Source organism: Microcoleus sp. CAWBG27, assembly GCF_020883145.1.
Classification (GTDB): domain Bacteria; phylum Cyanobacteriota; class Cyanobacteriia; order Cyanobacteriales; family Microcoleaceae; genus Microcoleus.
Genome location: NZ_JAHREU010000032.1, coordinates 1 through 57,671, shown reverse-complemented (window position 1 = coordinate 57,671; position 57,671 = coordinate 1). Strand labels below are relative to the sequence as shown.

The 57,671-nt window shown below is 45.3% G+C and carries 44 protein-coding genes (1 of these 44 running past the window's edge); 18 read left to right on the top strand and 26 right to left on the bottom strand.

The genetic code is table 11. The features are described from left to right. Together QZ938_RS18375 and QZ938_RS18370 are read right to left on the bottom strand one after the other, a co-directional pair. Window positions 1–7,736 carry the 5' portion of an FkbM family methyltransferase gene (locus QZ938_RS18375; RefSeq protein WP_293348748.1) on the bottom strand. The gene continues 400 nt to the left of window position 1, outside the view, so only the first 7,736 of its 8,136 coding nucleotides appear in the window; its start codon is at window positions 7,734–7,736; the stop codon falls past the left edge of the window. Between the two features lie 103 nt (window positions 7,737–7,839). After that, a complete protein-coding gene (locus tag QZ938_RS18370; RefSeq protein WP_293348745.1) occupies window positions 7,840–8,235 on the bottom strand; it encodes a tetratricopeptide repeat protein in 396 nt (131 codons plus the stop codon). A 296-nt stretch (window positions 8,236–8,531) separates the two neighbouring features. On the opposite strand from QZ938_RS18370, the gene QZ938_RS18365 reads away from it, so the two are divergent. Both QZ938_RS18365 and QZ938_RS18360 read left to right on the top strand, forming a co-directional pair. Beyond that, window positions 8,532–8,762: a hypothetical protein gene (locus QZ938_RS18365; RefSeq protein ID WP_293148421.1), complete on the top strand. Its 231-nt coding sequence runs from the start codon at window positions 8,532–8,534 to the stop codon at window positions 8,760–8,762. Then, entirely contained in the window at window positions 8,755–9,189 is a 435-nt protein-coding gene (locus QZ938_RS18360; protein WP_293148419.1) for a hypothetical protein, read from the top strand. Before QZ938_RS18365 ends, QZ938_RS18360 begins: the two co-directional genes overlap by 8 nt. A gap of 82 nt (window positions 9,190–9,271) precedes the next feature. Here the strand turns inward: QZ938_RS18360 and QZ938_RS18355 are convergent, their stop codons facing one another. From QZ938_RS18355 to QZ938_RS18335, 5 genes are all read right to left on the bottom strand, one after another. Then, window positions 9,272–9,928: a Uma2 family endonuclease gene (locus QZ938_RS18355; protein WP_293148417.1), complete on the bottom strand. Its 657-nt coding sequence runs from the start codon at window positions 9,926–9,928 to the stop codon at window positions 9,272–9,274. A 152-nt stretch (window positions 9,929–10,080) separates the two neighbouring features. Further along, entirely contained in the window at window positions 10,081–10,707 is a 627-nt protein-coding gene (locus tag QZ938_RS18350; RefSeq protein WP_293348742.1) for a Uma2 family endonuclease, read from the bottom strand. Between the two features lie 510 nt (window positions 10,708–11,217). After that, window positions 11,218–12,741 (bottom strand): MlaD family protein, encoded by a 1,524-nt coding sequence (locus tag QZ938_RS18345; protein WP_293348739.1) that lies wholly within the window; start codon window positions 12,739–12,741, stop codon window positions 11,218–11,220. A 104-nt stretch (window positions 12,742–12,845) separates the two neighbouring features. Beyond that, window positions 12,846–13,220: a four helix bundle protein gene (locus QZ938_RS18340; protein WP_293148411.1), complete on the bottom strand. Its 375-nt coding sequence runs from the start codon at window positions 13,218–13,220 to the stop codon at window positions 12,846–12,848. Window positions 13,221–13,348: 128 nt separating this feature from the next. Then, the gene (locus tag QZ938_RS18335) at window positions 13,349–14,131 is read right to left on the bottom strand and encodes an ABC transporter ATP-binding protein (RefSeq protein ID WP_293148410.1); all 783 of its coding nucleotides are present in this window, start codon (window positions 14,129–14,131) and stop codon (window positions 13,349–13,351) included. A gap of 168 nt (window positions 14,132–14,299) precedes the next feature. Between QZ938_RS18335 and yvcK the strand changes: the two genes are divergently transcribed. Both yvcK and tsaE read left to right on the top strand, forming a co-directional pair. Beyond that, window positions 14,300–15,700, top strand: a complete 1,401-nt coding sequence (gene yvcK, locus QZ938_RS18330) for a gluconeogenesis factor YvcK family protein (protein ID WP_293348736.1) — start codon at window positions 14,300–14,302, stop codon at window positions 15,698–15,700. Window positions 15,701–15,850: 150 nt separating this feature from the next. Then, window positions 15,851–16,300: a tRNA (adenosine(37)-N6)-threonylcarbamoyltransferase complex ATPase subunit type 1 TsaE gene (gene tsaE / locus QZ938_RS18325; protein WP_293148407.1), complete on the top strand. Its 450-nt coding sequence runs from the start codon at window positions 15,851–15,853 to the stop codon at window positions 16,298–16,300. A gap of 76 nt (window positions 16,301–16,376) precedes the next feature. Here tsaE and QZ938_RS18320 read toward each other — a convergent pair whose 3' ends face one another. After that, on the bottom strand, window positions 16,377–16,700 hold the full coding sequence (locus QZ938_RS18320) for a DUF433 domain-containing protein (RefSeq protein WP_293348733.1): 324 nt from the start codon (window positions 16,698–16,700) through the stop codon (window positions 16,377–16,379). 498 nt (window positions 16,701–17,198) lie between these two features. Beyond that, window positions 17,199–18,521: a dihydroorotase gene (locus QZ938_RS18315; RefSeq protein ID WP_293348730.1), complete on the bottom strand. Its 1,323-nt coding sequence runs from the start codon at window positions 18,519–18,521 to the stop codon at window positions 17,199–17,201. Between the two features lie 245 nt (window positions 18,522–18,766). Here QZ938_RS18315 and lepB point away from each other — a divergent pair, with 245 nt between their 5' ends. Then, entirely contained in the window at window positions 18,767–19,375 is a 609-nt protein-coding gene (gene lepB / locus QZ938_RS18310; protein ID WP_293148401.1) for a signal peptidase I, read from the top strand. Here lepB and QZ938_RS18305 read toward each other — a convergent pair whose 3' ends face one another. The 3 genes from QZ938_RS18305 to QZ938_RS18295 all read right to left on the bottom strand — a co-directional run bounded on the left by QZ938_RS18305 (window position 19,376) and on the right by QZ938_RS18295 (window position 23,465). Continuing rightward, window positions 19,376–19,588: a hypothetical protein gene (locus QZ938_RS18305; protein WP_293348727.1), complete on the bottom strand. Its 213-nt coding sequence runs from the start codon at window positions 19,586–19,588 to the stop codon at window positions 19,376–19,378. It lies immediately after the preceding gene. Between the two features lie 463 nt (window positions 19,589–20,051). Beyond that, window positions 20,052–21,569 carry a peptide ligase PGM1-related protein gene (locus tag QZ938_RS18300; RefSeq protein WP_293348724.1) on the bottom strand — a complete coding sequence of 506 codons (1,518 nt, stop codon included), beginning with the start codon at window positions 21,567–21,569 and terminating at the stop codon, window positions 20,052–20,054. A gap of 270 nt (window positions 21,570–21,839) precedes the next feature. After that, complete coding sequence (locus QZ938_RS18295; RefSeq protein ID WP_293148395.1) at window positions 21,840–23,465, bottom strand: glycosyltransferase family 39 protein; 1,626 nt, start codon at window positions 23,463–23,465, stop codon at window positions 21,840–21,842. 542 nt (window positions 23,466–24,007) lie between these two features. Here QZ938_RS18295 and recA point away from each other — a divergent pair. The 3 genes from recA to QZ938_RS18280 all read left to right on the top strand — a co-directional run bounded on the left by recA (window position 24,008) and on the right by QZ938_RS18280 (window position 26,609). Next, a complete protein-coding gene (gene recA, locus QZ938_RS18290; RefSeq protein ID WP_293148393.1) occupies window positions 24,008–25,141 on the top strand; it encodes a recombinase RecA in 1,134 nt (377 codons plus the stop codon). A gap of 736 nt (window positions 25,142–25,877) precedes the next feature. Then, window positions 25,878–26,351: a Coq4 family protein gene (locus QZ938_RS18285; protein ID WP_293335572.1), complete on the top strand. Its 474-nt coding sequence runs from the start codon at window positions 25,878–25,880 to the stop codon at window positions 26,349–26,351. 30 nt (window positions 26,352–26,381) lie between these two features. Continuing rightward, entirely contained in the window at window positions 26,382–26,609 is a 228-nt protein-coding gene (locus QZ938_RS18280) for a response regulator transcription factor (RefSeq protein ID WP_293148388.1), read from the top strand. A gap of 381 nt (window positions 26,610–26,990) precedes the next feature. On the opposite strand, the gene QZ938_RS18275 is transcribed toward QZ938_RS18280, so the two are convergent. The 4 genes from QZ938_RS18275 to QZ938_RS18260 form a co-directional block, all read right to left on the bottom strand. Further along, window positions 26,991–27,887 carry an alpha/beta hydrolase gene (locus QZ938_RS18275; protein ID WP_293348721.1) on the bottom strand — a complete coding sequence of 299 codons (897 nt, stop codon included), beginning with the start codon at window positions 27,885–27,887 and terminating at the stop codon, window positions 26,991–26,993. A gap of 698 nt (window positions 27,888–28,585) precedes the next feature. Then, on the bottom strand, window positions 28,586–30,034 hold the full coding sequence (dacB, locus tag QZ938_RS18270; RefSeq protein ID WP_293348718.1) for a D-alanyl-D-alanine carboxypeptidase/D-alanyl-D-alanine-endopeptidase: 1,449 nt from the start codon (window positions 30,032–30,034) through the stop codon (window positions 28,586–28,588). A 269-nt stretch (window positions 30,035–30,303) separates the two neighbouring features. Beyond that, window positions 30,304–30,630: a (2Fe-2S) ferredoxin domain-containing protein gene (locus QZ938_RS18265; protein WP_293348715.1), complete on the bottom strand. Its 327-nt coding sequence runs from the start codon at window positions 30,628–30,630 to the stop codon at window positions 30,304–30,306. Between the two features lie 21 nt (window positions 30,631–30,651). Then, on the bottom strand, window positions 30,652–30,825 hold the full coding sequence (locus QZ938_RS18260) for a hypothetical protein (protein WP_293148382.1): 174 nt from the start codon (window positions 30,823–30,825) through the stop codon (window positions 30,652–30,654). A gap of 51 nt (window positions 30,826–30,876) precedes the next feature. Here QZ938_RS18260 and QZ938_RS18255 point away from each other — a divergent pair, with 51 nt between their 5' ends. From QZ938_RS18255 to QZ938_RS18245, 3 genes are all read left to right on the top strand, one after another. Next, the gene (locus QZ938_RS18255; protein ID WP_293148380.1) at window positions 30,877–31,338 is read left to right on the top strand and encodes a CBS domain-containing protein; all 462 of its coding nucleotides are present in this window, start codon (window positions 30,877–30,879) and stop codon (window positions 31,336–31,338) included. A gap of 362 nt (window positions 31,339–31,700) precedes the next feature. Then, window positions 31,701–32,375 carry a phycobilisome degradation protein NblB gene (nblB, locus tag QZ938_RS18250; protein ID WP_293148378.1) on the top strand — a complete coding sequence of 225 codons (675 nt, stop codon included), beginning with the start codon at window positions 31,701–31,703 and terminating at the stop codon, window positions 32,373–32,375. A 728-nt stretch (window positions 32,376–33,103) separates the two neighbouring features. Further along, the gene (locus QZ938_RS18245) at window positions 33,104–34,438 is read left to right on the top strand and encodes a CAP domain-containing protein (protein WP_293348712.1); all 1,335 of its coding nucleotides are present in this window, start codon (window positions 33,104–33,106) and stop codon (window positions 34,436–34,438) included. A gap of 286 nt (window positions 34,439–34,724) precedes the next feature. Here the strand turns inward: QZ938_RS18245 and murQ are convergent, their stop codons facing one another. Together murQ and QZ938_RS18235 are read right to left on the bottom strand one after the other, a co-directional pair. Next, complete coding sequence (gene murQ, locus QZ938_RS18240) at window positions 34,725–35,639, bottom strand: N-acetylmuramic acid 6-phosphate etherase (RefSeq protein WP_293157627.1); 915 nt, start codon at window positions 35,637–35,639, stop codon at window positions 34,725–34,727. A gap of 170 nt (window positions 35,640–35,809) precedes the next feature. Beyond that, a complete protein-coding gene (locus QZ938_RS18235; RefSeq protein ID WP_293157621.1) occupies window positions 35,810–36,196 on the bottom strand; it encodes a DUF3110 domain-containing protein in 387 nt (128 codons plus the stop codon). A 563-nt stretch (window positions 36,197–36,759) separates the two neighbouring features. On the opposite strand from QZ938_RS18235, the gene QZ938_RS18230 reads away from it, so the two are divergent. The 3 genes from QZ938_RS18230 (at window position 36,760) to QZ938_RS18220 (ending at window position 45,528) form a co-directional block, all read left to right on the top strand. Next, window positions 36,760–43,479, top strand: coding sequence for a translocation/assembly module TamB (locus tag QZ938_RS18230; protein WP_293348709.1), 6,720 nt, complete (start codon window positions 36,760–36,762; stop codon window positions 43,477–43,479). Between the two features lie 489 nt (window positions 43,480–43,968). After that, on the top strand, window positions 43,969–44,334 hold the full coding sequence (locus QZ938_RS18225; protein WP_293157615.1) for a hypothetical protein: 366 nt from the start codon (window positions 43,969–43,971) through the stop codon (window positions 44,332–44,334). 147 nt (window positions 44,335–44,481) lie between these two features. Further along, complete coding sequence (locus QZ938_RS18220) at window positions 44,482–45,528, top strand: Rpn family recombination-promoting nuclease/putative transposase (protein ID WP_293348706.1); 1,047 nt, start codon at window positions 44,482–44,484, stop codon at window positions 45,526–45,528. A 176-nt stretch (window positions 45,529–45,704) separates the two neighbouring features. On the opposite strand, the gene QZ938_RS18215 is transcribed toward QZ938_RS18220, so the two are convergent. The 6 genes from QZ938_RS18215 to QZ938_RS18190 all read right to left on the bottom strand — a co-directional run bounded on the left by QZ938_RS18215 (window position 45,705) and on the right by QZ938_RS18190 (window position 49,551). Further along, window positions 45,705–46,208 carry a DUF2243 domain-containing protein gene (locus QZ938_RS18215; RefSeq protein ID WP_293348703.1) on the bottom strand — a complete coding sequence of 168 codons (504 nt, stop codon included), beginning with the start codon at window positions 46,206–46,208 and terminating at the stop codon, window positions 45,705–45,707. Window positions 46,209–46,410: 202 nt separating this feature from the next. Then, window positions 46,411–46,893 (bottom strand): type II toxin-antitoxin system HicB family antitoxin, encoded by a 483-nt coding sequence (locus QZ938_RS33095; protein WP_363318781.1) that lies wholly within the window; start codon window positions 46,891–46,893, stop codon window positions 46,411–46,413. 141 nt (window positions 46,894–47,034) lie between these two features. After that, window positions 47,035–47,259: a hypothetical protein gene (locus tag QZ938_RS18205; protein WP_293348700.1), complete on the bottom strand. Its 225-nt coding sequence runs from the start codon at window positions 47,257–47,259 to the stop codon at window positions 47,035–47,037. 8 nt (window positions 47,260–47,267) lie between these two features. Further along, the gene (locus QZ938_RS18200; protein ID WP_293348697.1) at window positions 47,268–47,498 is read right to left on the bottom strand and encodes a hypothetical protein; all 231 of its coding nucleotides are present in this window, start codon (window positions 47,496–47,498) and stop codon (window positions 47,268–47,270) included. Between the two features lie 160 nt (window positions 47,499–47,658). Next, window positions 47,659–49,131 (bottom strand): GUN4 domain-containing protein, encoded by a 1,473-nt coding sequence (locus QZ938_RS18195; protein WP_293348694.1) that lies wholly within the window; start codon window positions 49,129–49,131, stop codon window positions 47,659–47,661. A 6-nt stretch (window positions 49,132–49,137) separates the two neighbouring features. Further along, window positions 49,138–49,551, bottom strand: a complete 414-nt coding sequence (locus QZ938_RS18190; RefSeq protein ID WP_293348691.1) for a hypothetical protein — start codon at window positions 49,549–49,551, stop codon at window positions 49,138–49,140. 287 nt (window positions 49,552–49,838) lie between these two features. Between QZ938_RS18190 and ispG the strand changes: the two genes are divergently transcribed. Further along, entirely contained in the window at window positions 49,839–51,062 is a 1,224-nt protein-coding gene (gene ispG / locus QZ938_RS18185) for a (E)-4-hydroxy-3-methylbut-2-enyl-diphosphate synthase (protein WP_293348688.1), read from the top strand. A gap of 315 nt (window positions 51,063–51,377) precedes the next feature. Then, the gene (ctpC, locus tag QZ938_RS18180) at window positions 51,378–52,733 is read left to right on the top strand and encodes a carboxyl-terminal processing protease CtpC (protein ID WP_293157590.1); all 1,356 of its coding nucleotides are present in this window, start codon (window positions 51,378–51,380) and stop codon (window positions 52,731–52,733) included. A 90-nt stretch (window positions 52,734–52,823) separates the two neighbouring features. Here the strand turns inward: ctpC and QZ938_RS18175 are convergent, their stop codons facing one another. Further along, a complete protein-coding gene (locus QZ938_RS18175; protein WP_293157588.1) occupies window positions 52,824–53,006 on the bottom strand; it encodes a DDE transposase family protein in 183 nt (60 codons plus the stop codon). A 426-nt stretch (window positions 53,007–53,432) separates the two neighbouring features. On the opposite strand from QZ938_RS18175, the gene QZ938_RS18170 reads away from it, so the two are divergent. Continuing rightward, window positions 53,433–56,096 (top strand): cation-translocating P-type ATPase, encoded by a 2,664-nt coding sequence (locus QZ938_RS18170; RefSeq protein ID WP_293348685.1) that lies wholly within the window; start codon window positions 53,433–53,435, stop codon window positions 56,094–56,096. A gap of 92 nt (window positions 56,097–56,188) precedes the next feature. On the opposite strand, the gene QZ938_RS18165 is transcribed toward QZ938_RS18170, so the two are convergent. Then, on the bottom strand, window positions 56,189–56,536 hold the full coding sequence (locus QZ938_RS18165) for a hypothetical protein (RefSeq protein ID WP_293158409.1): 348 nt from the start codon (window positions 56,534–56,536) through the stop codon (window positions 56,189–56,191). A gap of 104 nt (window positions 56,537–56,640) precedes the next feature. On the opposite strand from QZ938_RS18165, the gene tmk reads away from it, so the two are divergent. Then, the gene (gene tmk, locus QZ938_RS18160; protein WP_293348682.1) at window positions 56,641–57,291 is read left to right on the top strand and encodes a dTMP kinase; all 651 of its coding nucleotides are present in this window, start codon (window positions 56,641–56,643) and stop codon (window positions 57,289–57,291) included. The last annotated feature ends 380 nt before the right edge of the window (window positions 57,292–57,671 follow it).

Here is a 57,671-nt window from a genome sequence, read left to right as displayed (position 1 = left end):
AGAAAGTCATCCAATTCCGGTGACAGTGAAACTTTTGGTGAGACAACCAACTTTAACTGTGAACGATCGCGATTCAATAGATTCTCAGCCTTGACCAGCTTTGGCACAATTTTCAAAACGGCTTTCGCTGCTTTTTGGGCTAATTCTATATTGCCCATTTTCTCGGAAGCTTCCGCTAAATACCAAAAAGTGCGCCAGTGATTGCAGTTTTGATGAACAGAATCTTCTTTTTGAAACCATACACCAGTATAGTCGATAACCCGAAGAGCAAATGATTGACCGCAACGCCTTTCAAATTCATGGATTGCTTTTTTACAACCCTCCCAGTGACCGTAATCGTCTATCTGGATAAAACCGTTGGGAACAACACGATCGTAAAAGTTGTTGAATATATCCATTGTGGATTCATACCAATCGCCATCAGCGTGCAGTAAAGCTATACTGCCTATTGCGGATTTAGATTCGGGTAATGTCTGAGCAAATAACCCCTTAACAGCTATGACAATATCTGCGACATCCAAGGATTGACAAATGACATCTAAATTGTCAGTAAGTGGAGCTTTGAGAGTCCCAGCACCCCAATCTGTTAAATTAGCAGGAATTCCGTTATGTTTATCAGCTTCAGTGGGTTCTGGCATCCCTTCAAAAGTGTCAAAAGCATAGACGAGTCGCGGGCGTAAACTGTATCGCTTGATAACGACCGCTAAAAGTGCTGCTGACCCTCCTTTGTAACTGCCGCATTCAACGAAGTTACCTGGTATATCATCTAAACATATTTGCCTTGCTAGGGAGTATAGCGAGAACAGTCGGGCTTCACTCAATAATGTGTAAGGTCTGATAACTGAGAGTATTTCTTCAAACTCGTCAGTGAGAGTGTTGTCAAAACCTATGTTGCTAAATTGAGCCTGGATATGATGCTTCAAGCTTTTTTGGACGTCCCCCACTTGCCAGTAAAGCGAAGTGAGGTAGTTGTGGGCTATTAAAGAGCTTTGATGGACTTCTAGTGCCTGAGTGAATGTAGCGATCGCTGTCTCTATCTCACCCTTCACAAAACACTCTTTGCCTTTGGCAATTAACTCAGCAAATTTTTGGCGATCGCCGCTCAAATCATTAGAGGAGAAGACTTGAGGCACAGGTTGATACTCTTCAACATAATTAAACAGTTTATTTAAAAATGGATTGCCTATGGATGATGCTTCTTTTACTTTCTTTAAAAAACCATTGGTACACCAAGTCATGTTGTAGCCGAAGTAGTCGCAATAACTGCTATCAATTTCATATTCATCTTCGTGTTCGGACAAGAACTCTTTCAATGCCTTGTGAGGGCCAATGTTATATGAAGCATCTTGAACTAAATCAGAAATAATTCCGTCTTCAATCACAATATATTCTTCCTGCTTAAGATACGGATGGAAGAACTCCAAGACGTGCTTGCTGGTTTCGTAGGTGTGGTCGGCATCTTCTATTACCAGTAAGGGACGCGGCAATGAGTTGATAAAATCTGATGTCAATATTTGCTGTAAAGCTCGTCCGTTTCCTTCCATGTAAGTGACGCGGGGATGTTGGACTGAAGTAACCTCGACAATATCAATAGAATAAACGTGACCGTCTAGGCCAAAATTGTTTAGCATATCTCCCAACCACAAAGCACTGCCGCCATCTTTTGACCCAATTTCAATAATTGTGCGTGGTTTTAAGTTCCAAAGTAACAGGGGGTACACCGCAAAATCGAAGGGGTTTTTAAGCATTGGTACGCCTCGATATGAATAGTTCATAGTGGCGTTTTGAATTGACAGCATATTTTCGCGTGCAAGTGTTGTGTTCCACGAGCGTTGCTGTGTGGGTATTTTTATTGGCGATCGCAATATAGCTTTAGTTAAACTTTCAACTTGCTCTTGTGCTTGGCCGTGAGTCGGATCGATCGCCAGTTCGGCTTTAGCCGCTGCAAGTGCTTCCCTGTGCCGTCCTACATTGTTCAAACAAACAGACCGCAGGTAGTGCATTCCTGGAACATTGATATCTAGTGAGGCTGCTTGTTCGGCTAGTCGCATAGCTTCTACCGGCTTGTTGCTATTGAGTAATGCAAAGGCTTGTTGCATCATTTCATGCACTTGTCGTACTGTGACTTCTCGATCGACAGACTGATTGTTTGACATACCGCTGATTGTGTAACTTTGTAAATGTGCTGGTAAAACCCAGTTAACTTTGGGATCTGGTTGATGCCTAACTGGCTCTACATTGCCCCGCCAAGCAACACCCATAATTTGCATAGTTTGGTACACCAATGTGTGCCATCCTTTTTGCTTCAAATAATCCAAACCCTGGGCCACATCAGGAGCAGCCAAATCGTGAAACACAATCAAAGCATCTTCTGCTGCTAATTGTTCGCAAATAATTGCGTCATTAAGGGGGCCTGGTGCTTCGTGATTGCCGTCAATAAAAATCAACGACCACTTGGTTTGCAATTGAGCTGCTAATTCCTCAACGGCTTGGGGACTGTAACCAGCTACTAAATGAATTGACTCAAGCGCTCCTGCTGCTTGCAGCGAATTACTGACACTTTCATAAAAATCTGGTCTCGCTAAAAGAGGATCGACGACCTCTAGCTCTACTCCAGCTAACGCTAAATGACAAGCTGACCAACCTAACCAACAACCAATTTCTAAAGCTTTTTTTCCTTTAAACTTCAGGGCTGTATTGTAGAGAATATGAGCTTCATCTCGACTGAGGAATCCAACTGTTGGGTGTCGTTTGTCTACATACCAGTTGTGCGGAATTTCTCGACGCAGATATGGCCAAGGCTGGAGATTTGGATCTCCTACAATCATATTGGGGAAGTATTTGTCGGGTTTGACAATAGCAAAATTTGGGGAAATATAGTCTTTTTCTGGTAATATTTTTTTTGAATTTTCCTGTACTATTGGCATACTTTCTTTTTCCTGAAACACTTTGATTAAAACTGAGCTAACCGTCTTTGCCATTTTTGACCACGAAAACTTTTGCGCTTGCTCAATTCCGGCAGCTATCAAAGCTTCGCGCACTTCCGGCTTTTGAATATTAATAAGTGCGATCGCCATTGCCGCAACATCATCATCCTTAACATATAAAGCAGCCTCTCCCGCCACTTCAGGTATAGAAGCATTAGGACAAGTAATAACTGGACATCCGCAAGCCATTGCCTCTAAAATCGGCAAGCCAAAGCCTTCGTACTGAGACGGATAAACCAGCGCAACAGCACCTGAAAAAGCTGCTTTTAACTCTTCATCGGTGAGAGGAAGCTTATGCACTATACTCCCTGAACTGTAAGGTTCAAACTCATCTTTTGTTAAAGCGCTGTGAGCTGTGCAGACAATATCAAATTCTGGTTGATTTGGCAGTTGCGCGAAAGCCTGTAAGAATAATGGTGCATTTTTATGACCGCCGGCCGCACCTACCATCATAAAATATGGCTTTGAGACATTGTATTTAATCTTAAAATTCTCTATCTCCTCTGGGCTAGCGGGCGATAAATTTTTGGCAACTCCACAATGAGCGACTATTACTAATTCTGGGGCAATATCTGGAAAAAACTTTAATAAGTCTGATGCTGTATTGTGGGAAATAGTAATGTATGCAGATGCGTGGCGGATGCCGTAATGTTTCTCGCGCCACATGGGTCGATCGAGATTTGTCTCAAAGACTTCAGGAGTCATGTCATAGGCGATAAAGACCGAAGGTGTTGATAGCGGGGTTGTGTAGTAAGTTGAGATAAATAAGTCAGCTTCCAGTTCGTCGCAAACTTGCTGTAGCATTGCGCGATCGCCGTCCGTATTGTCGTAGTCGTAAGCAGGCACGGGACAATACGCAATACCCGGTATTTTTGGTGCTGTTCCAGCGCGATCGAGTACAATTATATGCTTGGCAAAATCCTGATGCACCCACTCTTCTAAGAGCGATCGCCACACGCGAGCAATTCCCGTATTGTAAAGCTGGAAAAACACGCCGTCCACAATAACTCTTGGCATAAATTTTTCAACGCTAGGTATTTGTCTTTCCGGCTTCTCTCGCTGCACAAAATGCCACGTATTTTTCTCGTTTTCTCGTTGCGCTATTGGTACGATACTTAAAGATTCTGCCGAATCAACCATTGTTTCATCTGGAACCCACGAAAAATAATTGCCCAACCGCACTGGGAATTCTGTTTGAGCTTGCAGTGCCATCCATTCAGCAACTGCATTTTTATAACCGTAGTATATTTGTTTAAATCGCAATTGTTCTAGCGTCACATAAGCAAAGTGTTGAAATACCAAACCCTGCTGTTCAGTTTCTTCATGCAGAAAAGGGTTTACTGCTGCAACATCGCGACACTCACTATTTGGCAATGCTTCAACTAATCTTGGAGGTTCGTGAGAAGCCCAACTTGCTCCGGGTTTAAATCTCCAAGTACGCAACCAATCTTGTTGAGGATTCTGAGCATAACAGTTGCGAGTGCTAATAACCAGATTTTCTCCAACAAAATACCAGCACCAATAGAAAGCTGCTGTTTTTTCAGGATGATTGATAAACATCTGCCGCGAAGTACAAATTTGCTCGGCTGTCCACAGTTCATCTACATCCAATTGCCACAGCAAACATTCTTCTTTAATATTTTCCAGCGGTGCGTTTACCATTTCACGCTTCCCATCCCAAAAAATATCTTCTGGCTTGCGATAAACAGTAATATTTTCGGGATAAATACGTGCTATTTCATCTATATATTCTGATGTACCATCTTTGCTTCGACCCCGGCAATGAAGTTCATCAGTAATTTTTCCGCCCAAGCTAAGCATCCAAGCACTATCGTGTTTTTGCTCAGCTACGCCCTCAATAATATGCCAATGCCATTTAAAAGGTAGTTGCTGCAAAACGTCTATATGGTAGCGGATGAAAGGTTCACCATTGAGGACTATTGTAAAAAAATGAATAGGCATATAATTTCGCAACATCGGTTCGCTATCCCAGGGGTCAAATGGTATTAATTTTTCCGCCAACAAGTGCGGCCGAAAGAAAAATTTGCCTTTTTCGTTAAGCATACAAGCTGCAAAGGAAAATGAGCTATTTGAAATGGCGACAATATCGCACTGGCTCAACAAGTAAAAATCAGGATAAAATTCTGCTTCCGGTAACTCCACACCTAAATCTTTAGTCGTAATCGGATTATACTCCTCAAAATCACTTAAAACTTTTTCCGGTTCATCGCTGGCAATAAATAGTATGGGTTCATCCAGAGTTTCCCACAAACCTTTTAGCCATTCTCTGTACCATTCGCTCGGTGCGATGAAGAAATCGCTGTAGCCATAATCTCCCCGCCGCAAATGCAAGCCGACGATTGTTTTGCCGCGCGATCGCAAACAATCCAATGCCTCTCTCATTTTAGTTTCTATTGCCGGCACAGGTTTGAACAAAGACCGAAAATACTCCTTGTGCGCTGCATAATACTTTGTACGGTACTGAAAGAAGCCCCAAAAATCCACATTTTTGAATATTTCTTTTGCATGAGGTATGCGAGCTTCTGAAAGGTTATTAGTTTCTTCGCTAACTACAGGTAACTGCTGAGATATGGGCGAATCGTTGCATCCAAACAGATACTGGCCAATCCAGGCTGGTGTCTCGACTCTCAAGTTATGTTCTTTTGCGTATATTTTCAAAAAGGCATACTGAAATATTTGATTGGCAAACCGCCCGTTTCTGCCCAGCGTGGAGATTGTAATTACTGGTTTTTTCACATAAAACGCATCGCCCCAAGATGGATGGTACGGTGTTGCAGTTGCAGTGCGATCGAAACCACATATCTCCAGAAACTCATCGATTTCGTCAATTAAAGCGCAGCCTTCATACAATTCTTCATAATTAACTTCTGTGTTTATTGCTTCTATGTATTTTAGAACATTGGTTGCTCCCTCTAAAGCCAACAGCTCTGCACCTTGAATGTCAATGTTTAAGATATTAAAATCAGCCGGATTAATTTGAAGTTCTTCTAAAAGCGTATCCAGGGTTCTCGACTCCACAAGTACACGCTCAACTTCCTTGATTTCTGGATAAATATTTTGATGCTCCTTCAAAGGTAAGAGAGAACTGCTTTGATCCATAGAAGTTACATACAATGTGCTTGTGCCATTGATATTGCTAATTGCACAATTCACCGCTAGCACGTTAGGAAAACCAGCTATATTCGTTTGCAAACGTTCAAATACAGCAGGGTTGGCTTCAATAAATAGTACCCTTTCCACCCCCATCGTTTGGTATGTTGCAATTTCCTTACCTTCGTGTGCCCCAATGTGAATAACGCCGCGCGGTACAACAGAATGTTTTACGCAAAGCTGCTGCAAATCGAGCAGTTTTGGTGCTTCACTAAAAATCAAAGCTGTGAACCTCTCGTTCACCGCTAAAAAGTTACTATACTCGTAATTCTCATATTCTGGTGAAAACTGGGGTAAGGCTTGTAAAGCAGCGGGCAGTATTTTAAAGATGGTGTAACGAAATTTTTGTAAATGCTCGAAGACTTGTTTTAATGTGATGTTGGCATCGACAAATGTTCCGCCGTACTCAAACTGAATATAATCTATTTTGCCTTTTTGCAAGAGGTTAGTTGCTCCGCGCAGAACTTCTAGTTCGCCCCCTTCTGTATCAATTTTTAAGAAATTAATTCGCTTTATGCCCCTTGTTTGGACATAATCATCAAGGGTAGCTGTTAAAACTTGAAATGGCTGAGGCGACTGAATATTATACTGTTTTTCGATTTCAAATCTGCGGTGAAATGTACTCCACCCTGAAGATTTTTCGTAATAATAAAATTCCCTGATTTCCGGTTGGTGTGCTATTGCCAAGTTGTTTAACACGAGTTGACCGCTTTTAATCGGTTCAGCCAGGTTTTGTATAAGTGTTTGATATATTGGCGGTGCGGGCTCAAATAAATGGATTTGAACGTCGGGGCATATGTTTAATACTTGATTTGTCCAGCTACCTATATTTGCGCCAACATCGAAAACCACATTACCGGAAGCAATAAAATTTTCGATAATTTTCAATTCATAGTTATTGATAGACTCTCCGTTATTAAGATTCTTAACAGACACGCCAGCGACTTGATGATTTTGTTCCTGTTTGCCGCTGGCTGTATTGCCTAAAGTTGCGATCGCATCTTGGCAATACCGAACAATTAGTTCTTTGGCTCGCGCCGGAACAGCAATAATAACATCATCAACAATTACAATATGCCTGCTGTTTTTTCCTGAATTTAATAAATTTAATATGTTGCTAATATCCGGCCATTGTTGAGGTGAATGGGGCGGCGGTGGAGGAGATAAAAACAATCGGGCATCATCAATTAAAATAAAGTGTTCGCAGTCGGAGCGGTTGATTATTTCGATTTCTGCTAGCAAGGGACACTCGTCGCTTTCCCCATAAGTTAGCCCTCCGCTCCAATGAGCGTCAAGCCAGAATAAACTTGGGCTTTCAAGCTGTGATAGTGTATTTTGAAGAAGGTTTCTGGTATCGCCGTACAGAAACTCTATGTTTTTGATATAACCGTATTTTTCTATAACTTTTTGATAAATGTCTTGAGAATACTCAATTGTAAAAACTTGTTCAAATACTTGGCTTGCCCAATATGCTGTCTCGCCTTGATAAGTTCCTGTTTCAATAAAATTATTTAGGGCGAAAACTTCTTTTAGTTTATATATAATTTCGGTCGGCGGCCCCATGCGTACTATGCCCATATTCAATCCTTTTATGAAACTAAGTCAGCCATTTGAATTATGAAAAACCATTTAGTGTAAAAGTTATCAATCTACTGTAATCACAATGAGTTACCGTTCTCGCCTACTTCTTCCCCTTCGCCTGCCCCAACAATACCTTATAATCAGCCCGATCGCCATGCAGCTTCACCAACTTCTCCAAAGGCTCGATCGCCCCCACATCATCCTTCATCTCCAATCGCACATTAGCCAACCCCTCCAGAGCCGTCTGATTCTGAGGTTCCCGCTGCAAAACCCCCATATAACCGCGTTCCTTCGCCGCCAGCAGAGACTCCTGAGAAACAGCAGCAGCTACAGGTTTTTGCTGGTGCTGGCTGCTCAAACCGCTGCTGAACAGACTTACCATACCAAAAATTGTCGAACCAGCAAAACCAGCCATCGATAGAAAGGCAAAAATCTGCTTGACTCGATCGCCCTTACGAACCACACTATCACTAGATTTTTTCTGTATGCTTTCCATGGCTAACTCTTGGCGTCGCTGTTTTCCAGGCACTCGCACTGGTACCTATTTCTAGATTGCCCAAGTTCGATCGCAAAACGATCGCCCTCCCCATTTAATTTTTTTGCTTGAATCTTCATACATACAAACTGATAATTGTCAAGCAAATTCAACCAATTGTCTGGTTCAGAAGCAGGCAGATATTATAACCATTATCATATAATTTTACAAAGACGCGCCCGGACGCAGTACCACAAATACCGAGTCCAGACGACTTCTCCAAGGTTGTCAACCCAACACAGGGAGCAATATCAATTATGACAAAAAATCCACGATGGTTGCGTTACGATCCAGATGAAGACAAGTCTCGACACGCAGCAGCAGATCCAGATTGTTGTGAAGAGATGGAACAAAAATATGGTTGGAAACTAATTGAGGTTGAGAAAATTGACGGCCAATTTTTCAAAGTTGATTGTGTTTTTAAAGGTCAAACGGAGTTTCCAGACTGGTACAAAGAACTAGAAAGCAAGGAGGATGAAGATGCGTAAATGGATTGTCTTTAGAGCAGACAAGCGTCAACCTGGTTGGGAAAAACGCAAGCTTGAACACACCCAATGCCTAACCAAGATTTTAGCCGAACACTTTGACTCTTCTAATGACGAAATTCCTGAAGTTGGCTATCGTCCCCCAGAGTTTGTTCGCGTAGAAGCAGAACACGATCCAGATAGACACGGTTATAGCACTCATTACCGCACCAGCGATTGGGAAGTTGCGCGGGTTGAGACTTATACTCCCGATATTCCGATCGGCGAATTTGATATCGTAGTAATCTGCTATTGCCAATATTCGCCCATTGATGCTCCACTAAAACCCATGCCAGAACGTCAAGTTTCTCTTGATTCCTTTAGAGGAGACAAGGAAGCTTATCAACGTTGGTTAGATTCTCAAAAAAGCAAAGAATACACTGAAGTTTAGGAGTTCCAGCAGAGGAAACCGCACTGCCGTTTCCTCTATATCATAAGGAGTGAAACCGGAATCGATATTACTATTGATATTACTATGGTAATTCTCCAAACTGATCTCGATAACGCTCTAACAAAGCTTCGAGTTCAGCAGCCCGTTGCCGTTCCGCTTGCAAAGCTGAAGCCAATTCATCGGGAATCAATAATTTCTCCCCATTATCTTCGCGATAAAACCCAATCAGTTTTCCTTCTATTTCTAACCGCAGTTGCAATACCTCGCTGCGATTGTCTCTGATTAATTCATACCCATCTTCCCCCAATCGATACCCGCGCAATTGTTCCCGAATCCATTCACCTCTAGGGTCAAACAACCAATATTCCTCAACTTCTATCCCCTCATACAAGTCTTTTTTATTGATTATATCTTCCGACTTTGTGCCCGGTGATGTTATTTCAAAAATCACTTTCGGCACTTGGCCTTCTTCCCAGATTTTGTAATTATCTCTGCCACCTGGTTCTACATCAAAAATCACCATCACATCAGGTGCTACGCGCAATTTGGGGAAACCTTGAGCGTAGTACAAATATTGGTTTGCTAAAACAGTAGCTCGACGGTCTGCGAGGTATTGTTTTAAGACTTCTAAAGTGGTTAAAATTGCGTAAAGATGGTCGTAAGTTTCTGCCACTGGTTCTCCATCAGCGCTAGGGTATATGATTTCAGAAGTTTTGAGGGTGGTAACGACTGCTGTCATGGTCGTGCTTCCTGTGAGTTGTATATCTATTATAAACTTTTTTGCCGCAAGTAACTAGGTCTATCTAATTAATGTAAAATGCGATTTGTCTTAGAAGAACCGCGACTTCTGTTTTTTAGTTGTTAATACCTCTTATTCTATGATAATTCTCCTCATTCATTAATAATTCCTGCTTCAAACACCTGTTGAGCAGTCAAGTTCAACTCTGGAAAAGCAGCCGATTCAATTCGATCGTCTCCCCGGAACTGCGTCAACTCGTACTCCCCGTCAACCAATTGATATACCGAAAGCGTCGGTTGTTTGGGATTGCCTATGTAGCGCCTTCCACCCAATCCCAAATAATCTACAATCCAATATTCAAAAATACCCATTTCTTCATAATCTCGCAGTTTGGTGAGATAGTCAGTCTGCCAGTTGGTGCTGACCACTTCTACTGCTAAACGTACCGAAGAACCCATTGTGATAATCGATTCTGCTGCCCAGCGCGGTTCATTTATCACTTGCTGGCGATCGAGAACGATGACATCTGGCTCATATCCTGATTCAGTGCGATCGGGTTTGAGAACGCATTCTTTGGGAAGAAAATAGGGCAATCGGGCATTGCGACACACAATACCGACTTCTATGTTGAGAAAACCAGATATTTCTGAATGTTGGCCAGTTCCTTTGGGCATTTCAACAATTACTCCATTGTGCAGTTCGTAGCGATGTTCTGAATTCTCAGGATACCATGCAATAAATTCGTCAAATGTTACTATTTTTGTTAAAGCTTGAACCATGTCGATCGCTCCTTTATTCTAGTTATAACAGATTCCACATTTATGAAGTACACCCCATATCGATAAATCCCCGTAGGGATACGGCAATGCCGTGTCCCTACTACCTTTATGAACCTGGAATACGCTGTATATTTAATCTTAGCAATACTTCGGACATTTTTTTAACGACTCTGTAAGCGTTACAGCGTAAGCCCTGGCATTTTTAATGTTTTTTTGAAACTCCGGGCTAGACTTAAAGATTGAAAAAATACTCATCCCTATAGCCATCAAGGGTTTGAGATACTCGATTAGATCTAAAACTGTCCGAAGTATTGATCTTAGGTTATTTGAACTATTCCCGCAAAGCTTTGATGAATTCAGTAACAGCATCATTAGGATTTGCAAAATAAATTGAATATCGGGGTACACGCTGCGTACCTTACTAACTTTCGGGTGCGCCGCAGCGCACCTTACTAATTCTAGAAAATCGCGAATCTGGCAACAATTCTTGTTATTCAATCATACCATGTTTTAATGGTTTTTTTCGGGGGCAAGTAATTCTGGTGTTTTTGCAGTTTGAGAAGGGATAACAGGCAATTTTTCTTTTTTATTAAAACTGGGAAATCCCGGCTTAACTGATTGATTTACTGCCGTTGTATTCGCATTTACTTTCTCTGAAATTGGAGCTAATGTTTGAGCGACTTTAACTTGCTGCCGCAGTTGTTCTGTCGAACCTAACAAGCCTCCCAATCCGTTGAACAACCTGCGAATGTTGTTGCGGAAGGCGGGGTCTCCCGTCACTTCATCCACGTCGGAAGTGATTTTCTGCACGTTCTGAAATGTAGCTCGTGCAGAATCTAAGGTTTGCTGCAATAATAGCAAGGTGGCGGGATTGTTTACCTGGTTGGATAAATCTCGCAAAGTAGCAGAAGCTTGGGCGGCATTCGCTGATAAAACTTCTAAATTAGTTAGCAATTGTCCTTGGTTGATGCGATTAATTGTTGGACTCAAACTGCTGACGGCTACCCGCAATTCTTGACTGCTTTGATTGATGTTATTCAGGGTTGAGACTAAACTGGCGCGGTTGGTTGTCACTAATGAATTGACTTCGTTTGCTGTTAATGTGATTTTATTTGCTGCTTGAGTTACTGAATTGGCTGAATTTATGGCAGCGGCAGATACGGCTTTTGTGGAAGTGTCTGCTGTGGCTGCTACTTTGGAAACATCGGCGGCAACTCCTGATATTTCTCCTTTGAGGGACTGGTTTAAGCTAGATGCTTCTCCTTTTAAGGATTGAGTTAAACTGTTGACTTCTACTTTCAAAGATTCATTTAAACTGTTGACTTCTACTTTCAAAGATTCATTTAAAGTTGCTAATTCGCTTTTGACTGATTGAGTTAAGTTGCCAACGTCTCCTGTTACTGATTTATTCAATGTTTTGATTTCTGCTTTGGCTGTTTGAGTTAAACTTGATAAATCTTGAGTGAGTTTAGCTGCACCTTTCGCTGTGTTGGCTGTATTCTCGGAAATCGATTTGATATTGTTGAACAGGGCGGGGTCGGTGTATAAATTAGCTAGGCGGACGGTAGATCGAATTAGTTCGTCGAGACTGACTCCAGCTTGACCTTTTAAGCGCGAATTTTTGCAGATTATCTCAGGGGGACAGTCGGGACTAAAGGGATTGGCGGTGAGTAAGGAGTCTGGTAAAATTGAGTTGGGGGTAATGTCGATCGACGATTCGCCAATTAAACCCGATTTATTCGCTTCGATCGCCACATCGCGCGGCATGACTAAAGTACCGGGGGCTATCTCCATCGTCACGTCTACGCCGTTGGCGCTGGCTTTGATGGCGGTAATTTTACCGACGGCGACGCCGCGATACCTGACGGGTGTACCTATTTGCATTCCCTGGGCGCTGGCAAATTCTACGGCGAATTTGTAGCTGCGGTTGCCTAGCTGCACGCCCTGCAACCAGAGCACTAAGCCACCAAATAAACCGATTCCTACTAAAATTAAGAATCCGACAGAACCTTCTCTTACAGTTCGCGATCGCATATTGCCTCCTTTGGCAATTGGCAGTTGACAGTTGGCAGTTGGCAGTTGGCAGTTGGCAGTTGGCAGTTGGCAGTTGATAGTTGATAGTTGATAGTTGGCAGTTGTTAATTTTTATCTGATGTGTTGCCTATAGATTTTAGATAGGCGTTTAGCCGGGGCGACAGTTCGTCAATAATTGGCTTGAGTGTTTCTACTTGCGTAGTTGTTAGTAGTTGCCTAGTATAAGCCCGTCTCAACCAGTGCTTTGTTTCATATAAAGAACCTCTGGCAATTTTGATAAATCTCCGATGATCCTGATAGCTACCTCGACCATCTCCTTCAGCAATATTAGCACCAATACTATCAGCCGATCGAATAATTTGCTTGCCGACCGTATCTTTTGCTAGTGCGTCCCATTTTATAACAATATTCCAAATTTCATCAGCTAATTTTTCTGATAATTTATAAACATCTAACTTTTGAAAATTTGTTTGTGACATCTTCCATCTCCAATAATACAAACAATTAACCACGGCCAACCGCTTTCCTAACAACCGCCCACTGTCAAGTAACAACTGTCAACTGCCAACTGCCAACTGTCAACTGCCAACTGCCCACTGACAATTGACTACCCAATCACTTGAATTGGCCCAGTAACGCTGCCGCTAAAAAATTGTTTAATTAACAAATTATCTGTCGATGCAATGTCGCTGACAGTTCCCTCCCACTGCACTTTGCCTTGATAGAGAAACACAATGCGATCGGCAGTCCGGCGAATGGTACTGTCTTGGTGAGTGACGATCGCATAAGTGCTACAAACTCCCTGAGCTCTCTGCAAATCCCGAATTAAATCTTCAATTACCGTCGAAGCGATGGGATCTAAGCCCGCCGTCGGTTCGTCGTACAACAAAACCTCCGGATTGTCCCTCGCATTATCGGGATTTGCCATGATGGCGCGGGCAAAACTTACCCGCTTCCGCATTCCCCCAGACAACTGCGCTGGATAGCGATCGCCAATTCCCCGCAAACCCACCATCTCTAACTTTTCCTCCACCAATTCCCGAATCCGGCGGCGCGGCAGCTTAGAATGCTGGTACAGTAAAAAACCGACATTCTCCTCTACCGTAAGCGAATCAAACAAAGCAGCTTGCTGAAACACCATCCCAATCCCGATCGGATCTGCCACGTCGTCCACCCATCCCAGCCGCCGCTGTCCCTGAACGAAAACCTCGCCCGCATCCGGGGCCAACAAACCCGCAATTATCCGCAAAATCGTAGATTTCCCCGTCCCGGAAGGGCCAATAATTGCCAGGGCCTCTCCCCGATATATCCTCAGATCCACTCGATCGAGGATCTGGTTATCCCCGAAGGACTTACTTACCCCCTTGAGTTCGATTAGCGGCTCAGCCATAAGATGCGATCGATTATTATGTTGTCAGTCATCAGTCATCAGTCTAGCTAATGACTAATGACTAATGACTAATGACTAATGACTTAAATTGACTGCCAGAATCAAAACTCTCTTGTATTGTAAATTTGTCAGCTTGAGCTATTCCAATACCATTAAGACTAATTAACCATGTCAATTAGTTCATTTCCTAAAGCCCTGCGAGTCTTTGCCAAAGCTAAGCAGGTTTTTGTCCAATCCAGAAATCCTTACCCTTCTTCTTTGCGGAACGGGCGAGTTCACCAGTGGTTTAAGTGGTTGGCCCCCGGACTGTTGGTGAAACGGTGGCTGCTGATCAGTGCTAGCGGTGTGGTACTTGCCACTTTGGGTTTAGCGATTTGGACTGGGATGACTCCGATCTTTTTCCTGTTGCAATTGTTGAGAAATTTTTTGACCTGGATTGCGGAAGTTATTCCCAATTACATCTCTGGCCCGATCGTGATTGCGGGGGGAATTTTGTTAATTCTGTGGGGCCAAACTCGCAGTTTGAACTCGATTACTCAAGTGCTGATGCCCGAAGGCAATGAGGAATTGGTCGATCGACTCCTCAACCACCGCCGCTTGCATCGCGGCCCGAAAATTGTCGCAATTGGGGGGGGTACAGGCCTTTCTCATTTGCTTAGGGGATTGAAGGATTACAGTGCCAAAATTACTGCGATCGTCACCGTGGCCGATGACGGCGGGTCTTCCGGGCGACTGCGGCGGGAAATTGGAGTATTGCCGCCTGGAGATATTCGCAATTGTTTGGCCGCTTTGGCCGATGAGGAAAAGTTATTAACCGAGTTATTTCAATACCGCTTTCAGGCCGGTGACGGTTTGGTCGGTCACAGTTTTGGTAATTTGTTTTTGACGGCGATGAGCGATATTGCTGGAGATTTGGAACAGGCGATCGCCGCCAGTTCTAAAGTTTTAGCTGTCAGAGGGGAAGTGCTGCCGGCTACTCTGAGCGACGTTTCTTTGTGGGCAGAACTGGCTGACGGCCGGAGAATAGAGGGGGAGTCCAGCATTAGCGAAGCTAACGGGCAAATCGTCAAAATTGGCTGCACTCCGGCTAATCCTCCGGCTTTACCGAGGGCGGTTGAAGCATTACAAGAAGCGGATTTTATTATTATTGGGCCGGGGAGTCTTTATACGAGTGTAATTCCGAATTTGTTGGTGAAGGAAATTGCGGATGCGATCGCCAATAGTGAAGTTCCGCGCATTTATGTGTGCAATATTATGACTCAGCCGGGGGAAACAGACGGATACAGCGTTGCCGATCACATTCGGGCGATCGATCGGGCTTGCGGCCGCCCCCTGTTCGATGCTGTAGTAGTTCAAGGAAAAGTCCCATCTGCAAAATCTTTGATCCGCTATTCTCAGGAGAATTCCTATCCGGTTGTACTCGATCGTGAAGCCATAACGCAACTGGGGCGGCGCATTGTCATCGCCAATGTCATGGATGAAGATAAAAATACCGGTTTAATTCGCCACAATTCCCAAAGATTGGCGGGGATGTTGCTGCGTTGGTACGGCCGCGCCCAGAACATTTAAGCAGTTGACAGTTGACTGTTAACTGTTGACAGTTGACTGTTGACTGTTGACTGTTGGCTGTTGACTGTTGGCTGTGCAAACTAATGTTATTGGTTATTAGCAGCCCCAAGCGAATAACAAATAACAAATAACAAATAACAAATAACTGATATGATACTTCCTCTTCCAGATGCTGAAGCTACGCGCAAGTTGGGCATAAAATTAGGTCGATCGCTCCCACCAGGCACTGTAATCTTGTTACAAGGAGACTTAGGCGCCGGCAAAACCACCTTGGTTCAAGGTATCGCCGAAGGTTTGGGAATCTCGGAATCTGTGGAAAGTCCTACTTTCACCCTGATTAACGAGTATTTTGCAGGGCGGATTCCGCTGTACCATCTAGACTTGTATCGACTCGAACCCGAAGAAGCGGAGGCTTTGCACTTAGAGAGTTATTGGGACGGATTAGAAAGGGATTTGGGGATTGTGGCGATCGAATGGGCCGAAAGATTGCCGTACAAACCAGAGAATTCTTTGCAAATTTGTCTGAGTTATCAAGATAGTGGACGGCAAATTGAATTGATTGGTAGCGGCTATTTATTGGATTGGCAATCACAAGATTGAAAAAGGGCGATTCTCTATTCTTCAGAAACATTTCTCGCAAGGTGAGGAATCGCTTCATAAACTTATTTAGCATAAGTCAATCTTCCTCATTTTTGCGGATTGATTCTTCGATTTCCTCCAGATGTGCATCAGCATAAGTCCAAACATTGACTAGATTGGCAGCGCTTAGATGGGGATAAAATTGTAGAAGTTCAGCATCGCTTGAACCTTGACGGCGCCAACTTTCAAGCAGCCAAACTGGGATGCGAGTTTTGGCGATACAAGCATCGCCGCCGCACACATCGGGAGTCTTGGTAATTCCCGGCCAGGTATTGTTTAAACTTTGGGTTAAAAGCCGTATTGCATCAGATTTCTCAGTCGGAGTTAAGGCAAGAAGTTGTGTTTCTAGTTCTTTAAGCATATATAATATAGCCTCGCTCGTCAGGTAATATATTCAGATAATTTTAGCACAAATTTTGCTGTAATGTTTTAGGTATGTTGTTGGGCTTGAGCGCTCTTTTCTTCTATAGAAAAGTACGTATAGCGGTTCTGGGATAGATGAGGTATATATAGCGGTTATCAGAAAGATGAGGTATGTTGTTGGGCTTGGGCCCTAAGAGTTTAAGTGGTTATGTAAGCTTTTAGTCATACCTCATCTTTTTGAGAAAGGCTATATTAAATGTCGAAAACCTTGATGTTTTAGGTATGTAGTTGCGCTTGGGCGCTCTTTTTTTCTATAGAAAAGTACGTATAGCGGTTCTGGGATAGATGAGGTATATATTAAATGTCGAAAACCTTGATGTACATAGAATATGGCATACTTCACCTTTTTGATAAAGGCTATACTTGCGCTTGGGCGCTCTCTTATATATGAAAGAGCGCCCAAGCGCAACTACATACCTTTGTTTATATAAATTGACTACTCTGCGTCAAATTTCAAGGCTTCACCTCGGACATTTGTATCTAATTTACCGTTCTCAAAAACAACTTTTCCTCCCACAACTGTCACCACGGGCCATCCTGTTAAATTCCAACCTTCAAAGGAACTCCAGCCGCACTTGCTCGCCATTTCTGCTCCGATTACCGGGCGGTAGTTGTCCAAATCGACTAAGACTAAATCGGCGTCAAAACCCGGAGCAATCGCCCCTTTGTTCGGAATCTTATAAGCCTTAGCAACTGCCGCAGACATCCAATTAGCAACTTGGGCAACTGTACATCTTCCCTCGACTGCTTGCGTCAGCATTAAAGGCAAAGAAGTTTCGACACCGGGCATTCCCGATGGGCTATTTGGATATTCTTGAGCTTTTTCTGCTAAGGTGTGCGGCGCGTGATCGGTGGCGATAAAATCAATTACGCCGTCTAATAAGGCTTGCCAAAGTATTTCGTTATCGCGGGTATCGCGCAACGGCGGATTCATCTGGGCTAAACTGCCGATTTTTTGATAGGCGCTGGTATTTAACAACAAATGCTGCGGGGTTACTTCTGCTGTTACCCAACTGGGTTTTTCTTGTCGCAAAAACTCAGCTTCGTCGCCAGTTGAAAGATGCAGAATGTGCAGTCGGCGTTGATATTTTTTAGAAAGTTTTACGGCTAGCTGAGTTGCTAACAAGGCTGCTTGATTGTCTTGAATTTGCGAGTGCACAGCTAAATCGGTACTGCCGGCAAATTCCTGACGGCGCTGATTAATTCTAGTTTGATCTTCGGCGTGTACTGCAATTAATCGATCGCCCTTTGCGAAAACTCGCTCTAAATTTTCCTCTCCATCCATCAACAACAGTCCGTGCATCGAACCCATAAACACCTTAATCCCCGGAGTCGGATTCGCATCCAACAAATCCGGTAAATTCTCCGGCGTCGCCCCAATAAAAAAGCCGTAATTGACCAAACACTTGTCAGCAGCGCGCCTTAGCTTGTCATCTAAGGCCGCTTGGGTTGTGGTTAGGGGGCGGGTATTCGGCATTTCCAGAAACGATGTCACACCGCCCTTAGCGCAGGCACAGCTAGCCGTAAACAAATCTTCCTTGTGTTCCAAACCCGGTTCGCGGAAGTGTACCTGCGGGTCAATTACTCCGGGCAAGAGAGTTAAGCCGATCGCATTTATTTCGCGATCGCACTCTGCCGCAATCTCCGGAGCAACCCGAACAATTTTGCCATCGCTAATTTGCACGTCCCCTACCAAAAACTCACCGTCAGGTAACAGAATGCGAGCGCGGCGGATTAACAAACTTGATGTGGTCGGCATAAGCTATAATTAAATAGGTAATGTACGTAGAACCCCAGACAAATTTTATCCTCAAAAGAGTTGGAAAAATACTAATAAATATAACTAGCTTTCGGGAAAATTGTAATTTTTACGATCGACCTCGGCGCACCTTACTCAACCAGATAGTACAAAAACTCACGTCTGGGGCGCAGATTTTGCAGATTTCCTCAAAAAACCCCGAAATAAGTTTATAATTTGTATCCAGCCCAGTGACTTAAATACTTATGACTCGTCTAGACAAGTCAGCCGACCAGAAACCCCCGCAAGATACCGAAAATCCTTGGATAGAAGGAATTAAGACGATCGGCTTAGCAGCATTCTTAGCCTTTGGTATCCGCACTTTGGTTGCTGAAGCTCGCTACATTCCCACCGGCTCAATGCTCCCAACCCTACAAATTAACGATCGATTAATTATAGACAAGGTGAGCTATCGACTCCAAGACCCGCAGCGAGGAGATATTATCGTGTTTATGCCTCCGGATCCGGCGAGTTTGTGCACGGGACAGCCACCGCCGATCAAAGATGCCTATATCAAGCGAGTGATCGGACTTCCGGGCGATACTGTGGAAGTCAAAGATGGAAAAGTTTATATCAACAAGCAGCCGCTACAGGAAAAATATATTGAAGAAATTCCGCAATATCCCTACGGGCCTGTAGTAGTATCTCAAAATTCTTACTTGGTACTCGGGGACAACCGCAACGCAAGCTGTGACAGCCATTATTGGGGCTTTGTACCCAGACAAAATATCATCGGTAGGGCGATCGTCCGTTTTTGGCCTCTCAACCGCACAGGCTCGATCGACCCCACGCCAATTTATCCCGCTAAAAATTAGCTACCATTCAAATCCTCGGCGGTTGGAAACCGCATCTACACAAACCATTTCCGCCTCCGGTGACATCAGAATCATTTCAAATCCTCGGCGGTTGGAAACCGCGTCTACACAAACGATGTCCGCCTCCGGTGACATCAGAATCATTTCAAATCCTCGGCGGTTGGAAACCGCGTCTACACAAACGATGTCCGCCTCCGGTGACATCGGAATCATTCAAATCCTCGGCGGTTGGAAACCGCGTCTACACAAACGATGTCCGCCTCCGCGGACTAAGAAATATTGAATTTCAGAGCAATAATGTACAATCGACTCTTTAACCCGCGGAGGCGGGTTTTGGTTGTGTAGACGCGGTTTCAACCGCCGGGGTTTGTGGGTTGATGAGTAATATCAATATTCCGATCCTTTGACATCGGAATCATTTCAAATCCTCGGCGGTTGGAAACCGCGTCTACACAAACGATGTCCGCCTCCGCGGACTAAGAAATATTGAATTTCAGAGCAATATTAGGATCGACTCTTCAACCCGCGGAGGCGGGTTTTGGTTGTGTAGACGCGGTTTCAACCGCCGGGGTTTGTGAGTTGATGGGTGATATCAATTCCGGTGACATCGGAATCATTTCAAATCCTCGGCGGTTGGAAACCGCCGGGGTTTGTGGGTTGACGAGCAGATTTAGCCTCAAGTTTCGCGATCGAGCACCTTCACAACCTTGTTATACATATCCTCAGCTTCTTGCGGCGAATTACCGATACTCGTCAATCCCAATTTGCCAAACTCCGACAAACAACCCATTAAATGAAACACGCTCCCCGTCTCAGTACCAGTGTCAAAGTGCAGTTGATTGTCAGCAATAATATCCATCAAATCATTCGGCAACAATCCCCGATATCGCTCCTTTTTCAAATTATCCGAAGCCACATAATATTTCGGACGCCCCTGCTGGCTGTAAAACAATCCCGTAGTTCGCTCGTACCGACCATTTGTTAACAGTTTTAAAGCCATAAACGGATGAGTTGTACCTCCTTTTCGCAAGTTAATTTCTATTGCTTGAATATCCCATTTCCCGTCCGCTTGCTTGACAGCAACATAATCCACTCCAAATCGCTCTAAAGCACCTTTTGCCGCTAGATTTTTCCCCACTTTCCATCCCAATTCTTGCAACGCCAGCCGATAGGATTCATCCGCAGGAAATCGGCAACCCAAGAAAATTTGACCGTCCGGGCCTCCTAAAATCTGGTCGTGGGTTGAGAGAATTTCTACTTCGCCGCTGGGGATAATTCGACCTTGAACGCTGGGCGATCGCTTTTCTTCTCCTTCGATAAATGCTTCCGCAATTGCTCCTAATTCGGGAATGCGACTGCTGAAATTTTTCCAGGTTTCGCCTGTTGATTGAAAGCGCAAATTGTGGAAGCAATCGCCAAGTGCTTTAACTCTTTCTTGAGGTGCTTTACCTGCGATCGGCTGCAAATCTAAAATTGCATTTCCTTCCCCCGAAAAACCTTCATTTAACTTAATTACCATCCGCTGCAAATCTGGCTGTCTTTCCCACAGCGCAGCCGCAGCTTGGGCCAAATCTTCTGCATTCCAAACCAAATCAGAACCATCAGGATAAGGTACGCCAGCTTCTTGAAAAATTTGCCGACTGCCGCTTTTTGTTCCCCAATAAAGCAAATCCGGATCGCTAGCCCACAAAGGAATTCCCAATTTAACAGATAACTCCCGCTCTAAGGGCGTTGAGTTGTAGCAAACCATATAAGATTTTGTCGGGCGTGCTGAAGAGCGAATTCGCTCCATCAAGCGGGGACGATCTAAAATTTTCTGGGTGAGGGATTTCGCCGATGCATCGTAAGCCGAGAAGAGCAAAAGGCGATCGCGCGCGTGAGAAAATGGAATACCTGGGAGCAATTGCAGGTAATAATCTATAATCATGGGGTGCAGCGGCTCCGAGGTAATGTAAATTAAGCGCGTGCGAGGATTTCGCAGGCGAATCAATGAAAATAAATGCCGCTCTTCGTAGTGGTAAGCACCCTCAACTTTCAGAATTTCTTGCTGATCTAAGCTGAGAGAAGGAATGACGATAATATCACAATCTCCGCTGTCAAATTCTTCTATCTCTCGCCAACGTTCGCGTAATTCTGTCTGAAGATTGCGAAATTTCTGTGCGGTTTCCGAAGCAGAATTGTTTGACTCTTGCATGACGTTTAATCCTAATTATTCAAATAATGATTGCTGGTGGTCTAGGGTGAGTCAGCCCAAATATTTGAAACAACTCAACTGGCACTCTTATAGGGGTTAATCTTGAGGTACGTTGTTGCGCTTGGGCGCTCTTATATATTAGATAAAGAGCGCCCAAGCGCAACAACATACTTTTATTATCAAAAATGTCCAAATAATGACTTAAGGTGCGTCTGTTCAAATAATTGAGATAACTCAAACAGTTTTTTTTCTGACGTACCCTACCGATAACTAAGAAATCCGCCGCACTCGAAAAAGTTTGGCGTATGCCAATATCGGCTCTAGGCGGCGTTGATTTTGCTTGAGTGCCGATCGCAATTTTTCCGAAGGGCGGAATACTAGAGGAGCCGAATATTTGTTCAGCATCTCGATATCGGGCGACTGACTCAGCAACATCAGCCGTACATCTTTGTCGAGCAAATAACTCAGGGAGAGCAAATCTCCCATGTTAGTAAAGTCATTACCGCGATCGCTAATTACAATTGTATCTTTAATCGAGCGATTAGCCATCGCCTCTTTGTTAATATTTCTCGCAACTTCAGCATTAAAATAGCTCAAGTCTTTGCTCCACCAAGTATCAGAAACACCGCTGACTGTACAGGATGCTATGCTTGCTGTAAATACCCCCGCTAAAATGACTTGCCAAAACCGCTGCTGAGTTTTCACATTACTGGCCAGCAAGCAAGCAACTGCTAGCTGCACCCCCGGAAAGCAGGAAATCAGATAGCGGCTGACGGCGGAGCGTTTGCCACCTAAGATTATATCCGGTAAAACCAGCATCAAAAACGGGACAAAAATTGATGTTACAATAAACAGCAAAGTCGAAATATTTGTGCGGCGGCAGATGTTGTAAACGGCTGCCACAATTAACAGCAAAAATGGCAATCTCAGCAGATAAGTCCAGATATTGTCAAAGCCGAAGTCGAAGTCAAAAAATAAGGCTGTAAAGCTGAGCGTCCACAATTTTGCCAGGTACAGCCAACCAGGAGATATTCGCGTCCAATCTGTTGTTGCTGAGGCTCGTTCCAGGTTGGTCGCCAGCACGTAAATCCACGGCAGATACAAGATTAAAGCGGCTGTTACTGCTAAGAAAAATTGCGAATTAGTTAAGTGACCTCGCAATTTTCTTTTTTTGACAAACAGCCAGCAAGCAATTATAAAAACTCCATGTCCGACAAGTGTTAACGTGAAGAAAGGGTGAGTGTAGCAACCGATCGCGATCGCGATCGAGTAATACGCCCAATTTTGCCAGCCCCGCAATCGCAATGCTCTCAGCAACAGCCAACTGCTGCCAATCACCGTTACAGTCAGCAAACTGTACTGCCTTGCTGTCTGAGCAAACAAGATGTCAAAGGGAGATAAAGCCAACAGCGTTGTTGCTACTAAGGCTGTCAAATTTGAAGCGAAAAGTTCCTGGGCTAAAACGTACATCAAAGGCAGCGACAGCAAACTCAATATTGCTGGCAAACTGCGAGATGCTGCAAGAGAACTGCCAAATTGCTGCATCCACAAACGAGCCATCAAAAAGTACAAAGGCGGATGCTGCGGATCTTCCAGTGCTAACGAACGTATTGTGTCTGCTGCTGTACTTCCCGGTTTTATCTGCTGATATTTCTGCAATTCTGGTGCAGGAATAATCCGGTTTTGAAATAGTTCGTCGTCGATTTCTTGCCTGGTGAAACCAGCGGCGCGGATTGATGTGTAAGCTTCGTCGTGCCAGTAAAGTTTGCGATCGATCTCGAAGAACCGAAATCCGATACCTAGTAAAATTCCGATCGCCAATAAGCTGATTAGCAACCGGGAATTTTGGGGAATTTTGGGATTAACAGATGTGTCTTGATTTGTTGTAGATGCCATGCTTATCCTAATTGTGGCGATCGTCCCAGAGGCGTACCGATCGACTTAGGGGACGATCGCACCACTACGCTCAGAAACCGGGTTTTTTACCGGGTTCGCCTGCTGCAACCTTTGTATTGCTGTGGAAAACCTCCCGTTTGGGCCCTGTTAAAGCTCGATCGATACAATACAGATCCCAACTGACCATCATTCTACCCTCTGCCGAAAGCCTTCTACCTTTCAACTAAGAGCCACCGTCAACAGTTGACTGTTCGTAGTGCGGACTTCAGTCCGCAATATGCTGCGGACTGAAGTCCGCACTACGAACGGATCTTATCGCGGTCAACCGACCGGACACGATATGATTTTAATTTCTCCCTCGAAGGCGGGCGGGCTTTCAACCAATTCTTTCCGGATCGGGGCGCGATCGCGCCCAACCAGCCCAAAATCAAGAATTCTAAACCAAATCCCCCCAGAACCTCCAGACCCCAAAAATAACTGCTAACATACGTGTTGTACAGTTAATCAACAAGCTCCGCAAGGGGTCTACCCGCGTACCGAAAATGGCAAAAAAAGAAGCTTCTACAAAAACTACTGAAAACACAGAAAAGCAAAAAGCCCTAACTTCCGTACTGTCCCAAATCGAGCGCAGCTTTGGCAAAGGAGCGATCGTCCGATTGGGAGACTCCACACGCATGAGGGTAGAAACCATCCCCACCGGAGCTCTGACACTGGACATTGCTTTGGGCGGCGGTTTGCCAAAAGGCCGAGTAATTGAAATTTACGGCCCCGAAAGTTCCGGTAAAACTACTCTAGCGCTCCACGCGATCGCCGAAGTCCAAAAAACCGGCGGCATCGCAGCCTTCGTAGATGCCGAGCACGCCCTCGATCCCACCTACGCCTCAGCATTAGGCGTCGATATTGAAAATCTCTTAGTTTCCCAGCCGGATACCGGCGAAATGGCCCTAGAAATTGTCGATCAACTCGTGCGATCCGTCGCCGTCGATATCGTAGTCATTGACTCCGTAGCCGCCCTCGTCCCCCGCGCCGAAATCGAAGGTGACATGGGCGACTCCCACATGGGTTTGCAAGCCCGCTTGATGAGTCAAGCACTGCGGAAAATCACCGGCAACATCGGCAAATCCGGCTGTACCGTGATTTTCCTCAACCAATTGCGGCAGAAAATCGGCATAACTTACGGCAACCCCGAAACAACAACAGGTGGTAACGCCCTCAAATTTTACGCCAGCGTGCGGCTCGACATTCGCCGCATTCAAAGCTTGAAAAAAGGTACCGAAGAATACGGCAACCGCACAAAAGTTAAAGTTGCTAAAAATAAAGTTGCTCCGCCTTTCCGCATTGCCGAATTTGACATTGTATTTGGTAAAGGCATTTCTACCTTAGGCTGTCTGACTGACTTGGCAGACGAGATGGGAGTAATCCTGAAAAAAGGTTCTTGGTATAGTTACAACGGCGAGAACATCGCTCAAGGACGAGACAAAGTGATTCAACACATGGAGAAAAATATCGATTTCAAAAATGAGATCGAGCGCCTAGTACGGGAAAAACTTGATACTGGGGCAGTGGTTTCTGCTAATTCTGTCGCTCCTGTGGATGTCGATGCTGATGATGTCGATGCTGATGATATTGATGTTGATGATGACATTCAAGATGTAGGAGATATGGAAGAAATTTAAATTTTGTCGCGATCGCTCATTAGTGCTGTCCGCGAAGAGCGTATTGTATAATACGCTCTTCGCGGACAGCACTCAAATAAAAAATGCTTGTTACAAAAATGAGATGCTCTCTGTTAAATGGGTGCATCTCATTTTTGCATCAATACTAGCTCGCTTCGAGTGCGTAGGCGCAAGCCGGGACGTAGCCATCGCCCGGGGAAATTTCTGTCACCGAGAGCTATTGAGGTGCGTCGCTACTCGAAAAGTCGATTTTAATTCAGTTTAATGGCGACACACCCTACGAATAATATTGCTACAGGGCAAGCTGTCAACTGTTTACTTCACCCTGCTTCAGGTCTCTTCACCTTGATTCACTTGGTAGCACTCGCATCACTGGGTTTACACGCTTCAGCTTCTAACTCATTGCAAGTACAAATACTTAAGAGCAAAATAGATTCATATACGTAAGTAAAGGAGTTCCAATCACCGCTAAATACTGTGGAGTTTACGGTTACTTCCCTCTGGGTCAAGCTGCGGTAACGAACACTAGCCAGATTTTGACAACTGACAGATTTCACCTCTGAGGCTGTTTGTAAAGAAATGTAAAAGCTCCTGAAAGTTAATTGCTGTTACAGAATGTAGGATTTCTGAGCTGAACTGTAAAAAAAAGTTGTCTTGATTCATCGCAAAAATGAACTGGACAAACATGAATTTCATTTTTCAGGAACTTAAATTCTTATTCCAGGGAGAATCAATCATGACTGACGGTCGATTAGGAGTTATATTAAAGATGGCTCAAACAATTAATCCTCAAATTGAGAGCGATCGACATTTTGAAATAGACTTGGAAAAATTGCGTCAACTGCCAGCAGGAACATTAGGGTGCGAAGTGGCGCGATTTCTAGACGAACAAGGGTTTGAGCCGATCGCATCTGGAGACTGGATTCAACGAAACCACGACGTTTGGCACGTTCTGACGGGTCTTTCACCTTCTGCTGAAGATGAATTTGTACTTCAAGCGTTTACACGCGCTCAAGTATTTCGCCCTTCCTGTGCGATTTTAGTGTTAGTTGGACTGCTCAGTGGCAAATGTGCGATCGGACAAATTATCAAAGGTTTAAAACATGGAAAATTAGCCGAGCGACTAATTGACTGGGACGTTGCATCTGATTGGGAAACTCCCTTATCTGAAGTCCGAGAGAAACTGGGGATTCTACCATTAATTGATTAATTTTTTAACTCGTCACTGCACTGCAAAACTATGCAAAGCACAATTTACAAACCGGTAATCAGCCTGAGCCCGCGAGAAAGAGCGATCGCCCAATTAGTAGCCCAAGGTCTGCCCAACAAATGTATTGCCAAAAATTTAAATATCAGTCACTGGACGGTTGCTACTTACGTGAGGCGGATTTTTATCAAACTCGGTGTTTGTTCTAGAACTGCGATGATTGCACTGTTGATGCAAGAAAATATGCTCTGGGACTCATAAGTCGATTTAAGATTTTAGATTTTAGGTTGACTCAACTCGATGAATCAGGGAACTTGAACTACGGTCTAAAATTTGGGAATCGATTTTGACCCTCGTGTCGGGCATTTATATCTGTTGTTGAGGCGAAATAAGTTAGATATAGCGGTTCTCACAAAGATGAGGTATGTTGTTGGGCTTAAGCCCTCTTAGCTTAATAGTGATAGAAGCTGTCAGTCATACCTCATTTCTTTGAGAAAGGCTATAGCACGGTGCGTCAGCCTGATTTAATTCTCTGGTAACTCAGAAATTCTCTAGTGACGCACCCTACAGATATGCTCGGAGAAAAATAAAAACCCGGTTTCACACGGAAACCGGGTTTTTATTTGCAACCTTTAAAATGTTTTATGCCAAAGCCACAGAACGAGAAGAATTTCTCAAAAAATTCAGCAATTCTCGATTCACCGTTTGCGGCGCTTCCTGCTGAATCCAGTGACCGCAGTGAGGAATTAATTTTAACTTAAACGGCGCCGTAATTAACCGATCCAAACCTTCTACAAGCGTGTGGCTCAAAAACGCATCTTCTTCTCCCCAAAGCACCAAAGTAGGCACTGTCACAGGTTCTAAATTCTGCCCCCAATGCCAAAGACGCTGCGGGTGCAACATCTGCTGGTAATAATTCATCGCAGCCGCTAACACTCCTGGCTTTTCTAAAGCGGTTTGATAAATCTTAGTTTCCTCAGCGCTAAAAGCTCCTTTGCGAACAGCTTGTCCTTGCAAGATATTTTGTACAAAATCTTTCAAATTTTGCCGGATCAACCATTCGGGGATGCCGGGAACTTGAAAAGCCAAAATGTGCCAACTGCGACGGAGTTGGTCTAAATTGCTTGCCATTTCCTGCACGAATCGCTGCGGGTGCGGAGCGTTTAAAATTGCTAAGCGGTTGAGTTTTTCGGGGAACTTTTGAGCTAAGTTCCAGGCGATCGCACCACCGCAATCGTGACCGACAATGTGAGCTTTTGTATAGCCGAGCCGATCGATCAAACCGCGAATATCAGCACTCAGCGTATCCAAATCATAACCGCTTTCCGGCTTGTCCGAATCGTTGTAGCCCCGCAAATCCGGCACCACAACCTTGAAATGGCGTGCTAAAGCAGGAATTTGATGGCGCCAAGAGTACCAAAACTCGGGAAACCCGTGCAGGAGGATAACGAGCTCGCCTTCTCCTTGAGAAACGCAGTGCAAGCGGATGTTGTTGGTTTCGACAAAGCTGTGTTGCTGTTCGGAATCTAAAGATTTCATAGTTGGAAAGTTAAACTTATTTTCGGGGAGTACAGAACCCGCCGACTGATAGCAGGTTCAAATAGCGCAATGGTTTAAATTCTTCTGTTTTTATTCTAGCTGCTTTTCGATCCCCGCCGCTGCAATGTAGTTAAACGTAAAACTTGTAGAGTTTTTCGGTGTCGTCTTTTTAGGTGTAACTACTTATAGCTTTTCTCAAAAATATGAGGTATGACAGACAGCTCGATAACCGCTTAAACTAAAGGGCCCAAGCCCAACAACGTCCGCGAATCTTTCTGAGAAGCGCTATATCAACTTTTTTATAAAAAAACATTCGGTAAGCGGAAAACTCAGAGGCTTCAGCCCGCTCGATGTAAGCGACACGGGCGGTTTCAACCGCCGTGAATCTTTCTTAATTCTTAACATTTTTGGCAGTGTAAAAAGGACAAAAGCTCTTACAATAAGCATAGTGGGATGGATACACAGGTCAAACCTGAGAAGCAAATGCCTACCATAAAGGTACGCGGGGACTCCACGAAACCAAGGGATAAAAACCCTTAAACGCTTGAGGAGCTTGTTGAAAGACAAGGATAGCAGCCCACCATTTTTTGGCAAAAGGATTGCGCCCAGGAACCCTAGCAATAGGGATATTAAGAACGAAATTTCTTAAGAATCTCAGTGTCTTTAGACCTGAGAGTGTCAAATTAGATTCTGTTGTTTTAACAGCGGCGGAGGCGGTTTAATAATAGCACAATTTCGTCCGTTGCCGATCGCATTTTTGCAGCAGACAGATCGGATTGATTGATGATAATACTAAACACCAGCGGCTCGTAATTCGGAACTTCGATATATCCCGACAGTGCCGAAACTCCGCTCAAGGTTCCAGTTTTTGCTTGCAAAATTACGCGGTTTGGTGTATTATTTATGCGAGTTTTCAAGGTGCCACTCTCGCCAGCTACGGGTAGTGATGCGCGGTAGATAGATCCAGCAGGTGAAGTCGCCATCAATCTCAAAGTTTGCACCAAGGCTTCTGGACTAATTAAATTGTGGCGGGAAAGTCCGGAACCGTCAGCTAATTTGTAACTATTGGGATTTACCCCTAATTGAGTTAAAGCTGTTTTTAACTCCTTCAAACCAATTTCACCTGTATCCTCTTGTGGCACAGGCATCTTGCCTGTGACTTTCCCTAACAATCTCAATAAAACTTCTGCATAAAGATTGTTGCTTTCCCGATTAGTTTCTTTTACCAATTCCGCCAGCGGTGGCGATTCCACAAATGCTAATTCCCGATCGCCATTGCGAGAAACTGGGGCAACCAAAGTTTGTTTGACAGCGATTCCCTCAGCCACTAAAACTTGCTGAAAATGTTGCAAAAAGTTAGACGCGGGATTGACAACTGCGACATAAGCTGATTCAGATTCCGCACCAACTTTCAACTGCCCGCTAACTCTAATTGTGGGTCGATCGAATTCCCTGCCAACTTCAACAAACTCCGATTCGGTGGTGGGGACTGTGATGGAATTGTTGAGAATTTGCCACTGATTTGCTAACTTAGGTTCAGCAAAAGAGACTTTTAGAGGTTGCCCGATCGCCTGCGGTGACAACAGAAGCTCGATCGCATTTTGATTGAAAATTAAACTGTTAACCGGCGCGCCATAGCCAGCTTGGGCGTCTTCCCATTCCCAATTCGGATTGACTGCACTGCCTTGAAAATAGCTGTCATCGCCAATCAACTCATTAACTTGACTGATTCCCCGCTGCTTCAACTGCGATGCTAAGGATTTTAACTGAGTCTCAGCAATGCTCGGATCGCCCCTACCAGCAACATACAAACTGCCATTGGCGCCACCGTAAACCGATGTCTTAATCCGAAAATCGGCACCGAGTTTCTGCAAAGCAGCGGCTGTGGTTAGCAGCTTGACATTGGATGCTGGAATGAAATATTTGGTGGCCTCACGGCTGTAGAGAGTCGCCGTAGAAGATAGCGGTTGAATCAAAATGCCCCAGCGCGATCGGCTAAATTCAGCACGATTGGCGATCGCATCCACCTTCGCCCCCAATTCTCCAGGACAAATATCCCCAGTAACCCCAGGCGTTTGAGCGACTACCGCCGACGTGCGCCCCAAAATTAGGACTAACAAACTAACCGCAATTCCTTTGATTCTCAAAGCGTCACTTCCCTCACAATCATCACGTATTTCTATCTAAAAAAATCTGTATTTATCTGCTCGTATCTGCTTTAAATCTGCGGCTTGCCATCCATCAAAGACTTAATAAAAAAATCCAAATTACATACGAACATATAGCCTTTATCAAAAATATGAGGTATCACTGACAGCTTATATAACTACTGAACTCAGAGGGCTAAAGCCCAACAACATACCTCATCTTTCTGATAACCGCTATATCTAATTAAAATCACCGAATCAAGACAAGACTAATAATAATAACGCATATGTATTCTTGGATTGAACAGCGCCTCTACAGGTTTTCCCCCTTTGAGGTGCTGTTCCACAATCAACGGTACATCACTAGGTTTAACTCGACAATACCAAATTTGGTCTGGAGTAACTCGCACAGTTGGGCCCGTGTTGCACTGTCCCTGACAGCTAGAAGCTTCAACTTTTACCCCTGGGACTGGTTGGGCTTCAAAAGCAGCTAGCACTGCTGCTGAACCATGTCTCAAGCAAGATTGATACTGGCAAACTAATACACAGTGCGTTTCTGGTGGGGTATCTGCTTCTGGGGCTGGAGATTCTGGCATCGCTAAGAATTTATCTGCTGTTTAACATATTTTAACAATGTTGTCAGGTCGATCGCCCGCGCGCTTGACTGACAAACGGCAGAATTCGTGAGTGCGATCGCAAAAACCTTTCAAATTCTGGGATTCAAACTTTTTCCATCCTTCTAGCTGGTAACGAATCCGCTCTCCCGACTGCCTTTGTGCTATCTGTGTCACGCTTTCCCTATATGATCGGAAGTAGAGCAACAACTAAATCAACCGCCAATCATGCCCAAAACAGTAGCCGATGTGATGAGTCGCGATCCGATTTTGGCGCGCCCCGAAACGCCCTTAAACGAAGCGATTAAAATTTTAGCCGATCGACGTATTAGCGGCCTTCCCGTTGTAGATGAGAATGGCTTATTGGTAGGAGTCATCTCCGAAACCGACTTGATGTGGCGCGAAACCGGCGTCACTCCGCCCGCTTACATCATGGTACTCGACAGCGTGATTTACCTAGAAAATCCCTCGCGTTACGAGCGAGAACTCCACAAAGCTTTAGGACAAACAGTAGGAGAAGCGATGAGTAAAGAACCCATTACCATCGAACCAGACAAATCTATCCAAGAAGCAGCCAAACTAATGCACGATCGCAGCATCCACCGATTGCCGGTAGTCGATAGTGCTGGTAAAGTAATCGGCATCCTCACTAGGGGAGATATTATCCGATGGATGGCGGCCCAGTCTTAATTAATTGTTACAATTGAAGGATTGTATCAGAAAATGAGCCGATCGCTCCTTCAATCTCTAAGCTTTTGGCGATCGCCAACTACCTAAGAAGTTAATTGCTTTGATTCGCTCGCTTTTTGGAAAAAAATCCGCGTTTATTGGCGTTTATCTCAGATTTCCCCATCAATCAAAGATTTATGCAATAAGTCTCTAGATTCCCCAGAAAAAAGTCAGGAATACGCGCAGAAATATTTCTTCCTTCTTCCTTCTTCCTTCTTCCGACTTAGAGCGGAATTCCATCCGTTACATCCGTTACAAAATCCGTTGCCGAACTTCCTTCTTCCTTCTTCCTTCTTCTTCCCAATTATCAATTTAAAAATAGCATGAGTATTACCCCTGAATCTGTCGAACAATTGCTAAAATCCGAGGATTTTGGCGAGAGGCTGCGAGGTGTCAACCAACTGCGACAGCTAGAACCGGCGATCGCCTATAATTTGATTCAAATTGCGATCGGCGACAAAAACGTCCGCGTTAGATACGCAGCAGTCAGCCAAATATCAACCCTCGGCGAGCAAAATCTGCCCAACGCTTTAGAGGTACTGCTTCACAGCTTGCGAAACGATCCCGAACCCGACGTGCAAGCAGCAGCAGCCGATGCTTTGGGCGCCTTGAAATTAACCGCTGCTTTAGAAGATTTGCAGCAAGTTTACAGCAGTACATCTGAATGGTTGGTGCAACTCAGCATCGTCGCAGCTTTGGGAGAAATGGGCGATCCGAAAGCATTTCCAATGTTAGAAAATGCCCTCGGTTCTGAAAACGAATTGATCCAAACTATTGCGATCAGTGCATTAGGAGAATTAGGGGATAAACGGGCGCTGCCGCTGTTGCTTCCCTATGCTTCCAATGCAGATTGGCAGATTCGTTATAGAGTCGCCCAAGCTTTGGGGCGGTTGGGCGGTGTCGAAGCAGATGCAGCTTTGGAAATTCTTGCCAAAGATGAGGTTGAGCAAGTGTCTCAGGAGGCTAAAGTCGGACAAGATAATATTTTGAAATTGTGAGTCTTAAGCGGTGAGTTTTGAATTAATGGATAATTTTTTGTGAGGATTCTACTAAAAAATTAGTTGGCGCGCGATCGCTAACAAGAGTGAAACCCGGTTTCTTCGTATATTTTTCGTAACTAAACGCAAAACTCGAAGAAACCGGGTTTCTAGCCCCCCAGCCCGTAAACTGGACGCGCAATATGAACCTTACTAATCGGGAAAAATCTCAAATTTAAAACTCTATCTCAGATTCCGCGCAGGGCGGTTTTATTGTCGTCAGACAAGTTAGGTACGTAGTTGCGCTTCAGCGCTCTTTATAATCTTAGGAAAGAGGGCTGAAGCCCAACAACGTACCTCATCTTTCTGAGAACCGCTATACCTCACTTTTTTTGAGAACCGCTATAAATTGTATTGTTGTACGTATATTAACGGTTAAATCTCAAAAAGCAAGTATAATAGATTACTTGCAGAAACAATGATTGTGGGTAATTGTTCTGTGTGGCACACTCGTGGCTGCGGAATCTCGGTTGCATTGATGCCACGGGCGATCGCACTCTGGGCTTTTTCAACCAGAGTCCGGATCTTGACATCCGCAGTTGAAGAATAGGTATAATAAGAATAGATACAACAGTGGCAGGGATTAACACAATTGTTGAAGCCTGCCCAGCCTGCGATCGGGGAAATTATCGTTAAGACGGTAAGCCATCTACCAGCTCAGCCCAGTCTTAAACATTTTTATCATCCCCATGCTTGAACAACTACAAAATTCCAATTCTCAGTCTGCGGACATTTTAACAGGAGAGCGATCGGCTTCTCAAGTTTCACAACCTGCACCAGCCACAACCAATCAAAACTTTATTTATAGAGTTTTAGAACTCACGAACATTGAACGCAGCAAATTGAGTTTGTCCCCCCTAACCTTGAATACTCAGTTGCTGAATGCGGCGCAAAATCACACCCAAAACATGGCAGTGCAAGACTTTTTCGATCACACCGGAAAAGATGGTTCGTCAATGGGAAGTCGGATTACTGCAACGGGCTATAAATTCAGATCGGCAGCAGAAAATATCGCTGCGGGTTCTTCTACACCCGAACAAGTTGTATCATCATGGATGAACAGCAGCGGCCACCGGGCTAACATTCTTAACCCGAACCTGAAAGAGATTGGCATTGGTTACTATTTCCTAGGCAACGATACTGGCAGCGTCAATTACAATCACTATTGGACGCAAGTTTTTGCTACTTCGCTTGATGGTAGTGTCAATCCCGCACCACCTCCCACTCCCACTCCCACTCCCACTCCAACTCCCACTCCCGTACCAACTCCAACTCCAACTCCTACACCCAGCACATTAGTCTCGATTACTTCCCCAATACCCAATGCTACAGGGGACGGCAGCCCGACGACAGCACCCAAGAATACAGCCAGCGGTGGCAATTATTTCCTATCAGATGCTGCTGATACTCAAATACCTGCGAGTGCTGTGGGATTGCAAATTTTTGCCCTTTCCGGCAAAGACAATATCACTGGAGGAGCAGGCGCGGATACGATTAATGGAATGCAAGGTGCGGATACAATTAACGGTGCAGGCGGCGATGATCTTTTGTCCGGCGGCAAAGATTCGGATTCAATTGATGGCGGTGCTGGTAATGATTTTATCAGCGGCAACAATGATAACGATCGACTAATCGGAGGAGACGGTAACGATACTCTCCGAGGCGGCAAGGAAAACGATATCTTGATTGGTGGTAACGGCGATGATGTCTTGGCGGGCGATCGCGGGCAAGACATTCTCACCGGCGGTGCTGGAAGTGATACGTTTATCCTAGCGGGAGGTTTGTCTGCTTCGGCTACTTTAATTAATGCCGATGTGATTACCGATTTTGTGGCTGGAGATAAGATTGGTTTGACTGACGGTATCGGATTTGCTAACTTGACTTTTGAAGCTGTGAGTTTGCAGTTGAATGGAGCTGCAAGTGTCGCTTCTACGGCGATTAAGTCGGGTAGCAATTATCTGGGAATTGTGCAGGGCGTCAGTCAAAGTCAGCTTGCGGCTTCTGTTTTTGTGAGTGCAACTTAGGCAGCGAAATATCGCTAGTCTAAATCGATTGAACATCTCTCATAATTCTTGTGGGCAGGCAGAATGCCTGCCCTTAACAGGAATTGTGAAATAAGTTTATCCTAGCGAGTCATACCTCATATCATAAAGGTTCGTAGTGCGGACTTCAGTCCGCAGCAGAAAGCGGACTGAAGTCCGCACTACGAACCTTCTTGAGAAGCCTGATATTACAGGTGCGTCGCTTTGAGATTGTCGGTATGCAAGGCGAGGGATTTTCTGGGGCGACGCACCCTACGATCGCAAAAATCTACAATTGTATTGATGCTACAGCCGATCGCAAATTGCCTTTAAATTCGCCTAAAATTCGATCGCACTCTTCCTTGGACAAACCAGTCCAGTGCATCATCAAAGCCAGCTTTACAGATTTGCCACTTTTTTCTAACAAAAAACCCGCTTCATCCCGGCCCAAATCAGTTAAATCCTGCAACATCCGCACCGCCCGATCGCGCAATTTCTTATTAGTCACCGCCACATCAACCATCCGATTGCCGTAAACCTTCCCCAGCTTCACCATTACGCCAGTTGAAAGAATATTTAAAGCCATTTTTGTCACAGTACCAGCTTTCAAGCGCGTCGATCCCGCGACTATCTCCGGGCCAACCAACAACCGAATATCCACATCAGCCTCAAAATTCACCTGTTCCACGGGTACGCAGGCGATAAACACTGTTTTCGCCCCCCGCTGGCGCGCCGCTTGCAAAGCCCCCGCTACAAAGGGCGTTGTACCCCCAGCCGTAATCCCGACAACCACATCGAGATTGTTAATGTGACGGTGGGCGATCGACTCAGCCCCATCTTCAGCCCGATCTTCCAAATCCTCCGAACTCCGCACCAAAGCGCCCGCACCCCCGGCTATTATGCCCTGTACGAGTTCTGGCGGCGTGCAGAAGGTGGGGGGACACTCGGCGGCATCGAGTACCCCCAAACGCCCGGAAGTGCCCGCACCGACGTAAAATAGGCGGCCTCCTTGACGCAGGGATTCGGCGGCAATGTCGATCGCCCGGGCTAACTCTTCGCGGGCACGGGCGATCGCATTTAAGGTTTGGGCGTCTTCCCGGTTGAACAAGTCCACCAATTCGATCGAGCTCAGTTGGTCTAAATTCGCGCTGTTGGCATTCACCTGTTCCGTCAGCAGATGCCCCCGTTCTTCCAAATTCTTCATATTTTACAATTTATTTAAGTCTACTAATGACTACCAATTACTGACTGCTGACTGCTGCCAACTGCCCACTGATTGCTAAGAGGGCGGGCACGGGGGCACCGCCCCTACCAATGCCCAATGCCCTGTTTGGCCAATGCCCTGTTTGCCCAATGCCCAATGCCCACTGACTATTACAAAAGTCCTTCGAGTCGGCGACGCATAGAATCGAGTTCGTCTTGGGAAACCTCAGAATCTGACTCTGGCTGTGACTCCGGTTCCGACTGCCCCTGGGCCTGCCACTGAGTCTGTGTTACATTGTCTTCTGGCGGAATCGCTAGCGCGCCCGCCGGCACCAGTTCCCAATCATAATCAACACTGTCGCAGAACTCCTTAATTTCCTCATCGTCGATCGCCTCGACAGCGGGTTCGGGAAAATCCTGAGCTTCCAACATCACGCCAAAGCGTGTGGCGTCGTCTTCTGACTCAAACATCAGAACTTTGTTGCGATCGCCGAGTTGAATGGTGTGAATTCCCTCATTCTCGGTGCGGGCATTGAAGAGTAAGACGAACACTCGCATAAGTTTTAAAGACCTTCTTAACCACCGTTTTTTTATCTTAGAAGCGATCGGGCGATTTTAGATTTTAGATTTTAGATTGACTGTCGGTTGTAGGATGTGTGGCGATTTTAGATTAAGTTTGGTAAAGATTTCTGGAGTCTGTGCGACATGGGAGGGGGTGAATATTGAAGTTTGATTGTACGATCGGCACTTTCGATCTCAGTTGTGAGTCTAGCAAAGACAGAAAGCCTCCGTCAGCATCCCAGAATTTTTCAGCTCTACTGCATTTAAATTGTATATTGCAATTCTAGACCAAAACTCGTCAAATCCTCTCCCTGTCCCCCTCTCCCCCTCTCCCCCTTTCCCTATCTCCCTATCTCTCCCCCAACTGTCAACTGTCAACTGTTGAACCCCTCTCCCCCAACTGTCAACTGTCAACTGTTGAACCCCTCTCCCCCAACTGTCAACTGTCAACTGTCAACTGTCAACTGTTGAACCCAACTGTCAACTGTCAACTGTTGAACCCCCTCTCAAACCGGCTGATTTCCTCAATTCCTGAATTCTCACAACCTTGAGAAATAAGCATGACTAACTCGGACGATGACAAAAAACAACTCGCACCCCGTTCTGGGCGCCACTGGTGGCGTATCTTGCTGCTTAGCGGTACGGGAGTGGGCATTCTCGGCGTGGTTGGGGCGGTGGCCGCACGGGAGTGGGTGCAGAAAAAGTTAGCTCCTTTGGTGGCCTCTGAGGTCAGTCAGACGCTGAAGCGGCCGGTGCAAATCGGACGTTTGGAGCGATTTTCTCCGATCGGTTTGCGGTTTGGTCGATCGACTGTACCTGCAACTGCGATCGATCCAGATTACGCTTCTACAGAAGCAGTGGAAGTGAAATTTTCAATTTGGCCGCTGCTGTTCAACCGGACTCTCAAACTAGATATTACGTTAGTTAAGCCTAGTGCTTATATCGAACAGGATGCTGAAGGCCGCTGGGTTAATATTCCCACCCAAGACAAAAAATCTGCGGGTTTATTTAAAACGGAAATTGAAGCAATTCGAGTTGAAAATGCCGGTGCAGTTTTAGTGCCTAGTCCCGCAGTCGGACAAAAAACTTCGGCTCCGATTTCCGTAACTCTCAAAAATGGCAGCGCTTTATTTCGCGAGCAAAATCAGCGCGTTCTCTACGAACTTAACGGTCAGTTTACCAATAATGACAATTTTGCAGTCAAAGCAGACTCTCTCTTGCCTGCGGCTCAAACTAACGTGCTACTGCAATCGCAAAACTTACCTTTGTCCGACATCGCTCGCTTGCTGAAAATTTCCGGAATTTCTCTACAAAAAGGTCTGGCAAATAGCAATTTAACTGTGCAAGTGCGAGACAATAAATTATCTGCAATTACAGGAACGGCGAGTTTTGCCGGAGTGCAAGCAAGTATCAAACCGCTGAAACAGATTATCCAAAATGGTAGCGGTCAATTGCGGTTTCAGGGAACTAATTTAATTGTCGATAGTCTCACAGGTAATTACGGTCTAATTCCGGTTCAAATAGCCGGAACAGTTGCCACTGGAACTAATTTCAATACCGAACAAGCGAGTTTCAATCTGATAACTAACGTGCAACCGGTAGCCGTAGCAAGTGTGGTGAATGCGGTGGAGGCAGAGTTAGGGCAGAAAGTTGTATTGCCGATCGCAGTTGCCGGAGAAGTTAAGGCGGATGCTAAGCTGACTGGAACCGTTGCAAATCCAGTGCTCTCAGGTACGATCGCCTCGACAAAACCCGCTACGGTCGATCGCCTGCAATTAAACAATGTTAGCACTAATTTCAAGCTAGAGCGGGGGAGAATCGCTTCAACTCCAACGCCGAATTCTCCACCGCCAACTGTGCCTTTGTCATCCTTAGCTTTGACATTGAGCGATATATTAGTTGTGCCGGCGGCGGGCGGTAAAATTGGCGGGAAAGGTGAAGTAGATATCGCTTTGGGAAGTGAGAATTCGCGATCGGGTTTGGTGTTCGATTTGCAAGCGGAAAATCTGCCCGCAGATGCGATCGCCCAAATTTACGCTCTCCCGATTCCCGCTGCTGTTAAAATTGGTAGTGTTTCTGCCAAAGCTCAAGTTTTCGGGCCGTTAAATAATATCCAAGCTAGAGCTCAATGGCAAGCACCACAAGGCACTTTTCCGGCTAGCGGTGAAATTCGCGCCGGAGGCAATGCGGCGGAGTTGCAAAATACTGTTGTCAAAATTGGCGATGCTGCGGTGAATGTGGATGCGGCGCTCCAAAACCGTCAGTGGGAAGCTATAATCAAGGGCGATCGCGTGGCATTGAAAAGTTTGCAGCCGCTGATTCCCGGGCTTAATTTACCTCCTGAATTAGCAGGTTTTTTCAGTGGCACCGCCGAAGTTGCGGGAAGTCTGGACGATTTGAGTTTAAATGGTATTTATGCTAGCGGCAAAGGAACGCTGAATCTTGCTGATAGCATTGTTGATGTTAATGGCAAACTGGAATCAGGCCGCTGGCAAGCTTCTGGCAAAACCGAAAAAGTTGCCATCAATCGCTTACTTGATATTGGATTGCCATTTTTGGCGATCGCAAATTCTGCAAATCTCGACAATCTAAAATCCAAAATCCAAAATCTAAAATCTCTGGGCGGACAGCTAGCAGGAGAATTTCAAGCTGCGGGAAATGTTGACAATTTAACCGCTAGCGGCATCAATCTAAGTACAAATGGCAAACTCAATATTGCCGACAGCAGTGTCAATCTCAAAGGAGAATTGACAGACGGAAACTGGCAAGTAACCGCAGAAACCGATCGCACTTCTATCAGCCGCCTGGTAGATTTAACACTACCATTTTTAGATGTGGCTTCTGCATTCAATCCCGAAAACCCGCAATCTGCCAATCTGAAATCTAAAATCCAAAATCTCAAATCGATAGACGGCCAGTTATCGAGTCAATTTACAGCTTCTGGAAGTCTTGACAATTTGACAGCTAGCGCAATTAATGTCGGCGGTAGTGGCAAACTAAATCTGGGCGGCAACAATGTCAATTTTAAAGGAGAATTGGCACGGGGAAATTGGCAGGGAAGCGCAGAAACCGTTAGCGCAGCCCTCGAAGAGGATCGCACTTCGATCGCCAGCCTGGTAAATTTAGGATTGTCGCTGTTAGATGTGGGCTTAGCTTTTACGGCTGACAATCCCCAAATAGTCGCCAATATCAACAATCTAAGATCCAAAATCCAAAATCTCAAATCGCTTGACGGACAAATATCGAATCAAATTCAAGCGGCGGGAAGTCTTGACAAATCAAGCATCGCCGATGTTTCTGTCAACAGCAGCGGCAAACTGAATATTGCCGGCGGTACGGTTGATTTTAAGGGAAAATTGGATGCTGGACAATGGCAAGCTGTCGCAGATCTCGATCGAGTTATTCTCAGTCGCCTAGAACAAACTGTTCGCAATCTCCAACTGTTTACTCTCACAGCGACTTTGCCGAAAGGATTTGACGGCAGAGTTAACGGCCAATATCAAGCAGCGGGAAGTTTGGATAATTTGACAGCTAAAGGAATTCGTGCTAGCGGGGAAGGACAGATTTTGGTCGATCGACTCGGGGCGATCGATACTACGGCAAAATTGGAAAACGGCAACTTAGAAGCATTGCTGGCAACCAACGGAGTTACAGTCAGCAATTTAGAACAAACCCTCAAACAAACAGGTTTGCTGACAACCAATTTACCGCGAGAAATTGCCGGAACCCTCGACGGCAAACTCCGAATTGTGGGAAATACAGATAATTTAACCGCCAACGGCATCACCGCCAACGGCGGCGGACAAATTCGACTCGCCAACGGCGGCGGAATTGTCAACGCCACAGGCAGCGCGCAATCCGGGAATTGGCGCGCGTCAATAGAAGGCGACCAAATTGCCCTAAGTCGCTTCCAGAAAGCCTTTGAAGCCCAGCGCCAAAGCTTGCAAGCCAACGGTTTAGTCTCCCAAGCCCAAAATCTTCCCTTACTGCGAGGACTATTTAACGGGAATGTCAATTTATCCGGTTTGATTGCGACGGGCACGGGGGCACCGGCGGGCACGGGGGCACGGGCGGGCACGGGGGCACCGCCCCTACAGAATGTTCGCGCAGGCGGCAGTTTCCGCATCTCGGAATTGCCATTTCTCAAACAACCTTTTGATGCAATATTTAACTGGGATGGCAAACGGATAGAAGTAGAACAAGCTGCAACTCGCGGTTTGACAGCCAGCGGATTTGTCGGTGTTGAGTTGGCTGGGAAAGGATTGCCGTCAATTTCCAATCTAGATTTGGATGTAAAACTCTCCAATTTTAACCTGGAATCCTTGCCAGCAGAACAGTTGGCATTTTTGAGACCAATTGGTCTCAAAAAGTCTTCAGAGAATAATCAGCCCCTGCGCGGCAATGTCGATTTCACGGGCCGCCTCACCGGAACATTGGCCGCCCTGAGTTTAGTTGGCGACGTGGAAGTGCGGAATTTAGCAGTAAATGAAGTCGCTTTTGACTCGGTACTGGCGGGGAAAGTGACTGCAAGTTCCGATAAAAGTGTAGATTTGCGTTTAGCCGGCCCCCAAGATAAAATCGAAGTCGCTTTAAATCAGTCGTTTTTGCCAACATCATTCTTAGTTAAACGCGGGGAATCGATAGCCCGCGGCCAAACTGAGGGCGAAACTTTGCGAGTCAATTTAAGCGATTTCCCCCTGGCTGCTTTGAATCTCTCACCGGGAAAAGAGGCAGGTTTGGGGCCGATAACCGGTACTGTTTCGGGACAAGTCAACGTACCCGGTTGGAAGATGCCGTTAAATCCAGCGACTTTGCAAGCAACCGGACAAATTGCGATCGCCCAACCAGCGATCGGCTACATTAAAGGTGACAGTTTCCAAGCCGAATTCAGCTATGCTAACGGCAGCGCCAGTCTCACAAACGGCATCTTCCGCCAAGGTACCGGTCAATACTTAATTTCCGGCAGCGTTAAAGCAGGCGCAAACCCCGAATTTGCCGGGAAAGTTAACATCCAGCAGGGGAATTTGCAGCAAGTTTTAGCCGCTTTGCAGTATTTCAATTTAGGAGATTTGGCGAGAGGCTTAAAATCTCCCGTTTACGGTAACAGCGGTGACGTGCAAACTGTCGCAGTCGGAGAACCGGAAGCGCCGTTAATCGAACAGTTGCGCCGCTTGGCAGAAATAGAAGTAATCTTGCAGCAACAGCAAGCTGTGAAATCAGCGGAAAAATTGCCTGCCTTATCTCAATTGCAGGGAACTTTTGGAGGCGAAATTGCAGTCGCAGGTTCTCTCCGAACAGGCGTGCAAGCTCAATTTAACGTCAAAGGCGATAATTGGCAGTGGGGAAAATATGTCGCCGAACAGTTTAGCATTGAAGGCAGTTTTCAGGACGGGATTTTAACCGTGTTGCCGCTGGAAATTAGATCGGGCAAAAGTGCGATCGGATTTTCGGGACAACTGGGACAGAAAGCGCAATCCGGGCAGTTGCGGGTAGAAAATGTACCCGTAGAAGAGTTAGCAAAACTAATCGAATTGCCCTTTGTAGACGTAACCGGAAACTTAAATTTGCGGGCAAACTTAGCCGGAAGTTTAGAAAATCCGCAAGCCACCGGCGAATTAAGTTTGCTGGACGGAACGCTAAACGGAGAACCGATTAAAAAAGCCGACAGCAGTTTCAGTTATAGCAACGCCCGCCTCAATTTTGGGGGCAGCGCTTTGATAACTCAAACCGAACCAATTGAAGTACAGGGAAGTTTGCCTTTTGAGTTACCCTTTGCTGCGGTAAAACCCGACAACAATCAAATAGATTTAAGGGCGAATTTACAGAATGAAGGATTAGCAATTATTAATGTCTTAACTCCCCAAATTGGCTGGGTTAATGGCAAGGGACAGGTGCAAATTCGCATCGGAGGGACGCTGCAACAGCCTGTAGCGCAAGGAATTGCGAATTTTGAAAATGCAACCGTCCGGGCGAGAGCTTTCCCAGAACCGGTGACAGGGCTGACTGGGACAGTGCGCTTTGAGGACGATCGCATTCGAGTAGAACAAATTCGGGGACAATTAAGTAAAGGGGAAGTTGTCGCCCAGGGCGTGATTCCATTGTCTGTGCCCTTTGCCGAGGGCGATGTCGATGCAGCGAATCCTTTGGCTGTCAATCTAGATAAATTGGCATTGAATCTTAGAGGATTGTATCGCGGTGGCGCAGTCGGTCAAGTCCAAGCAACAGGTACAGCTTTGCGGCCGCAGTTGAGCGGTAAAATTGAACTGTACGACGGCGAAGTATTTCTCCCCAGCGCGGGCGGCGGCGGAACTCGGTTAGCTTCTTCTTCTACCCCTGCCCCTGCCGGTGTCGATTCTCCTTCAACATCTTCTCCTTCCGATTCTCCTCCGACATCTTCGGCTTCCGCTTCCCCTGCCTTTGAAGTTGGATTAAATGATTTGGGGCTCAAATTAGGGCGGGGAGTGCGGGTAACGAGTGCGCCGATATTAAATTTTCAGGCGACAGGCGCTTTGACGGTGAATGGAACCTTAGACGATATTCGCCCTGCGGGTACAATTCGGTTGACTTCGGGCGCCGTAAATTTGTTTACAACACAGTTTAAACTTGACAAAGGATATCCACAAACAGCTACCTTTGTACCAACACAAGGACTCGATCCGACATTGGATGTAAGATTAGCAACGTCAGTACAAGAAGTATCGCGGTTTCGCACTCCGGGAACATCTGTCGCGTCGGAAATAGCCGACGAACCGACAAGTTTCGGCAGCGTGCGGAGTGTCCGAATTCAAGCATTAGTCAAGGGTAAAGCCTCCCAGTTGGCCGAAAATATCGAGTTGAGGAGTTCTCCAGGGCGATCGTCCACAGAGATTGTAGCGCTACTAGGAGGCAGTTTCGTGCAAACATTAGGACAAGGAGATAGTACACTGGCGATCGCCAATTTAGCAGGTGCAGGATTATTCAACAACCTGCAATCCGTGATTACCAACGCCACCGGATTGAGCGAATTTAGGTTATTTCCCACACGAATCAGAGGAAACGAAGGACAAACAGCCACTTCCAGTTCATCGGCCGCATCCGGTGCAGGTTCCCTCGGTATAGGCTTAGAAGTCGGGGCCGATATCACCCGCAATCTTTCAGCATCAATCATTCGAGTATTGTCAGCAAATCAGCCAACAGAATTCAACGTGCGGTATCGTTTAAACGACAAAATATTGCTCAGAGGTTCAACCAATTTCCAAGGAGACAATCGCGTCACCGCCGAATACGAATTGAGATTTTAGGCAATTGGTTCGTAGTGAGGACTTTAGTCCTTCTTCCCGAGGACTTGCATTCCCAACAATCAAACCATTGTACAGATAATTGACAGAGCAATTGGTTCGTAGTGAGGACTTTAGTCCTTCTTCCAAAGGACAGAGCAATTGGTTCGTAGTGAGGACTTTAGTCCTTCTTCCAAAGGACAGAGCAATTGGTTCGTAGTGAGGACTTTAGTCCTTCTTCCAAAGGACAGAGCAATTGGTTCGTAGTGAGGACTTTAGTCCTTCTTCCAAAGGACTTGCATTCCCAACAATCAAACCCTCGTACAAATAATTGACAGAGCATAATATCAGGTCAAAAACTGTAACAAAGATTTTGTAAACTAGGGACACAAACGGATATTACAAATTCCCAAATTCCCAATGCCCAATTCCGCATTAATTTGCTATAATATAAATAGCAAAACCAAAACGGTACTGCAAACCCCGCACACAAGGTTATAGGAGTTAAGTCAAATGGCAAACAAACTCCAAGTGAAAACACAGTCAATCGGCTACAGCGACTTATACTGGAACCGATTTAGTCCGAGAGTAGCGACTATCAGCAGCATCCGCAACGCCAACCACTGGGACGGCGGATTTATCACCTACATTGCATATCCCACAAAAGTAGAAGCCACAGCAGCAATGAAACATTTGCTACTGAATCAAAAAGCTGCGGATGTGGATATGCGGAAAGCCAAGCGGATGAAAGCAAAAGGCATTCGGTGGGAACTCAAAATTCGGGGTTTAGCTTTTAATGAAGTGTTGAAACTGGCAACAATGGATATAACTGGAAAGCTAGTTATGTCACCTGTAACAACTACTCAAGCCACAGGCTGATAGCTGCATACCTAGGATAGGTTGGGTAGAGACCACAAAACCCAACCCTTCCAATAGTTATCAATATCCATCTTCCTCTCTTTTCTCCTCCTCTGTGTCCTCAGCGCCCTAGAAGAGTTAATAAAACCAAAAAATCCTCTAAAATATATGCGTTTCATCAGCCCCAAAACAGACTTTGCATTCAAAAAAATATTCGCTTCTTCCGAACATCCAGAAATTTTAATCAGCTTCCTAAATGCAATGCTGTACAACGGAGAACCTACAATTCAAGAATTAGAAATAATTGACCCTTATTCAGCCGGAAGCGTCACAGGATTAAAAGACACCTACCTGGATGTCAAAGCCAAGATTACCGGAAACAAAACCGTAATAGTCGAAATGCAGGTACTCAACGTCGCCGCCTTTGAAAAACGAGTAGTGTACAATGCAGCCAAAACCTATTCTACTCAACTCAAAGCTGGAGACGGTTACTTAAGATTAAATCCAGTCATTGCTTTAACCATCACCGATTTTATCTTATTTGAAAACACCGAAAAACTAATTTCAAAGTTTGAATTCACAGAAACTGAAGAGAAATTCGTCTATCCCAACTGCGAGTTAAAGTTAGTGTTTGTCGAGTTACCGAAATTCAAAAAAGAATTGAATGAACTCGAAACTCTGCCGGAAAAATGGATTTACTTTATGAAAAACGCGCCCTCTTTGGAAGCCGTACCAGAGACATTGGAGTCTGTGATCGAGATTAATAGCGCGCTGGAAATTGCCAAACGAGCTAATTTGACAATCAAAGAAGCGGAAGATTTGGACAAGCGAGAAATGTTTATCCAAGATCAGCTTGGATCTGTAATGAAAGGGATAGAAATTGGTCTACAGCAGGGAATTGAACAGGGAATACAACAAGGAATCGAACAAGGAATCGAACAAGGAATCGAAAGGGGAATAGAACAGGGAATCGAAAGGGGAATAGAACAGGGAATCGAACAAGGGATAGAACAGGGAATCGAAAGGGGTAAAATTGAGGGGGAAATAGGATTAATTATCCGTCAGATTATGCGGCGGGTGGGTGATGTTACACAGGAAGTTCAAAATCGCATCCAGGGGTTATCTGCGGAACAGTTAGATGATTTGGGAGAGGCTTTGTTAGATTTTAGGAGTCAAGAGGATTTGATCGCGTGGTTGGATTCTGCGGTTGGATGAATTGATGAACCTCATCGGGGAATTTTTAAAGCGGATTTGGTATAATACCAAATCCGGGTTAGTTATGACTCGGCGGTTGAAACCGCGTCTACACGAACGAAGCCGGCCTACGCCGACTAAGAGATAAAGGGGGTAAGAAACCCGGATTGCGTATAATTCGCAATCTCTGCATTCATTTAAACTTTAGTATCTGCGGCAACTTCACTCTGTACCAGCATCCAACCTAAGAGTGCTAAAATAAGACCGATCGCCAAAAATCCCAAATCCCAAGCTAACTCGTTAATACCTGGCTTGACGTGGTGGATTCCTAGAATTTGATGGTCAACAATGCCTTCAACAAAGTCAAACAATCCAGCACCAATTAATATGGAACCGAAAAAAGTAGGAGTTGACAAAGGAGCATCTTTGTGATTGACACCCCGCCACAAACAAAAGATTCCTGCCACTGTTACCAACCAATCCGCAGCGTGAAAAAGTCCGTCTCCGATGGTATTCAATTCTAATCCGGCAACGTTAGCATCGGTTTTAACGCTGCTAAACATATGATGCCACTGAAGGAGTTGGTGCAGCACAATGCCGTCAAAAAACCCGGATAGACCGATACCGAGGAGAATTCCTGCGATAATTAAAGGTCGGCGGTTGTTAATATGGGTAGCGGGTGAGTTTGTGCGATCGTTCAAGGGAAAACCTCAGATGCTTTAACTGCTGAGCCTCAGCCTGTGAAGAGAGTTGCAAGTACATTTTTTAGTTTTGCTGGGCTGGAAGGGCGATCGCATCATCCGCGAGAGAGATTTTTGATGGATGATTGGAAAGTGCGATCGCATCTTATCTGCAATAACCTCTCAAACACCATCCAAATACTAATTTATAGTTGTCATTAGGTTAAACCTCAACATATTTGCACAAAGTCCTAGCTTCAGGAATGGACGAACCAGATTGACGCAACTCTTCTAAATAAACAAATATTGCTGCTTTAATTTCTTGTTCTACTTCCTCGACAGTAGTACCTGTTGCTACGCAGCCGGGTAAATCTGGAACATAAGCAGAATAATTGCTTTCTGATTTCTCGATCGCAATTGCATAACGTATAATTCTGTTTTGACTATCTGCTTTTGCATCGGTGAGAACAATAAAGCCGATAGGGGTCAATTCCCATCTGTCGCGAGGCGAATTTGTTTCTACATATCGTTGAACCAAGCCATCAGCAGCCAGTTTTTTTAAGACAACCATCATGTCAGGTTCTCGCGGTACATCCCGACGGGAAAGTGAATTCGCAAGTTCGTACCAACTCCACTTTCCTTGACCTTTAGCTACTAATTCCAGCAGCACTAATTCAAGCTTGGTTAATTGAGTTAGGTTTTTCATTTCTCCACAGCTTAGGCAAACTTCAGCGGATGCTTTTAAGATATCACTGCTGTGTACCGTAAAAGTTTATCCACTTCTTTTCTAACTATTTCACCGCTGCAACGAGGGCATTTTTTTTACATAGTTCATTGTGAAATTATACTATGCAAATACGGCTTCTACGGCTTTCGGCAATGCGATGGGTACGAAATATGCAACTGGATACAAATAATCTTCGCCGGATTCATCAATAACTCGGATAAATTGATGTTCCGCAGCGCGATTATCGGGTATGATTCGATAGATTTTTCTCACTTCCAATGATGCTTGATAGTCTTGATTGTTAATGCAAACTACAAATTGTGTTTCTAAGTTATGGGAATTCATGACTCCTCCTATAAAATATATTTGATTTTGATTTCTTTTTTTCCAATGCCGTGTGCTTCGTACCAATGAAGCTCAGCTTCGCAGGCTGTGCCATCAGTAAGGATAATTGTTGCAATTCCTTTGAGTTTTCTCCAACGTCCATTACCATAATTTTTCTGCAAACGTTCCACTTCCCGAATTGATGTACCTACTGCTATTGTTTCAATATTAGTAATGTTTCCAATAATTTGAAAGTTCATTCGACATCAAACATTATGTTAACAATTAGTATCACTGGTAGCCTTTTAGCCCAGTCCGGTGAGTGCCTGGTATTGGAAACGTAGAACAGGCGGGGTTTCGTGGAAACAGCCTTTGTTATTATAATCTGCACGAAACTCTGTAACCCTTAGATGTTAAACTTTACAAGTCTCGACGCGAGAGAAGATCTCTTTCCCATTCCCAATCCCCAACGGTTCCCTCTCTCCCCGGAAGTTGTCCTTTTGGTGCTTTGGTGTCGAATTTTAGCTCGTTTAAATGCAACCATTTTTTATTCACACGCCAACCTACCCGATCGCCAAAAGCTTCCCAAATTTTCTCATCATATTCCCTGCCCCCCCCCAAACTTTGATATATTCGCTTCTGAACTGAAAAGCCGAAACGTCCATTACTATATTTTACCCAAAGTTGGTCAATGGTGCGTAAATCTTCAGAGGGAAATCTATTAATATCTTCAACTCTCAGCCAGCCATTATCTGTTCTCCCCGCTACTTCCAGCATTATTTTACTCGTTTCCTTGTCAGCATCTTTCCATCTTCCAGTTGTCAGTAAATCTTGCAATTTTGTGTAGTCTACTCCGCATTCTGAATTGAGTGGAACATCATGATTAATAGGAGTATTGTGAGGAGGTTTAGGCTGAGGGCAGTGGTCTGTTTTAGCACGAATTTCCGAAGTCTGTTTATCTGGTACAGATCCTTGCTGTGTCTCTGCAATGCCAATTCTTTTGAGTGCTTTAATCGCATCCATATCGCCATTAGGAGATGCAGCTAACACGCGAATCCACAACTGTTCTGCCAACGCAAAATCTTTGTTGTTTTCAGCGAGAGAAGCATCCAATTTCATAGATGCAACATCCGTTAAAGTTGCATACTTCGGGCAAAGAATCAAATGATACTTTGTTGCAGGTTCAGCAATAATATAAGGCGTTTGCCGAAACTTATCGCCTTTATAGTGTCGAATCAGTTCGGAAACTCGCACACTTAAATAATCATTCAATCGCTCAACAGTTGCACATTTACCTTGAGCGCCTAATCCTTCCAAAATTGCTTTTGTGAAAATACCCTGATGCCAATCATCAATTTCGTAGGACAACTCATTAGGACTGCAAGAGAAAATTGTAATCACTCCCTTTTCTCGCGCAACTTGAGCGGCTTGATTTCCGACTCCTTCTCCTGATTTACTTCCTTCACCTTCACGACAAGCATCTAGAATTAGGACAATATTATCAGCACCGCAGCGACCCAAGCGTTCTGTCACGTAATTAATCGAAATTGCTGTATGTTCAACATCCCCCGGATCGCTGTCACAAGCCATCAGGTAATCACACCCTTTATGGCGCATTCCGTGTCCGCTAAAGAAAAACCAAAAGTTATCCCCAGCTTCCATAGATGGTTTTTCAAACATTGTCTTCAAAACTCGTCTCAAATTGGTAAAAGAAGGACGAGTTGACATCCCTTTATCTGGCGGCAAGTCATCGGACAACAAAAATACTCCATCAAATCCGGCTTCTTTGACAAGAAAGTCTCGCATTAACTGTGCATCCCGCTTGGCATACTTCAGCGATTGCGAGAACTCATATTGATTAATACCAATTGATATTGCCCGATTTTTTCCCATTTCACCTTAAGACTTACGTTTAAACCTTAACAATACAGTTCTTGTATCTGCAACTTTTGCACCCATAGCCATTAAACTGAAAGAACCTTCAGCATTAATACCAACCGATAACTCAATTTCTGACAACTCGATCGCCTTCATGTCAGCTTCCAGATCCGCTGCACTAAACATTTTATCAACCGTTTTCATGAACTCAGCCAGTTCTTTTTCTAATTTTTTGATACTGACTTTGTGCAGCCGCAAGCTATCCACTGCTTTTGTCACCTGCTTGTGTGCAGACTCAGTTGGCTGTGCATCCCAATAACTAGAGTAATCCAGCCCTGTATGTGCCCCAATCTTCGCACCCTCCAAATCAGGTGCTTCCGGTGACTCATAGGGAGTATCGCCGCTAGTCGCAATGCTAATCATTTCATCGGGCATAACTGGTGAAGACTCTAAACTATTTATATAATTTTGCCAGATCCTAACCCCGATTGTAACGAGAAATTTTACCCAAAATCTGTATCAACCTATCTTCGCCTTCCCGGTGATGCCTGCGTAACACGACGAACCCAACCTACATCATGTGAGTGGGAGGTAGGCGAGCATTTTTATCGCAAATCCTAAATCCCAAAACCTCATTGCCCAAACAGACCCTTTCTGTGCAAACCTAAAAAACAGCAGACACAATTTTATAAACTCTAATTACAGAACACTAGCAACCAGTTATGCAAACTCTGCCGAACCCCACTAAAACCCCCACCACCGAACCAACCTTCGACACTGCCATCAAACGCCGCAAAACCCGTCCCGTCAAAGTCGGCAGTATCACGATCGGCGGAGGCAACCCAGTCGTCGTACAATCGATGATTAACGAAGACACCCTCGACATCGACGGATCAGTGGCCGGAATTCGGCGCTTGCACGAGATAGGCTGCGAAATCGTCCGCGTTACCGTGCCCAGCATGGCCCACGCCAAAGCTTTAGCCGAAATTAAGCAAAAATTGCACGATACCTACCAACCCGTGCCCCTCGTTGCTGATGTCCACCACAACGGGATGAAAATTGCGCTGGAAGTCGCCAAACACGTAGACAAAGTGAGAATCAATCCCGGACTTTACGTGTTCGAGAAGCCGAAAGCCGACAGAAGCGAATACACTGACGCCGAATTCGCGGAAATTGGCGAAAAAATCCGCGAAACCCTGGAACCTCTGGTGATTTCCCTGCGAGATCAAGGTAAAGCTTTGCGAATCGGCGTCAATCACGGTTCCCTGGCAGAACGGATGCTGTTTACCTACGGCGATACTCCGGAAGGTATGGTGGAATCCGCCCTGGAATTTATTAGAATTTGCGAATCCCTCGACTTCCGCAACATCGTGATTTCCCTCAAAGCCTCCCGCGCGCCGGTGATGGTGGCTGCTTACCGCTTGATGGCGCACCGGATGGACGAATTGGGTATGGATTACCCGCTGCATTTGGGCGTTACGGAGGCTGGCGATGGCGAATACGGGCGCATCAAATCCACGGCTGGTATCGCCCCGCTGTTGGCTGACGGTATCGGCGACACTATCCGCGTCTCCCTGACTGAGGCGCCAGAAAAGGAGATTCCTGTCTGCTACAGCATTCTGCAAGCTTTGGGATTGCGGAAAACTATGGTTGAGTATGTGGCTTGTCCTTCCTGCGGCCGCACTTTGTTTAATTTGGAGGAAGTGTTACATCAAGTGAGAGAGGCGACGAAGCATCTCACGGGTTTGGATATTGCAGTTATGGGCTGTATTGTCAATGGGCCTGGGGAAATGGCTGATGCTGATTATGGCTATGTCGGGAAGCAACCGGGTTATATTTCTCTGTACCGGGGGCGGGATGAAATTAAGAAGGTTCCTGAGTCTGAAGGTGTGGCAGAATTGATTAATTTGATTAAGTCGGACGATCGCTGGGTTGAACCCGAGTAGGCTTGACTGGATATAGTTTTGAGGTTTGGGGCCCACTAGAAGCCATTGGTGTCAACAATCGCCCGAAACCGTTGAAACATATCGCTAGGTACGTAGTTGGGCTTTAGCCCTCTTCGCGTATATGTTTAAAGAGGGCTGAAGCCCAACAACGTACCTTGTCTTAAACCCGCGCCCGCATTCACCTATGGCAGCCTCTGCTTCGGGAATACAACTCGGCAAAGTTGAATAAATATGTATCCAAAATCCGACCAAGCCTTGCCTGTGTTAGATTGGGCGTGATTATTCTGAACTCTTTTCCTCCCGCGCGTCAGACAAATGGTTATAACAAAACGAGGGCTTGTTCTAAGTGCAGCAGCGGTGTTACTCACTGCTGCAACTCTTGCCAACACTGGTTGCAGTTCTAAATCCCTGGCTTCTTTTAGGGGAAGTCCTAAAGAATTGGTTGATGAAGTTTGGCAGATTATTGACAAAAGTTATGTTGATGGCACTTTTAACCAGGTTGACTGGAAAGCGGTGCGGAATGATTATTTGAACCGGACTTATACTAGCGATGAGGAAGCTTATAAAGCAATTCGTGAAATGCTGAAGAAGCTTGACGATCCTTATACGCGGTTTATGAACCCGGAAGAGTTCAAAAATATGCAGGTTGAAACTTCTGGTGAATTGACAGGAGTTGGGATTCAGTTGACTCAAGATGAGAAAACTAAGAAGTTGGTGGTGATTTCTCCCATTGAGGATACTCCTGCTTTTACTGCTGGTATTCTAGCAAAAGATATCATTACTAAGATTGATGGGAAGAGCACGGTCGGTATGGATACGAATCAAGCGGTAAGTTTGATTCGCGGCCAGGCTAATACAGAGGTGACTCTGACTATTTTGCGGGACAAAAAGGAAATAGATTTTAAGCTGAAACGCGCTAAAATTGAAATTCATCCCGTGCGGAAGTCGGTGCAGAAAAGCCCGATCGGCGAAATTGGCTATATTCGCTTAAATCAGTTTAGCGCGAACGCTGCATCGGAAATGCGATCGGCAATTAAGGATTTGGAACAGAAAAAGGTGACGGGCTATATTCTAGACTTGCGTTCCAATCCGGGTGGCTTGCTCTACGGCAGTATTGAAATTGCTCGGATGTGGCTCAAAGAAGGTACGATCGTCTCTACGGTCGATCGCGTCGGTGAGGCCGATCGACAAACCGCAAACAAGGGAGAGATTACCGATAAACCTTTAGTTGTACTCGTAGACGGCGGTTCAGCAAGTGCTAGCGAGATTCTATCCGGTGCTTTGCAAGACAACAAGCGTGCGGTTTTGGTGGGAACCAAGACGTTTGGTAAGGGTTTGGTTCAGTCGGTACGCGGTGTGGGAAATGGTGCCGGTTTGGCGGTGACAATTGCCAAGTATTTTACTCCCAATGGCACTGATATCAATCACATGGGAATTAAACCGGATTTTCTGGTTGAACTCACTGACGCTCAAAAACAGGAGTTGCGGCGCGATCGCGATAAAATTGCTACGACGGCCGATCCGCAGTACGCGAAAGCTTTGGAAATTTTGACTAATAAAGTTACTGGTAAAACAGGGAACGATAAGGCGGAGTCGAAACCGAATACTGCGTCACCTAAGCCGAATGCGGCCCAGGCTAAACCGAGTGTGGCACCTGCTAAATCTAAGTAGTTTTTAGTTACAAAAGCTTCAGCAAAGAAGGACTAAAGTCCTCACTACGAACCTGGTTTGTAGTGAGGACTTTAGTCCTTCCAAGTTCGTTTATTTCGGTTGACATTTACCAGCGCGAATTAAACCGATGCGTCGGGCGATCGCATCTTCAGCAGAATCGTAAGGGCCCCACTGTTCTATAATAGTGGGGCTTTGCTGTGCGATTTGGGCCGGCAAAATCTCGCAATTACCAGCAGGACGTTTGACAATATAAAATTTATCTGATTCTGTCATAGCTAAATTTCTCACCTAAAAGTTCAATACTAACTAATCGTACCGTTGAAACCGCGTCTGTACAAACGATGTCCGTGCCAATCGGACTAAAGACAATTACCGTCTAATCTTCAACCCCCTCTTAGAGTGCGTGAGTGTCTGTATAGATACAGTTTCAACCGTACATCCAATCTTCAGAATTAAGATAAGAATTAAAAAAAACTAACACTTTGGGAAGATGCCAAAAATTTTATCTATGATAAAAATATAGACATTTGTCTAAACTGTGCATTATATCAATTCCGGTTGGATCGGAATGATTTAACCGCAGAGAACGCAGAGGACACAGAGGGAGAGAAGAGAGATGAATAATTCCGATGCTGACGGAATTGATATTAAACACTTTCTGTTCTCACCAAAATATTCTAATCAATACCGAAAAAAACCATGCAATTTCTTCCCAAAACACTCCCCGAAAATCGATCGCAAATCATCCCAGTTAAAGAATCTCCCTCGCCAGAAGTTGTTACTTTCGATGTCAGCGGGATGAAATGTGCGGGTTGCGCTGCATCAGTTGAACGCCAACTCATGCAGCATTCAGGCGTAATTTCGGCTTGCGTTAATTTGGCAGTAGAAGTCGCAACGGTTGAGTGTCAACCGGGGGCTGTCGATGCAGAGGCTTTAGCGAAAAAGTTGACTGATAACGGATTTCCCTCTCAGTCTCGCTTAGGTGAAAATCAGCGGGAAGCAGAAGCGGCGGCAATTGAACGGCGGCGCCAAGAAATTCGACAGCAAATCAATCAATTGTCGATCGCCCTTATTCTAATTATTCTATCCGGTTTAGGACACATTCTCGGCACCAAAGCCCCAATTCTCAGCAACATTTGGTTTCACTGGGGACTCGCCACCCTTGCATTGCTGCTACCGGGCCGCCCGATTATCGTTGACGGCTGCCGCAGTTTGTGGCGAAATGCACCAAACATGAATACTTTGGTAGCTTTAGGCGCAGTCACGGCTTACACGGCTAGCAACGCGGCGCTGCTGTTTCCACGCATGGGATGGGAGTGCTTTTTTGACGAACCGGTGATGCTTTTGGGCTTTATATTGTTGGGCAAAACTCTCGAACAGCAAGCCAGACGGCGCGCTGCATCAGCTTTGCAAGCTTTAATCGCACTACAACCAGCGACAGCCCGCTTAGTTGATTTTAAACTGCCGATTTTAGATTTGGACTCTCAAGAGTTGCCTGCAAACTCGACATCTGCGGTCTACAATCCACAATACATTGAAATTCCAGCCGATCGCGTCCGAGTCGGAGAATGGCTGCAAGTTTTACCCGGTGAAAAATTTCCGGTAGACGGCGAAGTCTGCGAAGGCAAAACAACTGTAGATGAATCGATGCTGACTGGCGAATCGATGCCAGTTTTCAAGCAATCACCAGATACAGTCGCGGCGGGAACTATCAATAAATCCGGGGCAGTTGTGATGCGGGCAACTCGCACCGGTCAAGAAACAACTGTAGCTCAAATGGTGGCTTTGGTACAAGCCGCCCAAACTCGCAAAGCACCGATTCAACATTTAGCTGATACTGTCGCCGGATATTTTGTCTATGGCGTAATGGCAATATCGGCTTTAACTTTCCTATTTTGGTATTTTGCCGGAACTCATATTTGGCCTTCTGTGCTTTTAGGACACGATATGGGGCATGGGGCATCGGGCATGGGGCATGGGGCATTGGGCATGGGAAATCAATTGCCAATTATCCATTATCAGTCTTCTTTGTTGTTAAGTTTGAAATTGGCGATCGCAGTTTTAGTCATTGCTTGTCCTTGTGCTTTGGGACTGGCTACCCCAACTGCAATTTTAGTCGGTTCTGGCATCGGGGCGGAGCGCGGGCTGTTGATTCGCGGTGGCGATGTTTTAGAACGAGTGCATCAATTAGATACTGTGGTTTTTGACAAAACTGGGACTCTGACAACTGGAAATCTCACACTTACTGATTATTTGCCGATTTTCCAGAATTCTGAGTTGGATTTGAACTCGGATATTAATGTGGGAAACAAACAAGATATCTGTTCCACAATGTCCGCAATTGATGATATTTCTGGCAACAGGCAAGATGCCTCTTCCACAATTTCCACAATTTCCACAATTGATGGTGTTTCTGGTAACAAACAAGATGCCTCTTCCACAATGTCCGCAATTGATGGTGTTTCTGGTAACAAACAAGATGCCTCTTCCACAATTGACTCAAAATTGCTGCAAATTGCGGCGGCGGTGGAAAGAGGCGCTTGTCATCCCATCGCCGCGGCGATTTTGCGGGAATCTCAACAGCAAGGTTTGCCGCTGCTACCTGCTGATGATTTCTACACGGAACCGGGCTTCGGGGTTTCTGCTTTAGTGGAGGGCCAGCGGGTGTTTGCGGGGAATGCCGAGTGGATGAGCCAGCAGGGCGTCGCTGTGACTGCGGAACTTTTGGAGTCTTGTAAAGGCAAAACGGCGGTTTACGTCGCTTCTGGGGGCGTTTTGCTCGGGGTAATCGGGCTAAAAGATACTCTGAGACCGGATGCTAAGGTGGCAGTCGATCGCCTGCGGGGCATGGGATTGCGGGTGATGATGCTGACGGGCGATACGGCGTCGGCGGCGTTGGTGGTGGCGCAGCAGCTAGGTTTGGCGGCTGCTGATGTTTTGGCCGAAGTGCGGCCGGAGGGGAAGGCTCGGGCGATCGCCAGTTTGCAAGCCCAAGGCTGTAAAGTGGCTGTAGTGGGAGATGGTATCAATGATGCCCCGGCTTTGGCTCAAGCTGATGTCGGTATCGGTTTGCACTGCGGGACTGATGTCGCGGTTGAGACGGCTCAAATTGTGCTGATGCGAAATGCTTTGATGGATGTTGTTGAGTCGATCGACCTTGGTCGCGCTACTTTTAATAAGATTCGCCAAAATTTATTCTGGGCTTTTGCTTATAATACTCTGGGAATTCCAATTGCGGCCGGTCTCTTGCTGCCTGCAACTGGAATTTTACTCAGTCCTGCGGCAGCAGGCGCATTTATGGCGTTTAGTTCTGTTAGCGTTGTTACCAATTCTTTGCTGCTGCGCCGGAAGTTTCGAGGTTAAATTTAGAGCTTCCAAATAAAAGTCATCAGTAATTAGTCATTAGCCAGGAACTAATGACTGATGACTGATGACTGATGACTAATGATTTATGGCTACAGTGCCATACTTTCCAAAAGCCGCCAGTTATTGTTTTTCATAACTGAACGACTGACTAGCTCGAACATTTGACGGCAGTGGTTATTGGTTTGCAGGGGCAATTCCTCGTTTTTGATTACGAAGTTCATGCGAACTTCTGAGTCACTAGCCGTGTTTTTCTCAATTAGGACTTCGGCGGTGACCAGTTTCGGAATCGAAACTTGACCCGGAAGTTCGCGAGCCATCAGGGAATCTCCTGTATTGTAGATAATATCAAGATTGCATGACTCTAAAATTTCAATCAGGGACTGACGGAGACGGTCGATCGGAACTGCAACGATAAAAAAACCAGTATAGCGAGCCATAGAAAACTCCAACCATGAGGCACTGAGACTTTATTATCATACCGAACCTAGAACAGATATACGGGAGGATTCATATTTATTTTATTGAGGTGCAAAGTTAGGCAATGAAGGGCAAACTTATCGTATTTGAGGGGGTAGAAGGTGCTGGAAAAACTACACAAATGCAGCGATTGATACATTGGCTGCAAGTAAGTTATTTTCAGAAAGTCCGGTTGGTGGCTACTCGCGAACCGGGGGGTACGGAGTTGGGAAAAGGACTGCGGCATTTGTTACTCAAACAAGATCCGGGTGAATCTGTATCCGATGTAGCAGAATTACTCATGTACGCTGCCGATCGCGCTCAGCACGTCGAAACTTTTCTTAAACCCGAGTTATCGAAAGGAACGATTGTTTTATGCGATCGCTTTACAGACTCCACGATTGCTTATCAGGGCTACGGCCGCAATCTTAATTTAAATTTAATTAAGCAGTTGAATGCAATTGCCACCGGCGGCTTGGAAAGCGATCTGACTTTGTGGCTGGATATTAATGTGGAGGCGGGCTTGACAAGGGTAAGGGCTAGAGGAGAGCGCGATCGGATCGAGCAAGCGGATTTGCAGTTTCACAAGCGCGTACAGCAAGGTTTTACGGAGTTGGCACAGGCAAATCAATCTCGAATTTTCCGGATCGATGCCGATCGCCCTGAAGATGCGATCGCCCAGGAAATTCAAGAGATCGTCAGTCGCAAGTTAGAAGCTTGGGAATATTTAAAATAATCCCAATTCCGAAAAGTCGGCTGACATAGGTGGCCAAAAACCGGGTTTTTTAGGAAATTTTTCCTAAAAATCCTCAATATCGATGAAAAACCCGGTTTCTTCCTTTTGTCTGGGCGCCGTGAATATAATTAGCCGAAATTAATCGACAAAAAATCCCAGCACTTTACTGGTTAAAACCTGGATACATTCCCATACGCTTGGGTTAAGCTTTTTTGATGATTGCGCTGCCCAGAGATCGATCGCAGTGTCTCTTTTTCACCGAGAAACGAGACGGAAGCCTCTGGCTTTTAGACATGAGGAGGAAGTCGGTAGCGGTTTCAACCGCCTTCAATATTTTTTTTGTATTGGTTGTTTTACAGTCATATTTCAATCTTAAATCA

Excerpts from the sequence above, each read along its gene's own strand:
- QZ938_RS18370 (WP_293348745.1), bottom strand. The coding sequence starts at position 8,235 with ATGGAAAGCATACAGAAAAAATCTAGTGATAGTGTGGTTCGTAAGGGC.
- QZ938_RS18365 (WP_293148421.1), top strand. The coding sequence starts at position 8,532 with ATGACAAAAAATCCACGATGGTTGCGTTACGATCCAGATGAAGACAAG.
- QZ938_RS18360 (WP_293148419.1), top strand. The coding sequence starts at position 8,755 with ATGCGTAAATGGATTGTCTTTAGAGCAGACAAGCGTCAACCTGGTTGG.
- QZ938_RS18355 (WP_293148417.1), bottom strand. The coding sequence starts at position 9,928 with ATGACAGCAGTCGTTACCACCCTCAAAACTTCTGAAATCATATACCCT.
- QZ938_RS18350 (WP_293348742.1), bottom strand. The coding sequence starts at position 10,707 with ATGGTTCAAGCTTTAACAAAAATAGTAACATTTGACGAATTTATTGCA.
- QZ938_RS18345 (WP_293348739.1), bottom strand. The coding sequence starts at position 12,741 with ATGCGATCGCGAACTGTAAGAGAAGGTTCTGTCGGATTCTTAATTTTA.
- QZ938_RS18340 (WP_293148411.1), bottom strand. The coding sequence starts at position 13,220 with ATGTCACAAACAAATTTTCAAAAGTTAGATGTTTATAAATTATCAGAA.
- QZ938_RS18335 (WP_293148410.1), bottom strand. The coding sequence starts at position 14,131 with ATGGCTGAGCCGCTAATCGAACTCAAGGGGGTAAGTAAGTCCTTCGGG.
- yvcK (WP_293348736.1), top strand. The coding sequence starts at position 14,300 with ATGTCAATTAGTTCATTTCCTAAAGCCCTGCGAGTCTTTGCCAAAGCT.
- tsaE (WP_293148407.1), top strand. The coding sequence starts at position 15,851 with ATGATACTTCCTCTTCCAGATGCTGAAGCTACGCGCAAGTTGGGCATA.
- QZ938_RS18320 (WP_293348733.1), bottom strand. The coding sequence starts at position 16,700 with ATGCTTAAAGAACTAGAAACACAACTTCTTGCCTTAACTCCGACTGAG.
- QZ938_RS18315 (WP_293348730.1), bottom strand. The coding sequence starts at position 18,521 with ATGCCGACCACATCAAGTTTGTTAATCCGCCGCGCTCGCATTCTGTTA.
- lepB (WP_293148401.1), top strand. The coding sequence starts at position 18,767 with ATGACTCGTCTAGACAAGTCAGCCGACCAGAAACCCCCGCAAGATACC.
- QZ938_RS18305 (WP_293348727.1), bottom strand. The coding sequence starts at position 19,588 with ATGATTCCGATGTCACCGGAGGCGGACATCGTTTGTGTAGACGCGGTT.
- QZ938_RS18300 (WP_293348724.1), bottom strand. The coding sequence starts at position 21,569 with ATGCAAGAGTCAAACAATTCTGCTTCGGAAACCGCACAGAAATTTCGC.
- QZ938_RS18295 (WP_293148395.1), bottom strand. The coding sequence starts at position 23,465 with ATGGCATCTACAACAAATCAAGACACATCTGTTAATCCCAAAATTCCC.
- recA (WP_293148393.1), top strand. The coding sequence starts at position 24,008 with ATGGCAAAAAAAGAAGCTTCTACAAAAACTACTGAAAACACAGAAAAG.
- QZ938_RS18285 (WP_293335572.1), top strand. The coding sequence starts at position 25,878 with ATGACTGACGGTCGATTAGGAGTTATATTAAAGATGGCTCAAACAATT.
- QZ938_RS18280 (WP_293148388.1), top strand. The coding sequence starts at position 26,382 with ATGCAAAGCACAATTTACAAACCGGTAATCAGCCTGAGCCCGCGAGAA.
- QZ938_RS18275 (WP_293348721.1), bottom strand. The coding sequence starts at position 27,887 with ATGAAATCTTTAGATTCCGAACAGCAACACAGCTTTGTCGAAACCAAC.
- QZ938_RS18265 (WP_293348715.1), bottom strand. The coding sequence starts at position 30,630 with ATGCCAGAATCTCCAGCCCCAGAAGCAGATACCCCACCAGAAACGCAC.
- QZ938_RS18255 (WP_293148380.1), top strand. The coding sequence starts at position 30,877 with ATGCCCAAAACAGTAGCCGATGTGATGAGTCGCGATCCGATTTTGGCG.
- nblB (WP_293148378.1), top strand. The coding sequence starts at position 31,701 with ATGAGTATTACCCCTGAATCTGTCGAACAATTGCTAAAATCCGAGGAT.
- QZ938_RS18245 (WP_293348712.1), top strand. The coding sequence starts at position 33,104 with ATGCTTGAACAACTACAAAATTCCAATTCTCAGTCTGCGGACATTTTA.
- murQ (WP_293157627.1), bottom strand. The coding sequence starts at position 35,639 with ATGAAGAATTTGGAAGAACGGGGGCATCTGCTGACGGAACAGGTGAAT.
- QZ938_RS18235 (WP_293157621.1), bottom strand. The coding sequence starts at position 36,196 with ATGCGAGTGTTCGTCTTACTCTTCAATGCCCGCACCGAGAATGAGGGA.
- QZ938_RS18230 (WP_293348709.1), top strand. The coding sequence starts at position 36,760 with ATGACTAACTCGGACGATGACAAAAAACAACTCGCACCCCGTTCTGGG.
- QZ938_RS18225 (WP_293157615.1), top strand. The coding sequence starts at position 43,969 with ATGGCAAACAAACTCCAAGTGAAAACACAGTCAATCGGCTACAGCGAC.
- QZ938_RS18220 (WP_293348706.1), top strand. The coding sequence starts at position 44,482 with ATGCGTTTCATCAGCCCCAAAACAGACTTTGCATTCAAAAAAATATTC.
- QZ938_RS33095 (WP_363318781.1), bottom strand. The coding sequence starts at position 46,893 with ATGAAAAACCTAACTCAATTAACCAAGCTTGAATTAGTGCTGCTGGAA.
- QZ938_RS18205 (WP_293348700.1), bottom strand. The coding sequence starts at position 47,259 with ATGAATTCCCATAACTTAGAAACACAATTTGTAGTTTGCATTAACAAT.
- QZ938_RS18200 (WP_293348697.1), bottom strand. The coding sequence starts at position 47,498 with ATGAACTTTCAAATTATTGGAAACATTACTAATATTGAAACAATAGCA.
- QZ938_RS18195 (WP_293348694.1), bottom strand. The coding sequence starts at position 49,131 with ATGGGAAAAAATCGGGCAATATCAATTGGTATTAATCAATATGAGTTC.
- QZ938_RS18190 (WP_293348691.1), bottom strand. The coding sequence starts at position 49,551 with ATGCCCGATGAAATGATTAGCATTGCGACTAGCGGCGATACTCCCTAT.
- ispG (WP_293348688.1), top strand. The coding sequence starts at position 49,839 with ATGCAAACTCTGCCGAACCCCACTAAAACCCCCACCACCGAACCAACC.
- ctpC (WP_293157590.1), top strand. The coding sequence starts at position 51,378 with ATGGTTATAACAAAACGAGGGCTTGTTCTAAGTGCAGCAGCGGTGTTA.
- QZ938_RS18175 (WP_293157588.1), bottom strand. The coding sequence starts at position 53,006 with ATGACAGAATCAGATAAATTTTATATTGTCAAACGTCCTGCTGGTAAT.
- QZ938_RS18170 (WP_293348685.1), top strand. The coding sequence starts at position 53,433 with ATGCAATTTCTTCCCAAAACACTCCCCGAAAATCGATCGCAAATCATC.
- QZ938_RS18165 (WP_293158409.1), bottom strand. The coding sequence starts at position 56,536 with ATGGCTCGCTATACTGGTTTTTTTATCGTTGCAGTTCCGATCGACCGT.
- tmk (WP_293348682.1), top strand. The coding sequence starts at position 56,641 with ATGAAGGGCAAACTTATCGTATTTGAGGGGGTAGAAGGTGCTGGAAAA.